This is a genomic window from Arthrobacter sp. Soil736 (assembly GCF_001428005.1).
Lineage (GTDB): Bacteria > Actinomycetota > Actinomycetes > Actinomycetales > Micrococcaceae > Arthrobacter.
In genome coordinates, this window is the sequence record NZ_LMSB01000013.1 from 42286 (window position 1) to 99956 (window position 57671).

Genomic DNA, 57671 nt, shown 5'->3' on the forward strand with positions numbered 1-57671 from the left:
ACGTGCACCTGGTCCTGGTGGATTTGCGCGACTGTGAGCTGGACGGGCAGCAGGCCGAGGACCGGCTCGCGGAGATCGACATCACGGTCAACCGCAACGCCGTGCCGTTCGACCCGCGTCCGCCGATGGTCACCTCGGGGCTGCGGATCGGCACCCCGGCGCTGGCGACCCGCGGGTTCGGCGAGGCGGCCTTCGCGGAGGTCGCGGACATCATCGCCGAGGCCCTCATCGCCGACGCCGGCGCGGACCTGTCGGGCCTGCGCTCCCGGGTGGAGGCCCTCGCCGAAGCCCACCCGCTCTACCCGGCCGTAGCCCACGTCGCCGCGGCAAAAACCGCGTAGCGTGGATTAAAACAGGACGACGGCGGGCGGCGCCACAAGCTGCCGCCCGCCGTCGTACTGACCGAGTGCAAGCCGCGACCCGCGGCCAGGCAGTCATCCGGCGGGACCATCTGCCGGACCATAGTTAGACCTAGTTAGGAACCGACAATGGCTGTTGGAGTCTTCGACCTCTTCTCCATCGGAATAGGCCCATCCAGTTCGCACACGGTGGGCCCGATGCGGGCCGCCGCGGTGTTCGCCGAGGAGCTCAAGTCCTCCGGACAGTTGGCGAGCGTGGCGTCGTTGCGGGTTGATCTCTACGGCTCGCTCGCCGCCACCGGGCACGGCCACGGCACCATGACGGCCATCCTGCTCGGCCTGGAGGGCTTCCACCCCGAGCTGATCCTGCCCGAGGAAGTGGAGGAGCGGCTCGCCGCCATCGCCGAAACCGGCACCCTGCAGCTGGCCGGGTCCGTCCCGCTGCCCTACGGGGTGAAGGACATGGTCCTGCGCCCGCTGACCATCCTGCCGCGGCACACCAACGGCATGACCTTCACCGTCTCCGACGCCGGCGGCGAGGTCCTGCACAGCGCCACCTTCTTCTCTGTGGGCGGCGGCTTCATCGTCCGCGAGGGCGAAGAGGACGCGGCGCTGAAGGAACTCGACGAATCCAAGAAGGAACTGCCGCTGCCGTTCCGCACGGCAGCGGAACTCCTGGGCCGCTGCCAGTCCAAGGGCCTGTCCATCGGCGAGATCATGTTCGTCAACGAACGTGCCTCCCGGTCCGAAGAGGAAATCCGCGAGGGCCTGCTCCACATCTACTCCGTGATGGAAGGCTGCGTGGAAACCAGCCTGAAGCGTGAAGGCCTGCTGCCCGGCGGGCTGAAGGTCCGCCGTCGTGCGCCGGACTGGCACGAGCGGCTCCTCAAGGAAAGCCGGGACCATGATCCCGGCTACCGGGAGGCTACCGGGACCCGAAGTACTGGCAGGAATGGGTGAACCTGATCGCCCTGGCGGTCAACGAGGAAAACGCCTCCGGCGGCAGGGTTGTGACCGCGCCGACGAACGGCGCCGCCGGCATCATCCCCGCCGTGCTCTACTACGCGCTGCACTTCGCCCCCGGCATGGACAAGGCCAGCCAGCAGGACCGCGACGACGTCGTGGTCAAGTTCCTCCTGACGGCCGGCGCCATCGGCGTGCTCTACAAGGAACAGGCGTCCATCTCGGGCGCCGAGGTCGGCTGCCAGGGCGAGGTGGGATCGGCGTCGTCCATGGCCGCAGCGGGCCTGGCCGAGGTCATGGGCGGCACCCCGGCGCAGGTGGAAAACGCCGCGGAAATCGCGATGGAACACAACCTGGGCCTGACCTGCGATCCGATCGGCGGGCTGGTCCAGGTGCCCTGCATCGAACGGAACGCCATCGCCGCGGCCAAGGCCATCAACGCCGCCAAGATGGCGCTCTGGGGCGACGGCTCGCACCGCGTGTCCCTCGACGAGGTCATCGTGACCATGCGCGAAACCGGCAAGGACATGAGCTCCAAATACAAGGAAACCGCCATGGGCGGCCTGGCCGTGAACGTCGTGGAGTGCTGACTCCGGTAACCTGGGCTGCCGTGGCCTAATTGTGGGCGGCCGCCCACACGTTCAGGCTGGCGGCAAAGACCACCCAGGACAGGTACGGCAGCATCAACAGCCCGGCCGTCCGGCTGATCGGCCCGAAGCAGAGCACCGTAGCGGCGACTGCCAGGGCAAGGGCCACGATGATGACGAGCGCCAGCCAGAGGGCTGCGGACCCGAGCGCCGGATACAGCCCGAAGAACACGGGCGTCCAGGCCAGATTCAGGCCCAGCTGCAGGCAGTACACGGTGAGCGCTGTCCTGCGTCCGGGGGCGTCGCTCCGCCACACGAGCCAGGCGGCCACGGCCATGGCCGTATACAGCGCCGTCCACACCGAGCCGAACACCCAATTGGGCGGAGACCAGGGCGCCTTGTCCGCCGTGGCATACCAGCCGTCGACGTTGCCCACGGTGACCTGGGAACCGAGCCAAGCGACCACGGCAGAGGCAGCCAGGAACGCAAGGAGCGCTGCCGCCTGAACGGCCTTTCCGCCGCGGCCGTGGTCCTTGGGTTCCATGGTTCAACAGTTGCCACGGGAGGACGGAGAGTCAAGCCGGTGCGAACGGTCGGCCCTGTGAACTGTATGACGCCGGTGCAACCATGGACGCATGGGCAGAGGATATGATCCCGGCTTCCTGCGGGCGGCCGTTGAACTGCCCTGCCCGGACCGCCCCACCGTCCTCCTCGACTACACCCACTTCTCCGTCCGGCTCGTGCCAGCGCGCAGGCTTGCCGCGGTGGTGGGCGTCAACATCAACGGCCGTGAGCTGGTGCCGCTTGACCGGATTGGAATCTGGCATTTCGACCCCAGAGTGCCCCGGAGCGTGCAGGCCGGGCCCGAGGTCTACCGCCACAACAGCCTGGACCGCGGCCACCTGGTCCGGCGCCTCGACCCCGTGTGGGGCGATGACGCCACGGCACTGACCGCCAACCAGGACACATTCGCCTATCCCAACGCTGCCCCGCAGGCATCGGACTTCAACCAGGGCAAGGAACTGTGGCTCGGGCTGGAGGACCATGTGCTGAACCATGCCGGTCAGTACGACGCGAGGATCAGCGTCTTCACCGGGCCTGTCCTGGCCGACGACGACGTGCCGTACCGGGGAGTCCAGATACCGCGGAAATTCTGGAAAATAGCAGCCTGGACCATGGAGGGGACGCTGGCTGCCGCGGGATTCCTGCTGGACCAGTCTCCGCAGCTGGGCAAGGAGGAACTGGCGCGGGCCGTCCGGGAGCGGCTGCTGGCGGACGAGCCGCCGCCCCTTGGCCCGTTCCGCGCCTTCCAGGTCCCGGTGCCGCAGATAGCGGCGCTGACCGGAATACCGCTCACCAGGCTTGAGGAGGCCGACCGCATTTCCTCAGGTGCAGGCCCCGCAGGTCCAGGCCCGGCGGGTCCAGGCCCAAGTGACACGGAACCCGGCGGGGAAGGCAACGCGATGGTCCTCACTGACCTCAGCCAGATACGGCTGTGAGCAGCATGGCATCCATCCATCCAGCCAGCGGCAAGGCTGGGCGGATAGACTTGAGGCTGCCTCTCCGGGCACCTGCTGAAGAAACGTACGCGAAGATTGGACACGGCACACTTGCGAGAATTCACTGCCCGCTTTGCCTCCGCCGAGGAGGTCGCCAACTGGGACTCCCACGTCACCGCGAATCCGAACGGCGGAAACCTGCTTCAGTCTGAGGCCTTCGCGGACGTCAAGCAGCACTTCGGGTGGAAGACACTCCACCTCGTCTACGAAACGGCTGACTACACGAGCTATAACCTCGTGCTGGAAAAATCCTTTCCGGTGCTGGGGAAGCTCTGGTACCTCATCAAGGGGCCCGATGTTGCCGCCGTCGAAGACATTCCGGGCATCGCTGCGGCCAACGCAGACTTCGTCAAGAGGGCACGGCTGGGCGTCTTCGCCATCAAGATCGAGCCTGACATCGTGCAAAGCGACTCGGCACGGGAAGTCATCGAAAAAGCCGGGCTGGTCAAGACCCACAACCTGCAGCCCAACGACTCCACGGCCCTCCTGGATATTTCCCCGGACGAGAACCAGCTACTCCGTAATCTGCATTCGCGGGGCAGGAATGCCGTCCGGCGCGCCATCCGTGAGGGCGTCGACGTGCACAACGTGGACCCCACCGAGGAGAATTTCAGGGCCATGTATGCGCTCATGACCAACACCGTGGAGGCAAAATCCCAGGTCCGTGTCCGCGAGTATGAGTACTACCGCCAGTTCTGGACCAATTTCGTCAAGCGGGGCCAGGGACGGCTTCTGTTCGTCTACGAAAACGGCGTACCGTCAGTGGGGGCGTTCGTGATCAACTACGGGCGCAAGGGCACGTACAAGGACGGCGGATCCCTGCAGAAACGCAGGCAGTACGGCGACTCGCACCTGGTGCAGTGGACGGCGATCAACCAGCTCAAAGAGCTGGGCTGCACCGAATACGATTTCTGCGGTACCCCGCCCAGCGACAAACTCAAGGACACATCCAACCCGTTCCACGGACTGGGGCTTTTCAAGACCAGCTTCAGCAAGACGGTCACCGACTTCGTTGGCTGTTACGACCAGGTCATCAGCCCGCTGAAATACAAGGCGTGGATGGCAGCGGGCGAGCGCGTGGCCCGGCAGGTGTACACCCGGCGGACGGGACAGCAGTTCTACTAAGGTCACAGGCACGGCACGGAGGGAGGCCCGAATGACTAAACAGCCCCGCGGCGGCAATAGGCCGCACACGGAAGGGCTGCCCAAAACAGAGCCGCTCACGGCCTCCCAGGTGCACCAGAACGCGGCGGCCAAGCGCATGCTGCGCCGCCTGGTCCAGAGTGAGAGCCCGCCGACGGCGCCGCTGAGCATCGTGGACAGGCTTACCGGCAGCCCCTACGCCAACCCCATGATCCAGGTGGGCGGCATTGACGCGTCCGCGCGCAAGACCATGGACTTTGCGCTGCGCCTCGCCGAATCGATGTTCCGGTACGGCGCCGGTGCCCTCGAGGTGGAAACCAGCATTATCGCGGTCACGGCGGCGCTCGGCCTGAGCAACATCGAGGTGGACATCACCAACCAGTCGGTCGCCATCAACTATGCGCCGCAGGACCAGACGCCCATCTCGCTGCTGCGCGTCGTGCGCTCCTGGACGAACAACTACGCCGGCCTTGCCAAAGTCCACCAGCTGGTCACGGACATCGTGGCGGGCGGCGTGGGCCGGGACGAGGCCATCCGGCGGCTGGACGAGATCATCCGCAGCCCCAAGCCGTTCCCGCGCTGGATGGTCACCGTGGCGTTCGGAGTCTTCTCCGCGGTGTTCGTGGGGGTCCTCGGCGGCGGTCCGGGCGCGTCCGGCATCGCGTTCGCCTCAAACCTGCTGATCAGCCTGCTGGCCCGGCAACTGGGCCGCTGGCGCACGCCGGACTTCTTCAACACGGCGGCCTGTTCCTTTGTGGTGACGCTGATCGCGCTGCTCATGTGGCGGTTCGGCAGCCCCGTGGGGATCCAGATTGCTCCGGCCATCGTCGTGGTGGGCGGGATCCTGCTGCTGCTTCCCACCGGGCGCCTCGTCTCCTCGGTCCAGGACGCCATCAACGGCTTCCCCGTCACGGCGGCGGGCCGGTTCCTGTCCACCGTGCTGACATTCGGAGCGCTGGTCGCAGGTATTGCGGTGGCGTTCGTGGTGGGCGACATGACCGGCATGGAACCGATCAACGTCACCGAGACGTTCCCGCCCGCGTATCCGCTGTGGGCGCTGGTCATCATGGTCGCGGTGGCCGTCGTGGCCATCGGCATCACCGAGCAGACGGACTGGAAGCTGCTGCTTCCGACGGCGGCCGTGGGCGTGGTGGGCCACCTGGTCCTGATCGCGGGGGAGACGCTCGGCGTTGGCCCGCGGTTTTCCGCCGCGCTGGCCGCCGTCGTGATCGGCCTGCTGGCCCGGGTGGTGGCGCTGCGGATGGGTGCCCCGCAGCTGGTGGTCGCCGTGCCGGCGGCGCTCATTCTCCTGCCCGGACTCACCATCTTCCGCTCGATGTACGTCCTGACGATTGAGGAATCCGAAATCCTGCTCGGCGCCGGCGGGATGCTGAGTGCCGGGGCGATTGTGTTCGGCGTCGCCGGCGGGATTGTGCTCGGCGACACGCTCGCGCGGCCGCTCACCCGGAGCCTCGCGAGCAATGAACGACGGCGGGCCCGCCGCCGCTAGATCTTTCCGATCGGCAGCTTCTTCTCGGCCTGGAAGTCATCCTCGACGCGTCCCATGGCCCAGTAACCGGACAGCGACACCTGGCCGCGCTCCAGGCCGCGCTGGCGGAACAGCACCTCCCGCAGGCCCTTCATGTAGCCGCGTTCACCGTGGGCAAAGACGTCAACCCTGCCGTCGGGCCACTCGGCATCGCGGACCGCGTTGACCAGCAGGTCGCTGCCGCCGGCCGGGGCGCCGTCGCGTTTCAGCCAGACCAGCTCCAAGGCCGCCGGCGCGGCAATCGGCTGGACATCGGCGTCGGTGTCCACTTCCAGGAACGCCAGGCCCCGGGCGCCGGAAGGCAGGGACTCGATGACGGCGGCGATCGCCGGCAGGGCGGCTTCGTCTCCGGCCAGAAGATACCAGTCGGCCGCGGGGTCCGGGTTGTAGCCCCCGCCCGGTCCCGTGAAGATGAGCGAGTCGCCGGGCTGGGCGGCGGCCGCCCAGGGGCCCGCCAGGCCTTCGTCCCCGTGGATGACGAAGTCGATGGCCAGCTCGCCGGCAGCCGCGTCCACCCAGCGCACGGTGTAGGTCCGGGTGTGCGGCCACAGCTCCCGCGGCATTGATTCGCGGACGGCCCACAGGTCCAGCGGCTCGGGGTAGTCCACACCCTTCTGCGGAAAGGCGATCTTGACGTACCTGTCCACAAAGTCGTTGTTGACGTACTCCGCGAAGCCCTCTCCGCCGGCGACAATGCGCACCATGTGGGCCGAAAGCTGCTCCCGGCGCAGGACGGTCAGGTTGATCTGGGGACGGGATTTCCGCGTGGCGGACGTAGCGGCGGGAACAGAAGTCATGAAAGTAAGCCTAGGCTAAGTCCGGTGCCCGCCGTCCTCCGGCTACCTTGCGGGTTCGCTAGATTACTGCACTTGTTGGTCTAATTGGTGTGGACTTCATCGCAGCCGACCGGGGGACTGTCATGCCAACGCCAAAAAACTTCCTTGCACAGCACAGGCGGTTGCTTCAGGCGACAGGCTTTTCAGCGGTGACCGCGCTGATGGCGGCGGCCGCTTTTCTCTATCCGGGCGTCAAATCAGCCGATGTGGATCTCAACGACGGCGGCGTCTGGGTGACCAACAAGAGCGTTGGGATGACCGCACGGCTCAACTATCCGTCGAAGACCCTGGACGGCGGCGTGACGCCGCCGGGGGCGGGCTTCGACATCCTCCAGCACGAGGGCGAAGTATTGGTGGACGCCGGCTCGTCCCTGACGGCGGTGGACCCGGCAGCCATGCGGCTCGGCGAACCGGTCATGCTGCCCGGGGGCGTCACCGCCGCTGCCGGGCAGGGCGCCTACGTCTTCAGCGATCCGGGCACGGGGGAGGCCTGGCTGGCTTCGACCGACACCGTCCGGGGTTTTGACCGGCAGACCTCGGAGCCCGTGATTTCCGGGGCGCCGAACCTTCAGGCTGTGATCGGAGCGGACGGTGCCGCCTACATCGCCAACCCCGCGGCACATGAGGTCAGCCGGCTGACCGTCGAGGACGACGGATCCGCCGGGGACAAGGCAACGGCGTCCTACGCCGACTTTTCCGCCGCGAAGAGTCTTCAGCTCACGACGGTGGGAGCCGACGCGGTGCTGCTGGACCCCGATTCCGGCCGGCTTTACCTGCCCGGGGGCCGGACGGTTGACCTGCCCGGCGCCGAGGGGTCACGGCTGCAGCAGCCCGGCCCCGCAGGCAGCTTCGTCGCCATCGCCACGCCCGAGGGCCTGGTCGAACAGCCGCTGGACGGCTCCGCGGCCACCACAAAGACCTCAGGCGGGAACGGAAATCCGGTCCGCCCCGTGCAGCTGGACGGCTGTGTGCATGCGGCTTGGAACAAGAGCAACCTGTACCTTCGGGACTGCGCCGATGACGTCCACGACAAGCTGACGGATGTCCCGAACGCCAACAACAAGTCCGAGCTGGTCTTCCGGGTCAACCGCAGCGTTGTGGTGCTCAACGACACCAACGGCGGCAACGTGTGGCTCGTCCAGCAGGCGATGCAGCTGGTCAACAACTGGCAGGACCTCCAGACGCCGCCGAACCGGTCGGAGGAGGAGAAGGAAGACGCCGCCGACCAGAATCCGCTCAACCAGCTCCCGGACCGCACCAAGGCCAACCGGCCGCCCAACGCCCAGGACGACGTCTTCGGCGTCAGGCCGGGCAAGACCACGCTGCTGACTCCGCTGGACAACGACTCGGACCCGGACGGCGACCTGCTGACCCTGAATGTTCTCGGTTCGGGGCCGGGCAACGGCACGGCGCAGCCCATCTACAACGGCTCCGCCCTGCAGATCAGTGTTCCCGAGAAGGCCTCGGGAACGTCCGACTTCGGCTACCAGGTGGACGACGGCCGGGGCAAGAGCGCACAGGCCCGGATCAGGGTGGCCGTGCGGTCGGACTCGGAGAACGGTCCGCCCACCCAAAAACGAAAAACCGTCATCCTCCTCGAACAGGGAAAGTCCGTCAGCCAGAATGTGCTGACGGACTGGACAGACCCTGACGGCGACGACCTCTTCCTGAAGGCCGCAACGGCGGACAACGGCAATGACCAGGTCCAGGTGCGCCCGGACGGCCTGCTGCAGTTCCAGGACGTCGGCACCACTCTGGGCCGCAAGGAGGTCGCCCTCCGGGTCTCCGACGGCCGGACCGAGATCGAGGGCAAGATTACCGTGGAGGTGCGCCCCCGCGGGAGCCTGCCGCCGGTGGCAAACCCCGATCACCTGAGCGTTGTTGCCGGCATGGACGCGGTGGTTTCTCCACTGGAAAACGATTTTGACCCGGCCGGCGCCACGCTGCGGCTGGCCCGGGTGGAGGGTCCTCCGGCCGCCAAGGTGGCTCCCCATTTTGACTCCGGCACCTTCGTCTTCAATGCCCCGGCCGCCGGCACCTATTACGTGACCTACCAGGTGACCAACGGGCCCGCGAGCCAGCTGGGCCTTGTCAGGATCGATGTCACCAACGGCGGAACCAACGGCGCCCCGGTGGCCGTCCGGGATGTTGCACGGCTGCCGCAGGGCGGCCAGACGCTCGTGGATGCGCTGGCCAACGACATCGACCCCGCCGGCGGCGTGCTCGTCATCCAATCGGTCAACCTTCCTTCCGGATCGCCCCTGTCCGTGGCCGTTCTCGACCACAGCGTGATCAAGATCAGCGATGCGCACGGCCTGGCCGCACCGGCAACGTTCACGTACACGGTGTCGAACGGCCTGGAGAGCTCGGTCGGTGAGGTGACCGTTCAGCCGGTGCCCGCACCGGCACGGCTGCGGCCGCCCCGCGCGGTGCCGGACGAAATCACAGTGCGCGCCAACGACGTTGCCACCGTGAATGTGCTGGCCAACGACAGCCACCCGGACGGGGCAACACTGGCGCTGAAGCCGCAGCTTGCCCAGACAGTAGACACCGCCGACGGGCTGCTGGGCATTTCCGGCGACGTCCTGCGGTTCAAGGCCGGCCCGACGGCGAAGACGGTGCACGCCATCTACGTCGTCCGGGGTCCTGACGGCCAGGAGTCCTCCGCGCAGGTCACCATCCGCATCAAGGGCGGGGGCGCCGACCAGAATTCCCGGCCTGAACCGAAGAACCTCACCGCCCGCACGATCGCCGGCCGCGCCACGCGCATCCAGGTTCCGCTGGACGGCATAGACCCCGACGGCGATTCCGTGTCGCTGGTCGGCCTGGACAAGGCGCCGGCCCAGGGGACCGTCACCGTCGGCGCAACGTACCTGGAGTACACGGCGTCGGCGAAGGCCGCCGGGCAGGATGCCTTCAGCTACGTCGTGCAGGACACGTTCGGCGTCCGCAGCACAGCCACCGTGGCGGTGGGCATCGGTGCCGCAACCGCCGCCAACCAGCCGCCGGTGGCGGGTAACGATGCGGTCGCCGCCCAGCCCAACAGAAAAGTGGCCGTGGACGTGCTGCACAACGATGCGGACCCGGACGGCGACGCCCTGGCCCTCGTACGCGGCGGGGTTGAAGCGGATGCCGCGCTGAACGCGTCGATAGAAGACGGGAAGCTGCGGTTTACGACGCCGGACACGACTGCCGCCGTCGTAATCCGTTACCGGATTTCCGACGGAAGGGGAGGCCAGGCGACGGGCACCCTGAAAGTCGACGTCACGCCCTCCGCCCCGCGGAAGGCACCGATCACCAGGGACGACCGCGTGTCCTTCGCCGAAACGCTGGGCAAGTCCGCAGTGGACGTTCCCGTGCTCAAGAACGACGAAGACCCCGACGGCGTGACCTCCGACCTGAACGTCACGCTGGGCGCCGGAACCACTGACGCGGCAGTCCGCGGTAACGGCAGCGTCAACGTCACCCTGTTGCCCGGCCCCCGCATCATCCCGTACACGGTCACGGACCTGGACGGCCTGACGTCCACGGCATTCATTCACGTGCCCGGAACGTCGGAGCAGCGCCCGGCGCTGAAGAGCCCGGCCCCCTTGGAAGTGGTCAGCGGCAGGGAACTGGCCATCGACCTGAACGACGCCGTGGTGGTCCGCCAAGGCCGCAGCCCGCGTCTCACAGTTGATTCGCGCGTGTCGGCGGTGGCGGCCAACGGCAAGCCGCTCGTCAAGGACGCAGCCGCTCTGGTCTTCACGTCAGCCGACGACTACGCGGGGCCGGCGTCCCTGACCTTCGAAGTGGCCGACGGCCCCGTTGAGGCGCCGGACACGCTCACGTCCGTGCTGACCATCAGCATCAACGTGCTGCCAGATCCGAACCGGAACCACCCGCCCGCCATTTCCTCCACCCACGCCAGCGTGGTCAAGGGCGAGGAGGCGGAGGTGAAGCTGGACACCCTGGTATCGGATCCGGACGAGGCCGACAACGGCAAACTCAAGGTGACCCTGGGCGGGCAGCTTCCTGCCGGCATCAGCGCCAGCGTTGACGGGACCACCCTGAAGATCAGGGCCGCGGCGGATGCGCCGGAGCCGGGAGGCATGCTGCCACTGACTGTCACGGACCCGCGCGGACTCTCGGCACAGGGGACAGTGGAAGTGCAGCTGACGCCTTCGCTTCGTCCGCTGCCATTGGCCAACGACGACGAGGTGGCGGAGGCCAGGGCCGGCGAAAACCGACGGGTCCCGGTGCTGGCCAACGACGTCAACCCGTTTGCCGACACGCCGCTGACCGTTGTCAGTGCCGTGGTGGAAACAGGCAACGGCACCGCAACTGTCTCGGGGGACGCCGTGGACGTCCGCCCCGCGGAATCGTTCGTGGGCACCATGGTGGTGCGGTACCGGATCCAGGACAAGACACGGGATCCCCGGCGCGAGGCCGACGGGCGGATCAGGCTGACGGTCAAAGCGAAGCCGGACAAGCCAGGCACTCCCGTGGCCACCGAAGTGCGGGACAGCACCGTGGTGCTGAACTGGACGACTCCGGCTGCCAACGGCTCGGCCATCACCGGCTACAGGGTCACGGGGACCAACGGCGTTTCGCAGCTGTGCCCCGCCAACACGTGCACGATCGGATCGCTCACCAACGACGTCGAATACACGTTCAGCGTGGTTGCGGTGAACGGCATCGGTGAATCCGAGGCCTCGGAACGTTCCGCTCCGGCACGCCCGGACCAGCGCCCGGAGGTACCGCAGGCGCCGTCGCTGTCCTTCGGCGACAGGCAGCTGGCGGTCAGCTGGCCGGCTGCCAGAACCACCGGATCCGCGATCACCGACTACGAGCTCCAGCTCTCGCCGGCGCCTCCTGCGGGCTCCGCCGTGCGGTCGGCCGGTCGCGGGCTGAGCTACACCTGGACCGGACTGGCGAACGGCACGTCGTACCGGGTCCAGGTCCGGGCCAAGAACAAGGCGCCCACGCCCTCTGAGTGGAGCCCCTTCTCGGCAGCGGAGATCCCGGCCGGCGTGCCCGCCGTGCCCGGCAAGCCGAGCACCACGCTCGCGACGTCGGGGGCCAACAGCTCGGTCATCCAGGTCAGCTGGGCGGCGCCGGACGGCAACGGCGACGCCGTCACCGAGTACACCGTGGTGTCCTCCCATCCCGGCTCGCCCGACGCCTCGCAGGTTGTGTCTGGCGGCCGGACCAGCGCGGTCTTCACCGTAGGCAATTCGGATGCCGGCTACACGTTCACCGTTGCCGCGCGGAACAAGGCCGGATACTCGGCCGCCAGTGCCCCGTCGGATCCCCGGCGGGCCGTGGGGGCTCCCGGCCCCGTCAACGGACTGCGGGCGGATCCGCTGGACAACAGCGCCCAGCTCACGTTCACCCCGCCCGCCGCCATGGGCGGGGCCGCGGCCGAAGAAACCGTCTATGAGTATCGGGTGAACGGCGGCCAGGTGGCAGCGGTGCCGGCCAACAAGGTCATTACCGGCCTGGCGAACAACGGCACGTACACGATCGGCGTCCGTGCCACGAACGTGGTGGACGGACAGTCCTACCCGGGTCCCTTCACCGACGCCAATCCGGTGGCTCCCTTCGGGAAACCGTTCCAGGCCATCACGGACGGCTTTCACTACGGCAACACCCAGGTGAGGACAACCGTTGCGCCGCCGGCGGCGAACGGCAGACCCATTGCCGGCTTTGAATGGACCAGCAGGTATCCCGACGAGGGCAGGAACGGGCCGTCCGGAACCCTTCCGGCCAGCGGCGGCGAGATCTTCGCCGGCGACAAACCCGACCAGAACGTCCAGGTGTTCATCACCACCCTCGACAGCGAAGGCCATCGCAGCGACGTGCTGCAGGCCGGCGGCCGGACATACCAAAACGTCAGCTTCACGGTCAACGGCGAGTTCGGCGGCCTTTGCGCCTGGACCAGCTATCAGGCCAGCGGCGCTGACAACCAGGTGAACTGCCTCGCGGACGGCGGCGAGTGGATGGCCAACGGCCAGGTGCGGCCGATCAACTGTGCAGGCACCAACGCGGTTTACACATTCCGGGGCTCTTCGGCAAGCCAGTGGGCCGTGAAGAGCGGGTATGCCGCGGCGAAGTTCGTGCGGATGGCCGGCCAGTCACTCAGTGCCCAGCCGCTGACCTGCCAGTAGACCGGGCTACCGTGCCAGGGCCGGAAGCTCCCAGTCGACAGCGCCGGCACCCTGCTCCGCCAGCAGGGCGTTGGCGCGGCTGAACGGCCGGGAGCCGAAGAATCCCCGCGCGGCGGACAACGGGCTGGGATGGGCGCTGGCCAGCACGGGGGTGTCCCCCAGCAAAGTCCGGACGCCCTCGGCGTCCTTGCCCCACAGCATGGCCACGAGCGGCGCCGGGCTGCCGTCAGCGGAGCGACGGCCTGCGACGGCGGTCACCGCCGCCGTCGTGATGGTTTCCCAGCCCTTGCCGCGGTGGGAGCCGGCGGCGCCCTCCCGGACGCTCAGGACCCTGTTGAGCAGCAGGACACCCTGCCCTGCCCACGCGCCCAGGTCCCCGTGGACGCGCGCCGGGAGCCCGAGGTCGGCCTCGAGCTCCTTATAAATGTTGGCCAGGCTGCGCGGGATGGGACGCGTGCGGCCGTCCACCGAGAACGCCAGCCCGACGGCATGTCCCCGCGTGGGATACGGATCCTGGCCCACGATCAGCACCCGCACGTCCGCCAGCGGCTGGCGGAACGCGCGGAGGACGTTCGACGGCGACGGCAGCACCCTATGCCCTTCCGCCACCTCCCCGGCCAGGAAGGACAGCACCGACCTCAGCTCAGCCTCCACTCCGGCCAGAGCCGCGGCCCAGTCGGGAGCCACCAGCTCCTCCAGGGGCATCCCCGCCATTTCGGCAAAGCCGGCGCTCTCCGGCTCGGCCTGCTCCAGGTCAAACAACGGTTCAGGTTCAATCACCCACTTATTCTCCCCCAGCGCGGCAGGCGGGACCTCGGCGTCATGCGGCGTAAATGACAATGCTGTTATTCGTCCGTAACATGGGGGTTGGGCTTTTTACCGGATTCAGCGAAGGAGGGTGCAGTGGCAGAGCCGTTGCAGGACCATCTCGCAGGCCAGCCGGCGGCTGACGCGGCGCCGGATGCCGGATCGCAGCGCGGTTTGCTGCTGGACGATTTTCAGCTGCGCGACTCGCCGTTGGGCGGGCGGGAGCAGCAGATGCTGGCTCTGGAGCGGCAGTGGTGGAAGTACGCGGGAGCCAAGGAACAGGCCATCCGCGAGCTGTTCGACCTCTCGGCGACACACTACTATCAGATCCTTAACGCACTGATCGATACCGAGGCTGCGCTGGCCCACGACCCCATGCTCGTGAAGAGATTGCGTAGACTACGTACGTCACGCCAGCGGGCCCGCACAGCACGCCGCCTGGGATCTGACGCGTAAACGCCAGTGCCGGACCGCCGGCAAAAAATCCACCAAGGACGTCACTTCACCATGACCAACTATGCTCGGGACGAATTCGACAGGGTCCCTGAGGCCTCTGCCCGTCAGGGCGTACACCGTGCCGTGTCGGCCCCGGCCCGCGCCAGGCTCTGGCCGATTCTGACCGTGGGTATCGCGTCCCTTGCCGTCGGCGTGGTCGCGTTCCTGCTCCTGCCGCAGCTTGGATTCCAGGCCGCCGCGAGCCCGCTGTCCGCCATGACCGGCGAAGCGCCGCCCAGTTCACAGTCCGGCCCGCCGGCCAGCCCCACGGCGACGCCGTCCGCCGGGACTACGTCGCCTGGCGCCACCGCCTCCGGCACCCCGTCGGCTTCCGCCTCCGAGTCTGCCCCGGCCGAGGACTCTGCAGGCGCCGACGTCCTGGGTTCCTCCGCCGTGGACAAGTCGCAGCCGGTGTCCGTCTACAACGCGACGCTCACCCCGGGCCTTGCCGGACGGGTGGGCGCCACGGTCCAGAAGGACGGCTGGGTCTTGGGCCAGGTGTCCAACTGGCAGGGATCGCCCCAGCAGGAGTCGGTGATTTTCTACTCCGACGCAGCACATAAAGCCAACGCCGAGGCCCTCGGTGCACTCCTGAACATCACGAAGCTCGTTGAAACTGCGGACCTGCAGGCCCCGGTTGCCGTGGTGCTGGGCCCTGAATTCCAGTGACCGTTTGGGTTACGCCTCAATAACTATTGAGTCCGGTTTTCGGTGCCTGCCTGCGCCCGGACGGGCCCGTCGATAGAGTGATTCCAGACTTCAATGCGTAATTCACGGCACACACTGAAGTGGGCCTTACGGAAGCAATCTGAAAGTGTGGAGATCATGGCATTGGGAACCGTGAAATGGTTCAACGCGGAAAAGGGCTACGGCTTTATTACGGTTGACGGCTCGGGCGACGACGTCTTTGTGCACTGGTCCGCCATCCAGGGCGACGGCTACCGCGCCCTTGACGAGGGCCAGCGCGTCGAACTTGAGATCGGCGAAGGCGAAAAGGGCCCGCAGGCTGAAAACGTCCGGCCCGCCTAGTGAGCCGCCGCGCCGCCCGCAGGTCCTCCCCGGTGACTGCCCGACGCCGGACCGGAACCTTGACGTCCGCCCCGGCCGCCGTCTGGGGTGCCGCCGTCTGGGGTGCCGCCGCCGTCCTGGCGCTGACCGGGTGCTCCGGTTCTGCGGGTAACGCGAGGACGGCCTCGGTTGAGGCCAGCGGTGACGGCATCCTGCGGATCGGCCTGATCCTTGACAACACCGGCCCCCAGGCGTTCCTGAACGCCGCCCAGCTGGCCGCCGCCAAACTGGCCGTCCAGGAAATCAATGCGGCCGGCGGCCACAAGGGCCGGCCGGTGGAGCTGTTGCCGGAAAACACCGACGCCGACACCGCCGCGCAGGCGAGGGAACTCGTGAACGCCAAGGCCGACGTCGTAATCGGTCCCACCGATTCGAGCAGGGCTCCGGGCGCCATTGACGTGTTGTCCAAGGCCAAGGTCACGCTCATTTCGCCTGCGAATACTGCGGCGGAACTCAGCAAGTACAACAGCGCCGGATACTACTTCCGCACGGCCGCAGCCGACGTCGCCCAGGCAGCCGTCCTGGTGAAAATGGCCAAGGACGGCGGGGCCAAGAGCCTCGCCGTGGTGTACGAGGACAGCGGCTACGGCACGGAGGTGTCCGCGGCCGTGTCCGCTTCAGCGAAGGGTGCCGGGCTGGGTCCGGTGACGCTTTCCGCCTTCAAGCCGGGGGAGGCGCAGAAATCCGCGGCGGCCGCCCGGGAGGCTGCGCCGGACGCCGTCGTCGTCATTGCCCGCGACGGTGCGCAGGGCGCCCTGGCCGAACTCACCAACGCCGGGATGCCGGGAAGCAAGCTCATCCTGAGCGACGGCGCCTTCAAACAGTACGGCTCGGGGCTCGGTTCCAAGGCGCTGGACGGCGCACGCGCCGTCGTCCCCGGCGTCTTCCCGTCCGCGCACCTGCAGGGTGAACTCGTCGCAGTGGACGCGGACCTCAAGGACATGACCTTTGCGCCGGAAACCTACGATGCCGTCAACCTTGCCGCCGTGGCGGCCGCCGTGGCGGATGACGACGCCGGCGCTTCGATCGCTGCCAAGCTGATCTCCGTCTCGGGCGGCTCGGCAGGCCAGGGCCAAACCGCCGCCCAGCCCGCCGGGAAGCCTTCCGTCTGCAAGACGTACAAGGAATGCCTGCCTGCCATCAAGGCGGGAACCGCTGTGGACTACGACGGCGAATCAGGCCCGGTCCGGTTCGATGCGAACGGCGATGTCACCGCTGCCAACTACATGGTGTTCACCTATGGCACGGACAACAACGCCAAACTGACCGGCAGCGAGGCGGCCGGCCGGTCCGCCGGCTGATCGCTGGGAGCGAAGCGACTGGCGCAGTTGCCCGGTTTTCGGCCGCATCTGCTTGCACTCTCCCCGGGGGAGTGCTAATTATTGATTAGCACTCCGACGTATCGACTGCTAAAGCATCGCCCGGTTCAGGCCGTCAGCGAGGTCAGTCGCATACGTGGAGCGGAAGAAACACCTGGTTGGGGTGAGATCCGGACTGCCGGCATACAGAGGCCTGCGGGAAGGATTGTCCGTCGCGGGCACCGCAGCGAGGTTCATTCTTAACGACTGTCCCGAAAGGACCACTGCCGTTATGGCCAAGATCATTGCATTTGATGAAGAGGCACGCCGCGGCCTTGAGCGGGGCCTGAACATCCTCGCCGACGCCGTTAAGGTCACCCTCGGCCCGCGTGGACGCAACGTCGTCCTCGAAAAGAAGTGGGGCGCCCCCACGATCACCAACGATGGTGTTTCCATCGCCAAGGAGATCGAGCTGGACGATCCTTACGAGAAGATCGGCGCCGAGCTGGTCAAGGAAGTTGCCAAGAAGACGGATGACGTCGCTGGCGACGGCACCACCACGGCCACCGTGCTGGCGCAGGCCCTGGTCAAGGAAGGCCTGCGCAACGTCGCGGCCGGCGCTGACCCGCTGTCCCTCAAGCGCGGCATCGAGAAGGCAGTTGAAGCGGTAACCCGCGAACTGCTGGACTCCGCCAAGGAAATCGAAACCAAGGAAGAGATCGCCGCCACGGCCTCGATCTCCGCCGGCGACAACGAAATCGGTGCCCTCATTGCCGAGGCCCTGGACAAGGTCGGCAAGGAAGGTGTCATCACCGTCGAGGAGTCCAACACCTTTGGCCTGGAGCTCGAGCTCACCGAAGGCATGCGCTTCGACAAGGGTTACATCTCCGCGTACTTCGTCACCGACACCGAGCGCCAGGAAACGGTCCTTGAGGACCCGTACATCCTGATCGTCAACTCCAAGATCTCCAACGTCAAGGAACTGGTTGCTGTCCTCGAAAAGGTCATGCAGTCCAACAAGCCGCTGCTGATCATTGCCGAAGACATCGAGGGCGAGGCCCTGGCCACCCTGATCGTCAACAAGATCCGCGGCACCTTCAAGTCCGTCGCCGTCAAGGCTCCGGGCTTCGGTGACCGCCGCAAGGCACAGCTCGCCGACATCGCCATCCTCACCGGTGGCCAGGTCATTTCCGAGGAAGTCGGCCTCAAGCTGGAGAACGCAGGCCTGGAACTCCTCGGCCACGCCCGCAAGGTTGTTGTCACCAAGGACGAGACCACCATCGTCGAAGGTGCCGGCGACGCCGACCAGATCGCCGGCCGCGTTTCCCAGATCCGTGCCGAGATCGAGAACTCCGATTCCGACTACGACCGCGAGAAGCTGCAGGAGCGGCTGGCCAAGCTGGCCGGCGGCGTTGCAGTCATCAAGGCCGGTGCCGCAACCGAGGTTGAGCTCAAGGAGCGCAAGCACCGCATTGAGGACGCTGTCCGCAACGCGAAGGCTGCCGTTGAGGAAGGCATCGTCGCCGGTGGTGGCGTTGCCCTGATCCAGGCCGGCGCCAAGGCATTCGCCAACCTGCAGCTCGAAGGCGACGAGGCAACGGGCGCGAACATCGTCCGCGTTGCCATCGACGCTCCGCTCAAGCAGATTGCCTACAACGCCGGCCTCGAGCCGGGCGTTGTGGTGGACAAGGTCCGCGGACTGCCTGCCGGTCATGGCCTGAACGCTGCAACCGGCGAGTACGTTGACCTGCTGGCTGCCGGCATCAACGACCCCGTCAAGGTAACGCGCTCTGCACTGCAGAACGCCGCTTCCATTGCGGGTCTGTTCCTCACCACCGAGGCCGTAGTGGCCGACAAGCCGGAGAAGAACGCTCCGGCCATGGGCGGCGACGAGATGGGCGGCATGGGCGGTTTCTAACCCCCCGGCCTTCCGGCTAGCGAACATCGCATGAAGACCGGCGGCGGTCCCACCTTCTGGTGGGGCCGCCGCCGTCTTTAACCGCACTGGTCTTTAACCGCAGTGGTCTTTCAGGTCAGTGGTCTTTCAAGGCGCACGGACGGCAGTGTCGGTGGTGTCTGGCAGGATGGATGCGTGACGATTACAGCAGCGGCCGACGGTTCGGCTTTAGGAAATCCCGGCCCGGCCGGATGGGCCTGGTACGTGAACGACGATTGCTGGCGCGCCGGAGGGTGGCCGCACGGCACGAACAACCAGGGTGAGCTGATGGCTGTGCTGGACCTATTCCGCGCCACCGCCCACATCCCGCAGGAGGACCTGCGGATTCTCTGTGACAGCCAGTACGTGATCAATTCAGTGACCAAGTGGATGCCCGGTTGGAAGCGCAAAGGGTGGCGCAAAGCGGACGGCAAGCCTGTCCTGAACGTTGACATCCTCAAGGAAATTGACCGGGAACTGGTGGGCCGGAAATACAGCTTTGAGTGGGTCAAGGGCCACGCGGGCCATGACCTGAACGAAGCTGCCGACGAACGCGCCCGTGCCGTGGCCGTGGCCTACCAGCAGGGCGTGGCTGCCCGGTCGGGGCCCGGCTTCCGCGGGGCTCCCGCCGGGGTCCAGGAACCGGCGGGCCGGGAGGCCCCGCGTGCTGGTGGGGCCGCCTCCGTCCCCGCACCGAACGGAATGGACGAGCCAGACCTTTTCAGCGGCCTGGGCAGTGCCCGAGCGGACAGCATGGTCATTGCCGGCCTGGACCGTGCCGGCCTGAACCATGCCGGCCTGAACGGTGCCGGCCGGGACAGTGCCACCCGAAACGGCAACGGGCTTGGCAGCGGCGTGCCCGAAAGCAACGGCTCGGCCGCCCTCAGCGAGCCGGACCTGTTCAGCGAACTGGGCCCGGACGACTTTTCCGCGGCGCGGGGCCGAACACCCAGCGCCGAAGAAACCGTTGAAGCGCTGGAGCGTGAGCTCCTGCGCCCCGACGTGCGCAGCGACATCGGGCGGACGGGCGTGCTGCTGCATCCGGATTTCGTGGAAATCGGCAGCGCCGGAAGAATCTGGACCCGCGACGCGATGATGATGACCCTCGAGGAAAGCCCCGGCGGCCCGATCGAACTGGACGTGCTCGGTGCCGACCGCATCGGCTCGGACGCGATCCTGCTGACCTACCGGAGCTACTCGCGCTCCGGCACAGCCCTCCGGAGCTCCCTGTGGGTCCTGGACGGCGGACAATGGCGCCTCCGCTTCCACCAAAGCACGCCGGAGGCCTGACGGGGCCCGACGCCCGTCCGGCGACGCCAGCTGAAGCCGCGACGCTAGCTGAAGCGCTGGGCGTTGCCCTGTTCAGCCTGGGCGTACGTGGCCGCAGCGGAGGACAGGGCGAGGTTGATGGAGGCCAGCGACGCCTCCACCTTGCCCTGCGTCAGCGTCCATTCGGTGACGAGTGCCTGGAAGTTGGTGGCGGCCGAGCCGCGCCAGGTCCCCTGAAGTTCGTCCAGGCCATGTTTCATGGCCTGGACGTCGGCGCTGATGCGGTCAACCGTGGCCTTCACGTTGGCTGACTTCATCTGGAGGAGTTCGGTATCGACGGAAATGATGCTCATGGCTGTGGCCTCTCGACAGTGTGCGGGGACTGCCATGCGCGGTACTGCGCTGCGCAGGACGGTCGGTTGCGGAATGGGGCCGGTTCTCCGGTCCGCTATGCCGAGCCTATGAAGTCAGCCGCAGTCGGCGCGACAGGTCAGTTCCTGTATGTGGATAACCCGGCCTGGCTGCCGTGGCCGCCCTGGCTGTCTCCGCCCTGGCTGTCGCCGCCTTTGCCGTCGGCACCCCGGCCGTCGTCAGGGCTGCCGCCGTCCCCGGTTCCGTCGTCGGGAGTCCCGTCCATGACTTGGCTCCCTGCATCCTCATGATGCCCTTCCCCGGCATAATTGCGGCCGGGCAGGCTGACCGTCAGCGTTGCGCCGCCGCCCTCGGTGGTGTCCACGCGGACGGAGCCGCCGTGCGAACCCACAATGGCCGCCACGATGGCCAGGCCCAGCCCGCTGCCGCCCGTATCCCTGGTGCGCGACGTGTCGGCCCGGTAGAAGCGTTCGAAGACTTTAGGCGCCTCGCTGTCCGGAATTCCGGGCCCATGGTCCCGGACTTCGAGGACCGCCTGCAGAGAATTGTCCTTGCCTGAACGCATGCCCACCGCGAGTTCGATCGGCGTGCCCTCCGGTGTGTACCGCAAGGCGTTGCCCACGAGGTTGCCCACCACCTGGCGGAGCTTCGCTTCGTCGCCGAGCACGGGCGCGGGCTGGGCTCGGCCTCCGTTGAGGCCCGTCAGGGTGATCACGCGGTTTGGGTCGCTGGCCTGGGTATCCACCACGGCGTCGTGGGCGAGAAGCTGAAAGTCGACCGGTTTTTGCTGGAGCGGCCGCTGCTCATCGAGCCGCGCAAGCAGGAGCAGGTCCTCCACCATGGAGCCCATGCGCTTGGCTTCGCTCTCGATGCGGCCCATTGCGTTGGCAATCTCCTCAGGGGACTCCAGTGCGCCATGCCGGTAGAGCTCCGAATAGCCCCTGATGGTCACGAGCGGAGTGCGAAGTTCGTGCGAAGCGTCTGCGGCGAACCGCCGCATGCGGTCCTCGGAGGCCATCCGTGCCGCGAAGGCAGCCTCGATGTGGGCCAGCATGGCGTTCAGTGAGCGTCCGAGGCGGCCCACCTCCGTGTCCGGATTCTCCACTGCCACGCGGCGTGACAGGTCACCGGCTGCAATGGCGGCGGCCGTCTTTTCCACCCGGGCCAGCGGGCGGAAGGATCCGGTCACTGTCCAGGAGGCGATAAAGAAGGCGAGGATCAGCGTCAGCAGTCCAACACCCACCACCACCAGCGTGGCGTGGCCTAAAACTTCATCCACCGTCGAGAGCGGCAGGCCGATAACCACCACAGCCCGCTGCTGGTTGCTGTCAACGATGCTGACAGCAACCACACGCCAGTTTTCGTCGTCTGTCCCGCGGACCTGGTAGGGCGCGAAGCCACGCTGGCGTGCCTCATCCACAGTGATGGAATCGATGTCCGGGCGCGGGTGCTTGTTGTCGCTAAGAACCCGCCCTGCGACTCCCGGATAGTAGACGACCACGGCGTAATCGGTGGGGACGCTCGTGTTGGGCATGGCGATCTGGCTAAACGACCCCTCCTCCTTGGCAGACTCGACGGCGGCCTTCAGTTTGTCGTCCACCTGGCCTTCGAGGTAGCTGCGCAGCAGGGTCAGCGTGCCCGCCCCCGTCACAGCCAGGGCAACGAGCATGAGTGCCATCATGATCGCCACCAGCTGGGACCGGAGGGTGGCGGACTTCCAACGTTCCAGCAAGGTCAGCGCTTTTCTGCTGTCCGCAGCACGTAGCCGACGCCGCGTTTGGTCTGGATCAGGGCCGGGGCGTCGGGATCGATGTCCACCTTGCGCCGCAGGTAGGAGATGTAGGACTCCACGATCGAGGCATCTCCGTTGAAGTCGTACTCCCAGACGTGGTCCAGGATCTGCGCCTTGGAGAGCACACGGTTCGGGTTGAGCATCAGGTACCGCAGGAGCTTGAACTCGGTGGGCGACAGCTCAATGACCGTTCCGCCGCGGCGCACCTCGTGGGCATCGTCGTCGAGCTCGAGGTCGTCAACGCGGATGACCGCCTCGTCGTCGTCCAGCATCGGCTGGGTGCGGCGCAGCACCGCGCGGATGCGTGCCACCACTTCGTCGAGGCTGAACGGTTTGGTGACGTAGTCGTCGCCGCCCACGGTCAGTCCGGTGACCTTGTCTTCGGTGTCGTCCTTGGCGGTGAGGAACAGGACCGGGAAGTGCTTGCCTGCGGCGCGGAGCCGCCGGGTGACGGTGAATCCGTCCATGTCCGGCAGCATGACGTCCAGCACGGCGAGGTCCGGAGTGTGGGCTTCCGCGGCAGCGAGGGCTTCCCGCCCGTTGCCGGCCGAAACGACCTCGAACCCGGCGAAGCGCAGCGATGTGGACAGAAGCTCGCGGATGTTGGGCTCGTCATCGACCACGAGGAGCTTTGCTTCGGCACCGTTCTTTTTCATATCTCCCATGATGCTCCCAGAGTCTGGGAGTTTTCTGGATGAAAGTTGTGTGTTGCTTGGGCTAGCCTGCCTTGTCCACGTCCTTGGCGTCCATGATCCGGTACGCGTAGCCCTGCTCTGCCAGGAACCGCTGCCGCTTGGCGGCGAAGTCCTGGTCCAGGGTGTCCCTTGCCACGAGCGAGTAGAAGCGTGCCGCGCGGCCGTCCTGCTTGGGACGCAGCAGCCGGCCGAGCCGCTGGGCTTCCTCCTGCCGGGATCCGAAGGAGCCCGACACCTGGATCGCCACGGATGCTTCCGGGAGATCGATGGAGAAGTTGGCCACCTTGGACACGACGAGGGTCTGGATTTCACCGGCACGGAATGCGTCAAAGAGCTTCTGGCGTTCCTTCACCGGGGTTTCGCCCTTGATGACCGGGGCGTCCAGGCGCTCGCCCAGCTCATCGAGCTGGTCGATGTACTGCCCGATCACGAGCACCTGATCGCCGCGGTGCCGTTCCACCAGCTGCTCCGCGACCAGGGTCTTGGTCTCGGACGTGGCGCAGAGCCGGTACTTGTCGGCGTCCTCCGCCATGGCGTAGGCCACGCGCTCGTCCCGCGGCAGGTCCACCCGCACCTCCACGCAGTCCGCGGGCGCGATGTAGCCCTGGGCCTCGATGTCCTTCCACGGCGCGTCGTACCGTTTGGGTCCGATCAGGCTGAAGACCTCGCCCTCCCTGCCGTCCTCGCGTACCAGCGTGGCCGTGAGGCCCAGCCGGCGGCGGGCCTGGAGGTCCGCTGTCATCCGGAAGATCGGTGCGGGGAGCAGGTGGACCTCGTCGTAGATGATCAGGCCCCAGTCGTTGCCGTCCACCAGCTCAAGGTGCGGATACAGGCCGCCGCGCTTCGTCGTGAGGACCTGGTACGTGGCGATCGTCACCGGCCGGACTTCCTTGACGGCACCGGAATACTCGCCGATTTCGGCCTCGGTCAGCGAGGTCCGCTTGAGCAGTTCGTCCTTCCACTGCCTCGCCGCGACGGTGTTGGTCACGAGGATCAGCGTGGTGGTGGAGCTCGTGGCCATCGCCGCGGCGCCGACCAGTGTTTTGCCCGCGCCGCAGGGAAGCACAACCACGCCGCTGCCGCCCGCCCAGAAGTTCTCGGCGGCCAGCCGCTGGTAGGGCCGCAGCTGCCAGCCTGACTCGTTGAGCATGATGGGGTGGGGCGTGCCGTCGACATATCCGGCCAGATCCTCTGCCGGCCAGCCGATCTTCAGCAGCAGCTGCTTGAGCTGACCGCGCTGGGAGGAGTGGACCACCACGGTCTCGCCGTCGATGCGCGGACCCAGCAGCGGCTGGATTTTCTTGGCCCTGCTGACTTCTTCAAGCACGGGGTAATCATTGGTGCGCATGACCAGCCCGTGCTGCGGATCCTTCTCCAGCCTGAGCCGCCCGTAGCGGGACATGGTTTCCTCGATGTCGATCAGCAGCGAATGCGGGACCGGGAAACGGGAGTACTTGAGCAGGGTGTCGAGCACTTTTTCGGCATCCAGGCCGGCCGCCCTGGCGTTCCAGAGCCCAAGCGGCGTCAGCCGGTAGCTGTGCATGTGTTCAGGCGCACGCTCCAACTCGGCGAACGCAGCGATGGCGTGCCGTGCCTCGGTGGCCTGTTCGTGGTCGACTTCCAGGAGAATGGTCTTGTCGCTCTGGACAATCAGCGGGCCGTCGTTCACGCTGCGAAAACCTTCACGGATGCGATTCCTCTGCTGCTTCGATGTCGATGATCCGGTGGATGGAGAGCACCCTTTCGGTGTCCTTGGCGGGGTCGAAGACCCTGACGCGTCCACCGGTTACGGAGACCGGAACAACGGTTTCCAGCTTCGCATTTCCCAGGCTGTCCACCACGTTCATGGTGACCCGCTGTTTGAGCCGGATGGCCCTCCTCAGCGTCTCAAGCCCCAGCTGTGTGGCCTCTTCGGCAGCGCCGGCAAAGGCCGGATGCGCGCCGTTGGGGCCCGCTGCGGCCGCGGCGGCGTGACTGCGGAGCACTGCGAGCTGGGCGTCCACGTCCGCGTCCGGCGGGGCCGTGCGGGGTGCGCTGTACACCGGGCGGGCGCTGCCCGGGAGCGGCGCGGTGCGATTCAGGCGGACGACGGCGGATCCTGGTTCCTCGACGGCGGGCGAAAGTCCCAGCCCGCGCAGCACCAGGGCAGTCTGCCGGGGCGACGCGGTGGAAATCAGGACGGTGGGGGCGATCCGGACCAGGCCCAGTGATGATGCGGCGGCCTCGCCGGCCAGTTCACCCAGGGCCGCCTCGTCGTCGCTCTGGATGAAGCTCGTTGCCGCGCCGACGCGCAGCTTGCCGTGCCGGGCTGCGGTGTCCTCCACGAGATACTGCAGCGGCTGCGGAACCGCGGTGGCTGAGTGCTGGCGGAGGAAACCGAGGATGGCGGCGGCGCCCTGCCCCGAGTCCAGCGCACGCCGGATGGACGCCGCCGAGAACCGGTAGATGGTGGCCGGGCCCTGACCTTCGGCGTCGGCCATCCGCAGCAGCTGTTCGCTCAGCTCCGGAGCCAGGTAGCCGGGCGCCACCGCGGTGAGATCAGCCTGCAGGAGCACGTGGTTCAGTGCCGCGGGCAGGTGTTCGCCGAGGATGTTCATGGCGTCCTGGGGTGCTTCGGCGGCAATGGCTGCGCCCACCTGGCTGAGCGCGCCGGAGCCGATCAGTCCAAGCATTTCCGCCTCCGCCAGGACTCCCCGGATCAGTGAGCTGAACCGGCGTGCCATGCGCGGCTGCGACCACTCGGCGCGCTGCAGCACGGCTTCGGCGTTGAGGACAGGGGCCGTCCCGTCGGGCGCTTCCGCTTCAAGGGTCAGCTCCTGCAGGATTTCCAGGATTCTCTTGCGGATGACGGGCGCATCGGAGCGCTGGGCCTCGGCGGACAGCGCGCTGACCGTGGTCCCGGCGGCGGCCCGGTGGCTGGGCGGCCCCCCGGGCTGGCCGTTGATGGGCTGTCCCACCATGGACGGGGCGCGCTCGCTGGCCAGCCAGGCGTTGACCAGCCACAGCCATTGTTCCTGCCGCGGCAGGCTCAGCCACTCCAGCTGGGGCGGCTGCACCCAGCAGGAGCTGTCCACATCCAGCCGAACCAGCCCGGAAAGTGCGCAGAACTCCAGCAGCACCGCGGCCACCTGCTGATCGACGCGCAGGGAATCGGCTAGCCGCCGCATTTCGCGGATGCCCACGCCGCCGCTCCGCAGGGTGGCCAATGGCTGCATGCGAACGGCGTGGAGCAGTTCGCCGGTGAGCCGGAGGGTCTCGGCGATGGCGCCGAGGGCGGCGTTGCGGCGCCGCGCGGCGGTGGTGGTTCCGAGCGTCGGCACCGGGGGAGCCAGGGAGAAATTGTCGATGACGGCGCCGCCGCGGAGCGACATGCCGACGCTGTGCGGGAGCTCAACGTGCGCGGCGTCCAACGGCACCAGCAGGCCGCGCGCCAACAGCCAGTCCACCGGCCCGACGTCGGACGCCTCGGCGGTCACGGATGCTTTCCGCTGCGCCTGGGGGACGGCACCCATGGCCCAGTTGCTGAATCTGGCGAGCAGCGCCGTCGTGCGCTCCGGAGCTGTGGCGAGAACTGCCCGCAAGGCCTCGGGGGAGGACGTCCAGTGCTGCAGCGCCAGCGCTGCCTCCATGGGAGTGGTGGCCGCCTGAATGTCGGCGCCGCTTCGGTGCAGCTCGCCGACAAGTTGGACGACGCGCTGGGCGAAGGCCGGCTGCAGCCGCACGAGTTCGGTATAGCTGCGGCCCAGCCCCGCCGGGTAGATGCCGACGACGTCCTTGAGGCTGCCCACCGGGAGGTAGAACCGCTGCCTGTGCGCCGCCGGACCGGCGGTGTGCGGCGGCTCGGACCGGTGCACCAGCGCCAGTTCCTGCAGCGACAGCAGTATCCGTTCAACGGCTGCCACGGTTGAACCGGCGATCATTTTCTTGAGGACCGTGGCCGATGCGCTGTGGCCGGTGTCCGTGTTCGTGCACAGGTGGAGGGTCTCGAGGACCTGCATTTGGGGCCGGCTCAGCCGTTCCAGGGCGCGCTGCACGCTCACCCGTGCGCTGGCGCGGGCAGCGAGTGCCGCAAAGTCGGGAACACCGGGGGACATCAGGTCCGGCCGCGCGGCGAACAGGGCCCGCAACGACTCATCGCTGCGTGCCTCCAGTTCCTTGCTGAGCGCACGAATGAGGGACATCAGTCCAACGTTACCGCCCGCCGGGGTTTCCCGCCCGGCGGCGGGCTGCAACGCCGTCGATTATCAGGATGAGCATCAGCAGGAAAGCCGCCGGAAGCCCGTAGAGCGCGGTGGAGGTGATCCACTGCGGCGCGGCCCGGCCGCCGAAGGCCATGGCCATCACCGTTCCGACGGCCAGGAGGGAAAGCACTGCGAGGACCGCTGCGGCGATCGTCAGCGGACGCCGGAAACGCGTGGATATCATGCCGTAACGCTAACAGTCACGCCGCAGCCGCGCCGCAAAGCAGGATAACGGGGCCAATCAGGATAACCTTGAATTAACAGACCAACATGGACCAGGCCGTCATGCCCTGAACCCGCACATCAGTGTGGATGCGGTGATGGCCGGACATGTCTCAGAACGTCAGAACGAAGAAGGTTGATTACGTGCCTACCGGCAAGGTCAAGTGGTATGACAAGGACAAGGGTTTCGGATTCCTCGCAGGCGAGGACGGGCAGGAAGTATTCCTCCCCAAGTCTGCCCTCCCTGAGGGCCTCACGGAACTGAAGGCCGGAACGCGCGTCGAGTTCGGCGTCGCAGACGGCCGCAAGGGCGCCCAGGCCCTGGGTCTGCGCGTCCTCGATAAGACGCCGTCCATCGCCAAGGCAAAGCGTCCCAGCGCCAAGGACCTGGCTCCGCTGGTCCAGGACCTCGTGACGGTCCTCGACAACCTTTCGGGAACCCTGTCGGCGGGCAAGTACCCGGAGGGCAACAAGGGCAAGGCCATCGCCGCAGCCCTGCGTAAGGTTGCCGACGAGCTGGACGCTTAGGCCCCTGATGAACCCGGAACCTGAACAGGCCGAAGCCAAGGCGGAGTCCAAGGCGCCCAAACGGCGCGCCGGCGTCCCCGTATGGCGCACGGGCAAGCCCGACGCCGTGCTGGCAGCGGCCGTGGACGTCGCCAGGGCCGCCGTCGAAGGCATTGCGAAGGCATCCGAAATCGGCGAACACCTGGCTGCCCGCACCGAGGGCGACCGTGTGGTGACGCACCTCTTTGAATCGCGGCTGCCCGGTTACGGCGGCTGGCAGTGGTACGCCGTCCTGACCCGCAACTCGCGGTCCAAGGTGATCACGGTGAACGAACTCGGCCTGCTCCCTTCCGAGGACTCGATCCTTGCGCCGGAGTGGGTGCCCTGGGCCGAGCGGGTCCGCCCCGAGGACGCCCGCGAGGAGGACGTTTCCGAGGACACTGCCCCCGAGGACAGCGCTGCCGAGGAAGCGGCCTCCGAGGAAACGGCTGCCGAAGACACGGCCTCCGAGGAGAACGATGCCGAAGACACGGCCCTCGAGGAGAACGCTGCCGCGGCTGGCGGCGGGACTCCCGCAGCGGCCGACGAGGCGGTCCAGGATGAGGCTGGCGACGACTCTGACAGCCTCCCGGAGAGTTCCGGGCGGGGCTGACCGCACCGCTGGGATCATCCGGGATTGAGTTCCTCGAAGGCCGGCCATGATGTCCACCTTCAGATCCCTGCATATCCGCAACTACCGCATCTGGTTCGTCGGCGCGCTCATCTCCAACATCGGGACGTGGATGCAGCGGACCGCGCAGGACTGGCTCGTCTTTGACCACCTGACAGCGCACGACGCCGGCGCCATGGCCGCACCATGGCGCTCCAGCTGGGGCCCCAGCTTTTCCTCGCCCCAGTGGCAGGCCTGATCGCCGACCGCTACAACCGCAAGCGGCTGCTGGTCACGACCCAGAGCGTCATGGCGCTGCTGAGTGCCGGCCTGGGCCTGCTGGTGGTGCTCGGTACGGCCCAGCTGTGGCATGTCTACGCCTTTGCCCTCCTGCTGGGAATGGTCTCGGCGCTGGATGCACCCGTCCGTCAGACCTTCGTTTCAGAGCTGGTCAGGGACGATTTCCTGCCCAAAGCCGTGGCCCTCAACAGCGCCTCCTTCAACGTTGCCCGGATGATCGGACCGGCCGTGGCTGGCATCCTCACGGTGGCCGTGGGGCCCGGCTGGGTGTTCCTGATCAACACCGTCACGTTCCTGGCGCTGCTGGCCAGTCTGTGGAAGATCCCGACGGCGTCGCTCAGGCCGCTGCCCAGGGCGGCGCCGGGCAAGGGCCGCATCCGGGAAGGCCTGCGCTATGTGCGGTTCCGTCCGGACATCGTGGTGGTCCTGGTGGCCATTTTCATCGTGGGCACGCTGGGACTCAATTTCGTCGTGTTCATTGCCGCGATGGTGGGAACCGAGTTCGGCCTGGATGCCGGTGCCTTCGGACTGATGAACTCCATCATGGCCATTGGCTCCGTGGCAGGTGCCCTGTTGTCCGCGCGCCGCAGCAGACCCCGGCTCCGCATCATCTTCGGGGCCGCGGCGGCCTTCGGCGTCGCCTCGGGGCTTGCGGCGCTCGCGCCAAGCTACATGGCGATCTTCATGGGCGGCACGCCGATCGGTGCGCCGCTGGTGGGCTGGGTGGCCAACGTGGCCGGGGCCCGGTGGGCACTGGCGGTCGCGGCCGCCTCGGGCCTGCTGGCCGCGGCGATCGGGCTGGTCTGGATCATCCGCGCCAAGACGCTCCGGGTCCGGGTGAACCGTCAGCCGCGCGGCCTGCCGCGGGTGCGGCTTGTCTCGATGGCAGGGGCGGACCCCCGGGCCGGAACGGCGGACGGCGCCGGCCGGGACGCAAGCCCGGACGACGCCGTCGAACGCTGACGCCCAGGGCGCCACCGCTTAGCTGGGGGAATGAGGCTACTTCTTCAGCTCGCCCACCACGTAGTCGATGCATTCGAGCAGGGCGCTGACATCCGAAGGCTCGATCGCCACGAAGGTGGCGATGCGCAGCTGGTTGCGTCCCAGCTTCCGGTACGGTTCCGTGTCCACGATGCCGTTTGCGCGGAGCACCTTGGCGATGGCGGCTGCATCGATGGAGTCATCGAAATCGATCGTGGCGATGACGTTGGACCGTTCCGCGGCGTTGGCCACGAACGGCGTGGCGAACTCGGAGGCTTCCGCCCACTTGTAGATGCGTCCCGCAGAGTCGGCGGTGCGGCCGGCTGCGAAGTCGAGGCCGCCGTTGGCATTGAGCCACTGCACCTGGGCATCCAGCGTGACCAGCGTTGCCAGGGCCGGCGTGTTGTACGTCTGGTTCAGCCTGGAGTTGTCGATGGCGGTCTGCAGGTCCAGGAAGTCCGGAATCCAGCGGCCGCTGGCCTTGATCCGGGCGGCACGCTCCAGCGCGGCGGGGGAGAACAGGCCAAGCCACAGGCCGCCGTCGGAGGCGAAGTTCTTCTGCGGCGCGAAGTAGTAGACGTCCGTCTGGGCAACGTCGACGTCCAGCCCGCCGGCAGCGGACGTGGCGTCGACGAGCACCAGCGAGCCGGCGTCGGCGCCGTTCACGCGCTGCACGGGAGCGGCAACACCGGTGGAGGTCTCGTTCTGCGGCCAGGCATAGACGTCCACGCCGGCCTCGGCCCGCGGTGCCGGGCATGTTCCCGGCTCGGACTTGATGATGGAGGATTCCGCCAGGAACGGGGCCTTGTTGGTGGCTGCGGCGAACTTGGAGCCGAACTCGCCGAAGGACAGGTGCTGCGCCTTCTCCTCCACCAGACCGAAGCTGGCCACATCCCAGAACGCGGTGGATCCGCCCACACCGAGGATCACTTCGTAGCCTTCGGGAGCGCGGAAGAAGGTACTCAGGCCCTCACGGACCGATCCGACGAGGTTCTTGACCGGAGCCTGGCGGTGCGACGTTCCCAGGAGGGTTGTGGCGGCTGCGGACAGTGCCTCGATCTGCTCGGGCCTGACCTTGGAGGGCCCGGCGCCGAACCGTCCGTCCTTGGGCAGGAGGTTTGCTGGGATAGTGATGCTGGTGTCGCTCACAGTGGCTCCAATTTTCGGCATGGACATGCGGTTCGGCGGGGTCAATGAATGACCGGCGGGCAAACGTGGCTGCCCGCGAAGGCCCCTTTTATTCTGCCTGAGACCCGGAAATCCCGGGAAATGCACCCGTCACAGTCCAGTCATTGAGACAGGTCCGGGCACATCCGCGGATTATCCGGAGTAATTCAAAATAGGCTAAGCTTTGAATGGACGTACGGGCGGGGGCCGGTGTTGCTCCGCCGTCGAATCGCGACCGCGGCAGCAGGTTGCCGGAGCCCGGTACGGTGGGCCCGCGGTACGGTGGGACGGACACAAAGTACTGTGCTCGAGGAGCTGAGCTGAATGACGGATCTGATCGACACCACGGAGATGTATCTTCGGACCATTTTGGAGCTTGAAGAAGAGAACATCGTGGCGCTCCGGGCACGAATCGCCGAACGGCTTCGCCACTCCGGGCCCACAGTGTCCCAGACCATCGGCAGGATGGAACGCGACGGGCTGGTGGTTGTCTCCGGCGACCGTCACCTCGAACTGACCGAAGCCGGCCGGAAGCGCGCCACCGAAGTCATGCGTAAGCACCGCCTGGCCGAGCGGCTCCTCGCCGATGTCATCGGCCTGGACTGGGCGTACGTTCACGACGAAGCCTGCCGCTGGGAGCACGTCATGAGCGAGCGTGTGGAGCGCAGGATTTTCGAACTGCTCAACCACCCGACGGAGTCGCCCTATGGCAACCCGATTCCCGGGCTGGCGGCGCTCGGCGGACAGCCGTCGCACTCCTTCTCGGACGGGGTTCTGAACCTCCTCGACGCCATGGCGGGCTACGGGCCGGACTCCCGCGTGACCGTCAGCAGGCTGGCGGAGCCAATCCAGGTGGAGCCTGAGCTGCTGGTCCAGTTGGACGAAGGCGGGATACGTCCGGGCGCCGCGGTGTCGCTCGAGCGCGTGGGGGAGTACATCTCCGTGCGCGTGCCCGGGTTCGAAGGCGCGCTGGAGCTGCCACCCGAAGTGGCCGCCCACGTCTTCGTTCGCGTAGGCTAAACCCGCATCATCGCCGGGTTGTCTGACATCAGATGGCAGGATGCCCTACGACTTTTGCACAGGCAAGATAACGGAATTATTACCGTGCAGTTTAATCACCTATAGTTAAACGGCAGCGCCGATACTAAAGCGTTACCTGATCTGGAGCCGAACTCTGCCAGCAGATCAGTAGCACGAATCACCTACTGGCAGAGGCGGGGGAACCACAATCGGCTGTTGAAAAACAGCCTTGGGGTGAAGTCCGCAGCAGCAAGCCACTTTCCGCAGAAGGAATCTCCCGGGATACCCCTGCGCCGAAAAGCTTGTCACGGCGGACCGGGTCGATGATCTCTCTGACCCGAATCCGACAGCTAACTTCGCAGGCTATCCAGAGAGGAAACAGTACTTGACCATGCAGCATGCCCGGGGCCGCCGCCGCGCGACCGGTCCCGCTTCGGAGCCGCGCGTCCCCGAAGCCTTCTCCTCGGACCGCCCCCGGGATGCGCAGCGCGAAGCCCGTCGGCGCCGCGGCCCGTTCCGCCAGGTCACGGACTTTGCCGCGGCCAGCGGAGTGGGCCAGAAAGCCGGAGTCGCCCTCGCTGCCACGGGCCTTCTGCTGACCGTTACCGTTCCTGCCACCAGCCCCGTCATGGCCACTGGCGAACAGGGCTCCACGTCCGCTGCCTTTGCCTCGCCCGCCCAGCCGGAAGTCTCCGCTGAAGCCGCCGCCAAGGTGGATTTCAGCCGCACGTCCGTGTCTACCCAGGGTGATCCCGACGGCAAGCTCAAGCAGCTCCTGAGCGCTCAGTCCGCCGGCAGCATTTCCCGGGAGGCGTCGGCCGGCAGCCTCGGATCGCCCCTCGAAACCCTGGTCAAGTCCTCACCCTTTGGCTACCGTGTGAGTCCCATCACGGGCGGTGTGGGCGAGTTCCACCGCGGCCAGGACTTTGCGGCCCAGTGCGGCACGTCTGTGTTCGCGGCCGCCAGCGGCACGGTGACCTTCGCGGGCTGGCACCCGTACGGTGGCGGCAACCGCGTTGTCATCGACCACGGTAACGGCCTGGAGACCACCTATAACCACCTGTCGTCCTTCAGCGTCCAGGTCGGCCAGAAGGTCACCAGGGGCGACGTCGTGGCCCTCAGCGGCACCACCGGCGCCTCCACCGGCTGCCACCTCCACTTCGAGGTGATGGTCAACGGAGAAGTCGTTGATCCCACCGGCTGGCTCTAAGCCAAGCCGATGGAGTGCTCTCTCATTCGTGTGACACGCCGTGACCTGAATGTGACATTCGCTCCGAACTGCTGTACCGTCTAAACCGCGTCAACTTTTCCGAAGTTGACGCTCTTGAGTGGATTGCCTAACTCTGCCACCGCTCAAGGTCCGTTCGCATTACATCGTCTGGCAGGGGCGGGGGAACCAATTTTGGTCTTCGCAAGAAGACCTTGGGGTTAAGTCGCAAAGCTTCCCAGGAAGCCGAGCGGCCGGGTGACTCCCATCCGAATCCGACAGCTCACCTCGTAGGCATTGGGAGAGGCTACCTTCGTGTCTTCACGCCACAATCTTGCGCGCCACCGTGCGCAAACGGTTCGTATGAACCCGTTGGACTCCGTGTCCAAGGCAGTAAGCGTTAATGCTGGCACAGTAGGTCGCCAGGCAGCTGTAATCGCAGCTGCTTCAGGGCTCATCCTGAGCATTGGCATGCCGGCTTACGCCGCCGACGCCAACATCGGTGTCTCCGCCTCCGCGGAGTCCGGTTCCCAGGCCACGCAGCTTGCCGTGACCGCCGCGCCCACCGCCACTGTCTCCTTCGAGCGTCCTGCCGTCACCACCGAGGCAGCCCCCGTCACCGAAACCCTCGCCGCGCAGTCCAGCGACGAGAGCGGGGCTGAAGGGTCCATCACCGCGAAGGCCGACAAGCTGAAGTCCGCTGCGGCTTCGGGACTGGCAGCCATCGCCTACACCGGAATCGGCAGCCCGTACGTCTGGGGCGGCACCACTCCCAGCGGCTGGGACTGCTCCGGCTTCACCCAGTGGGTCTATGCACAGGCCGGCATCAGCATTCCCCGCGTCAATGCGTGGAACGCCATGACGCCCACCTCAACGCCCGCTCCCGGCGACCTGGTCATGCAGAACGGCGGCGCCCACGTGGGCATCTACGTCGGCAACGGCATGATGATCAGCGCGCTGAACCCCTCGGAGGGCACCATCCTGCACGCTGTGTCCGCCACGGGCACTTCCTCGTTTTACACACTTCGCTAAGAACCCCATTCGAGACGATCCGGCATACCCCCAAGATGCCGGCGCGTCGCTAAACCACGGCCTGCTACCGCGGACCGTGGACCACGAAAGAGAGAAATCATGACTACACGTGCGACCATTGCACGCCACCGCGCCGAGGTCACCAAGACCAACTCGCTGGCCGTCATTGCCAAGGCTGTCGGCGACAACGCCGGTGGAGTAGGCCGCCAGGCCGCAGTTATCGCTGCTGCTTCCGGACTCGTTCTGACCAGCGGCATCGCCGCCAACGCCGCGGAAACCAACGTTCAGCGGGAGTCCGCTCCTGCTTCGGCTCTTGAAGTTCAGTCCGCTGCGCCGGCAACCATTTCCGCCGCTTCGAGCATCGCCATCTCCTACGAGAAGCCTGCTGTTTCCACCACGCCGGCTCCCGAGGCTCCCAAGCCTGTCGTCCAGGTCCAGGAAGCGGACCCCGCAGCTCCGGCGGTGGACGCCGCCGTCTCGGCCTCCGTTCCGGCAGCGCCGAAGACCTCTTCCGGCAGCGGCATGGGCGCCTCGATCGCCGCTGCTGCCTACGCACAGCTGGGTGTCTCGCAGGACTGCACCGCGCTGGCCACCAACTCCCTCGCAGCCGTGGGCATCAACTACCACGGCTGGCCGGCAGGCTACCTGTCCCTCGGCCGGACGGTCAGCGCCGCTGAGGCCCAGCCGGGCGACCTCGCCTACTACGAAAACGGCGGCATGGGCATGGCCCACATCGCGGTGTACGTCGGCAACGGCCAGGCTGTGCACGGCGGCTGGAACGGCGGAACCACCGCACTGTTCAGCGTCAACGTCGGCTCCGGCCCGGTCTTCATCCGCGTCGGCGGCTAAGACTAAAGCCCAAGGCTTACAAGGGACCCCTGCCACTGCGGCGGGGGTCCTTTGCGTTCCCCCCTGCGATTTTCCGGTCCGACACAGGACGGCCGTCCGCACCCCCGATTCGCTCATCTGCCCCGTCAGTGTTTACTCTTGTGGTGTCGATCCATAGCCCGGACAAGCAGAGGGCAGCCGGCCCTCGCGCCTCTGCCGGGTGCGGCCGTGAAGAGGTATGTGCATGCGCACTCTCGTTCTGAATGCTGGATATGAACCGCTGGCGGTAGTCACCTTCCGCCGGGCGCTGGTCCTTGTGCTCACCGGAAAAGCAAGCGTGGTGGCCGAAGGCGACGATCCTGTCGTCGGGCCGCAGGACATCATGGGCCGTCCGTCCGTGATTCTCCTCAACCGCTACATCCGGCCGCGGTACAACATGATCACCGCCGTGAGCCGCCGCGGCGTCCTCCGCCGGGACGGTCACCGGTGCGCGTACTGCGGCAAGGCAGCCCACACCATAGATCATGTCCAGCCGAAGTCCCGGGGCGGTGCCGACTCCTGGGAAAACCTCGTCGCGGCCTGCCTCCGCTGCAATAACGTTAAGGGTGACCACACCCCCGGTGAAATGGGCTGGAAGCTCCGGTTCGTGCCGGCCCCTCCCGTGGGCACCATCTGGCAGATCAAGGAACTGGAGAAGCCCACGCCGGCGTGGGATCCCTTCCTGCTGCCGGAGACCGCCGCCTGACCTGCGCCGCACTACGCTTGGTACGTGGACTTTGATGCAATAGTTCTGGCCGGCGGCCGTTCCGCGCGCCTGGGCGGCACGCCCAAGTCCGGGTTGATGTACGACGGCGCCACCCTCCTCGAGCGATCGATCGCCGCTGCCGGGGGCGCGAGGCGCATCGTGGTGGTGGGCCCGGAACCGGCCGGCCTCCCGGCCGGCGTGCTGAGCTGCCGTGAGGATCCGCCCTTCGCCGGACCGGCGGCGGCCATCGCCGCAGGACTGGCGGCCCTCTGGCAGGCCCGGACGGCAGGCGAGGACGATGCTGCGATGGTGCTGGTCCTGGCCTGTGACATGCCGCGGGCGGCCGACGCCGTCCGCGCACTCCGGGATTCGGCCGCTGCCGCCGGGGCCGGCAGCGTCATGGCCTCCTCCCCGGACGGACGGCTGCAGCCGCTGGCCGGTTTTTACCGCACAGCCGCGCTACAACGCGCCGTCGACGACGCCGAGGCCGGCGGTACGCTGACGCATGGGTCAGTTTTCGCTCTCCTTGCTAGGCTTGACGTGCAGGCTGTCACTGTCCCTGCCGGCTCCACGGATGACGTGGATACCTGGGACGATGCCGCCGCACTAGGAGTGGCCGCGCGGGAGCAATGATCCGCATCCGCAGCGCCGCAGCAGCAGCAGTCGAGTTTTGGAGGCAGGCATGAAAAGCCAGGACGAAACCCTTGAGGAGTGGTGCCGGCTGCTGCTTCGGGCGTTCGAGCTCGAGGACGTGGACGTGGACATCAACGAGGTACTGTCCCTCGCCGGGGTTGCTGCGCACTCGGTTGTCCGGCCAGCGGCTCCGCTGACCACTTTCATTGCCGGCTTTGCCGCCGGTCTAGCCTCCGGTGCGGGCCAGGCCACCGATTCCACATCGATGAAGGCCGCCATGGACGTGGCCCGCTCCCTGTCGCAGGCGTACGCGGCCGACGAGCCGCAGGGCACTGCCGTTCCGCCCGCTGCGGACGGACCAGCCGGCGTTCCGGCTCCCAGCGGGACACCGGGGGAATGACCGCCCCATCCGAACCCCCTCCGGCCGACGCCGCCCCGCAGGCTGACGCGCCCGCCAGGCATCTGGCACATACCTGGGAAGAAGCCCGGCAGGCCGCCTTCGACTGTGCGGCCCCCATCCCTCCCGGCCCCGTTCCGTTGCGCGCGGCGTTGGGACGGACCCTGGCGGCCGATATCACCGCGCTGCAGGACATGCCCCACTACGCGTCCTCCGCGATGGACGGATGGGCCGTCAACGGCACGGGGCCCTGGATCCTGGCCGACCCCGGGCAAGGGCTGGCGCCGCACCAGGCGAGCGTTATCGTGACCGGTGGGCTTCTTCCACCGGGCGCAAAGGCCGTGCTCCGCAGCGAAAGCGGCGTCATGTCCACGGACGACGACGGCCTGCCGGTGCTGGCCCTGGGCGGCACGGCCCGGCCCGGCGAACCCCGCAACGGACAGCACATCCGCAAAGCCGGCGAGGAGGCCGCCGCCGGCGATGTGCTGGTGAAGGCCGGCACCACGCTGAATCCCGCCCAGCTGGCCCTGGCTGCCCTCGCCGGTTACGACGACGTGGTGGTGCTCGGCAAGCCGGTGGTGAAGCTCGTGCTGACGGGCGCCGAGGTGGTGGACCACGGCCTGCCGGTCCCGGGACAGGTGCGGGACACCTTCGGCCCGCAGCTGGCCTCGGTGGTGGAAATGCTGGGCGGACTCTGCACCGAGCAGGTCCGGATCGGGGACAGCTACGGCGAATGGCTTGAAGCGCTCGAGGACGCCAGCAGTTACGCAGGTGACGCAGTCGCCGGTGACGCCGCGGCATCCGGCCCTCCGCCCGACGTCGTAATCACCACCGGAGGCACCGGACGATCCGGAACCGACCATTTCAGGCGTGCTGTGGCGGAACTCGGCGGAAGGCTGGTGATCGACGGCGTGGCCATGCGGCCGGGACACCCGGCCGTCCTTGCGGAGCTGCCGGACGGCCGTTTTGTGCTGGGCCTGCCCGGCAACCCGCTGGCGGCCATGATGGCGCTGTCCACGGTGGGCGCGCCGCTACTTTCCGCACTGGGCCACGGGGCCAACCCGCCCGTGCAGGACGTCCCCTGCGGAACCACGATCGACCCCGACCCCGGCAGGACACGCCTCATGCCGTTCCGGCTCCTCTACGGCATGGCCTCGCCCGCCCAGCACACGGGCCCGGGCATGATGCGGGGCCTGGCCTCCGCCGACGGCGTCATGGTGGTCCCGCCGCACGGCGTGCAGCTGGGCGGAATGGTCCCGGCCTTCGCCCTGCCGTGGGGGCCGGCCATCCCCGAACCCAAGACCGCCGAATCCAAGCCCAAGGCGCCGGCGCGGAAAGCGGGAAGCAGATCCTCCGGCAATCCGGCAGCGCAGGACGGGCCCGTGGACTGGAGCGCGCTGCTGGACTGAGTGGGTGGACGTTGGTGTCCAGCCGCCTCGCTTGCAATGATGGAGGCATGAACAGCCAATCAGCGGGGGTAGTCCGATGGGGCGCGTGACGCAACGACGCAAGGTGCACCGCTACGTCCTCGACGGTTCGCCCGCGGCACTTGAATTTCCCGTCCGGCACCGGGAAGACGTGCTGGCCGTGGAGGAGCCCCTGGAGATCCGGCTGGGCGGTCTTTCCTACTCCGTGACCATGCGCACCCCCGGGGACGACTTCGACCTGGTGGCGGGGTTCCTGGTGTCCGAGGGAGTCATCTGGGACCCGGACCAGCTGATCTCGCTGAGGTTCTGTGCGGGGGAGGACGAAAACGGCGTCCAGACGTTCAACGTGGTGGAAGCACAGCTCAGGCCGGATGTCGCCTTGCCGGACACGGGGCGGCATGTGTACACGTCCAGTTCCTGCGGCATCTGCGGCACGGACTCGATCGACGCCGTCAGGAAGTCCTCGCATTTCAACCCGGCGGAGGACACACTGACGGTGCCCCTCGGAACGCTCGCCTCCCTGCCGGACCTGCTCAGGGAGGCTCAGACCGTCTTTGACACCACCGGCGGCGTGCACGCCGCCGGCCTGTTCAGCATTGACGACGACGGCGGTGCCCGGCTTTTGTGCCTGCGGGAGGACGTGGGCCGGCACAACGCCGTGGACAAGGTGGTGGGCTGGGCCCTGCGTGAGCGGCGCCTGCCGCTCACCGGAACGGTGCTCCAGGTGTCCGGACGGGCGTCCTTTGAACTCGTGCAAAAAGCGGCGCTGGCAGGGATCCCCGTCCTCGCCGCCGTAAGCGCCCCGTCCAGCCTGGCCGTGGAGCTCGCCGAGTCCACCGGGATCACGCTGGCGGGCTTCAGCCGGCGGACCAGCCTCAACGTTTACGCAGGCTCCGGGCGCATCGCCATGCCCGCGCCACTGCCCCGGTAGCGGCTCCGGACCCTTGGCTATTGCACCGGGACGCAGTAGATTTTATCCATCGAATGGACACGTTGATCCGCTTTTCAAGGCAGTTAGCCTGCCCGGAGACCAGCTGACCGCGACGCCCATGCCCGCAACGTAAGCCAGCACTGCGCGCTCCAGCTTCAAGCATTAAAGAGGAACACATTGCACGACGACCGCCGGATCACGGAAGTCCGTCTCGACCGCTTTCTCCGCGAGCGGATCACCCCAGCGATCTACACGCGAACCACGCCGCTTGCACTCACCAGCTGGGACGTCCCGGATGAACCGGTTCCCGTGATGGAGGCCCTGCGGCAGGAATTCCTGCCGCAGGAACACGGTGCCCCCTGGGGCAAGCCGTGGGGCACCAAGTGGCTGCGGCTCCAGGGCGAGGTGCCGGATTCCTGGGGCACCGCACCGGACACCGAGGTGGAGATCGTGGTGGACCTGGGGTTCACCACGGAGATCCCCGGATTCCAGTGCGAGGGGATTGCCTGGCGGCCGGACGGCAGCATCGTCAAGGCCATATCGCCGCGCAACCAGCACATTCCGTTGAAGCTCCTGGGCAGCGGCATGGCTGTGGACTTCTATGTGGAGGCGGCAGCCAACCCCGACGTCGCCCAGGGCTGGAGCTTCGCGGCGACCCCCTACGGAGACAAGGCCACGGCGGGGACCCAGTCCCAGTACCGCCTGGGCAGCATTGCCATTGCGGAGCTGAACCGGACCGTGTGGGAGCTCCAGCAGGACGTCTGGACCCTGAGCGGCCTGATGCACGAACTGCCCACGGAACTGCCGAGGCGCCACGAGATACTCCGCGCCCTGGAACGGATGATGGACGTCATAGATCCTGACGACGTTGCGGGCACCGCCGCAGCCGGCCGGGCAGCCCTGGCCGAGGTGCTGGCGAGGCCCGCCTATGCCTCCGCCCACCAACTGCTCGCCACGGGCCACGCGCACATCGATTCCGCCTGGCTGTGGCCAGTCCGGGAGACCATCCGCAAATGCGCCCGGACGTTTTCGAACGTTGTTGCCCTCATGGATGAGGATCCCGAGTTCGTGTTCTCCTGTTCCTCCGCGCAGCAGCTGGCCTGGATCAAGGAGTTCTACCCGGAGCTGTTCGCGCGCATCCGCGAGAAGGTCAGTTCCGGCCAGTTCGTCCCCGTGGGCGGCATGTGGGTGGAATCGGACACCAACATGCCCGGCGGGGAGGCCATGGCCCGGCAGTTCCTCGAAGGCAAGAGCTTCTTCCTGGACGAGTTCGGCGTCGAATGCAGGGAAGCCTGGCTTCCGGATTCATTCGGCTACTCCGCCGCCCTGCCGCAGATCGTCAAGGCCGCCGGCAGCCAGTGGTTCCTCACCCAGAAGATCTCCTGGAACCAGATCAACCGGATGCCGCACCACACCTTCAACTGGGAGGGGATCGACGGCACACGCCTGTTCACCCACTTCCCGCCTGTTGACACCTACAACTCCGAGCTGAGCGGCAGGGAACTCGCCCACGCCGAGCGCAACTACCGCGACCACGGGCACGGCACCGTCTCCCTCGTTCCCTTCGGCTACGGCGACGGCGGCGGCGGACCCACGCGCGAAATGCTGGCCGCCGCCCGCCGGACGGCCGATCTGGAGGGCTCGCCCAAGGTGCGGCTCGGGACCGCCAGCAGCTTCTTTGAGCAGGCCCAGGCCGAGTACACGGCGCTGCCCGTGTGGGTGGGGGAGATGTACCTGGAGCTGCACCGCGGCACGTACACCAGCCAGGCCCGCACCAAGCAGGGCAACCGGCGCAGCGAGCACCTGCTCCGCGAAGCCGAACTGTGGTGCGCCACAGCGGCGGTCCGCTCGGGCGGGCAGTTCGCCTACCCCGCGGCCGAACTGAAGCGGCTGTGGCGGCTGGTGCTCCTGCAGCAGTTCCACGACATCCTGCCCGGGAGCGCCATCGCGTGGGTGCACCAGGACGCGGAACGGAATTACGCGGCCGTGGCCAAGGGCCTCGAAGCGGTCATCGGCCAGGCAGCCGAGGCCGCCCTCGGCGAAGGCAACGAAGAGTTCCTGCTCAACGCCGGTCCGCACGCACGCGACGGCGTTCCGGCGCTCGCGGCCGCACCGGCCATCCGGCCCGTCGAATCCGTCCGGATTACGGCGCAGGACGGCGGCTTCGTGCTGGACAACGGCATCATCCGTGCCGTGCTGGATGACAACGGACTGCTGACCTCGCTGCGGGACCACGCCGGGGGCCGCGAGGCCATCGCCCCGGGACAGTTCGGGAATCACCTGGAACTGCACCGCGACACGCCCAACGAATGGGACGCCTGGGACATCGACGAGTTCTACCGGCGGAACGTCACCTCCCTGACCGAGGCGGCCTCGGTGCGGCTGGAGCAGCCCGGCCCGGACGCCGTCGTCGTGGTGGAACGGCTCTTCGGTGCCTCCCGGATCACTCAGCGCATCACGCTCGCGGCCGGCAGCGCCGCCCTGGGGATCTCCACGGAGGTGGACTGGCAGGAGCGCGAGAAGCTGCTGAAGCTGGGCTTCCCGCTGGACCTCAGGGCGGACCGCTCAGCCGCGGAGACGCAGTTCGGTCACGTCTTCCGGCCCACCCACGTCAACACCTCGTGGGAGGCTGCGAAGTTCGAGATCTGCGCGCACCGCTGGATCCACGTGGCCGAGCCCGGATACGGTGTGGCCATCGCCAATTCCTCCACGTACGGGCACGACGTCGCCCGGAACATCAGGGACGACGGCGGCACCACCACCACCGTCCGGCTCTCCCTGCTGCGCGCGGCGAAGTTCCCGGACCCCGAGGCCGACCGCGGCCGGCACGTGCTGGACATCTGGATCCGCCCGGGCGCCGGCATCGCGGAGGCCGTGGAGGAGGGCTACCGCGCCAACCTTGCGCCGCGGACCGTCAAGGGCGGGCACCCGGTTGAGCCGCTCTTCTCGGTGGACAACAGCGCCGTGGTGATCGAAGCCGTGAAGCTGGCCGAGGACGGGTCCGGCGACGTCATTGTGCGCCTGTACGAATCGCTCGGCAAACGCTCCGCCGGGCGGATCACCGCCAACTTCGCTGCGACCGGAGTCCGGGCGGTGGACCTGCTCGAGCGGCCGGTCGACGCGCCGGGCGTTGCGGCCGGGCGGGACGCGGCGGAACTCACCCTGCGTCCGTTCCAGCTGGTTACGCTGCGGTTCGCCCGCTAAGCGCGCAGCCGGAAGTCGCAGCCGGAAGTCGCTGCACGAACTCTGCCGGAAGTAGCGGTCAGAATTCGTGCAGCAGGCGCCGGACGAACTGCCGGGTGCGTTCCTGGCGCGGGGCCCGCAGCACTTCGGCGGCGGGCCCGCGTTCCACCACCACTCCGCCGTCCATGAAGATGACTTCGTCGGCCACCTGGCGGGCGAAGGCGAGCTCGTGGGTGACGATCACCATGGTCCAGCCTTCCTCCGCGAGTTCCTGGATGACGCCCAGGACCTCGCCCACGAGCTCCGGGTCCAGGGCCGAGGTGGGTTCGTCGAACAGCAGGAGCTGCGGCTTCAGGGCGAGTGCGCGCACGATGCCCACGCGCTGCTGCTGGCCGCCGGACAGTTCGAACGGGTAGGCGTCGCGCTTGTCCGACAATCCCACCCGGGCCAGCAGCTTCTCCGCGTCAGCTATGGCTTCGGCGCGCTTGCGCTTCTGCACCTGCACGGGGCCCTCGATGACGTTCTGCAGCACGGTCATGTGGGGAAACAGGTTGTAGTGCTGGAACACCATGGCGCTGCGGTCCCGGAGGTCCGAGACGTCCTTCTTGGACACCTTGGCGGAGAAATCCAGCGCCAGGTCCGTGCCGGTGTCCGTATCCGCGAAGGTGACGGTCCCGGCGTCGGGCGTTTCCAGTCCGTTCAGCGAACGGAGCACTGTGGTCTTGCCGGAACCGGAGGGCCCGATCAGGGCCACGACATTCCCGCGGCGCACGTCAAGGTCGATGTCCCGGAGGACCACGTTGCTGCCGAAGGCCTTGGCCAGATTGCGGACGGACAGCACAGGCTTGGCCATCGGGGAGGCGCCGCGGGCCGGCCTGTCCCCGGGCTGGCTAGTGGGCGACATAGCGGTCCAATCTCTTTTCGAGGGCGGATTGCCCGGTGGACAGCGCCAGGCAGACGACCCAGTACACCAGCGCGGCCTCGAGGTACAGCACCATGAACTCCTGGCTAAAGGCCGCGATCTGCTGGGCGTTGCGGAAGAGCTCCGTCACCAGGATCAGCGAGGCAAGCGACGTGTCCTTGACCAGGGAAATGAAGGTGTTGGACAGCGGCGGCACAGAGACCCGGGCTGCCTGCGGCAGGATGATCCGCCGCAGGGCCTGTCCGCTGGACATCCCGATGGTGTGCCCGGCTTCCCACTGGCCCTTGGGCACGGAAAGGATGGCGGCCCGGATCACTTCGGCGGCATAGCCGCCGACGTTCAGGGAGAACGCGATGATGGCACTCGGCCACGGGTCCAGCTTCACTCCCAGGCTCGGCAGGCCGTAGAAGATCACAAAGAGCTGCACCAGCAGCGGGGTGCCGCGGATCACCGACACGTAGAACCTCGCCGCCCCCGATACCACGGCGTTCCGGCTCAGCCTCATGAGCGCCACGAGCAGGGCCAGCGCCAGGCCGAGCACGAACGAGGCCAGGGTCAGGGGAATGGTGCCGGTGACGGCTCCGGTGACGATCGGGCCGAAGGAGCTCCAGACGAGGTCCCAGTTGAACGGCATCTACTTGGTGACGTCCGTGCCGAAGTACTTCTCCGAGATCTTCGCCAGCGTGCCGTCGGCGCGGAGGTCGGTCATCGCCTTGTCTACGGCGGCCGTGAGCTCCGTGGAACCCTTCCGGAAGACGAACGCGCTTTCCGACTTGTCTTTGGTTTCGGCGGCAATCTTCAGGCCGGCATCCGGATTGGTCTTGGCGTAGTCGAGGTAGGTCAGTTTGTCGTTGACGACGGCGTCCACCCTGCCTTGACGGACCAGCGCCACGGCCTGGGCCCAGCCCTCCACGGACTGGACGTTCGCGCCGGCATCCACGGCCAACTTGTAGAAGTTGCTGGTGAGCGACTGGGCGGTGGTCTTGCCCTTGAGGCTTTCGAAGCTGGTGATGGAGCTGTTGTCAGCCTTGGTCACGACCACGCCGTTTGAGACTGTGTACGGTGCGGAGAAATCGTACTTGGCCTTGCGCTCGGCGTTGATGGAGATCTGGTTTGCGATGGTATCGAAGCGCTTGGCGTCAAGGCCGGCGAAGATGCCGTCGAACTGGGTCTCCTGGAACGTGGCCTTCACGCCGATCTTGTCCGCGACGGCCTTGGCGATTTCAACGTCGAAGCCGGTGAGCTCGCCTGCCCCCTCCGCGTGGAAGCTGAACGGCTTGTACGTACCCTCGGTGGCGATCACGAGCTCACCCTTGGATTTCACATCGCTCAGCGACGTGTCCGAGCTGCTGGCGGCCGGCGCCTGTGAACCGCCGCAGGCCGACAGGGCCAGCGCCAGGCCGGCGAGGGTGGCTGCGATTGCGGTGCGGCGGGAGTGGACGCGGTTCATGGCGGGGACCTTTTTCTTCGGGTGCAGATGCTTGTTCAGGTGCAGATGCTTTGTCGCGGCGGCCGGAGCCGAATACTCCGCGAGACTACTCCTTGCAACGCATTTGGAAAGACCTTTTATTTCGCCATCTTACGGGGCGCCAAAGGGCCGTTAAACAGGCTGAGTGGGGGCGGTCCCCAACGGCCGCCACCACTCATCCCCCCAATGTGTGATCCGGCAGGCGCCACGACCTTCGCACATCGGCGGGGCCAGGCAGCAACTGCTTTCACACATTCATGATTCTCTCACGGTCTAATGATTTTGTGAATCCCGCGTTGCTACCCTTCAGTACATGACGTTCCGAGTCCCGCCCATCCGTTGTGCCCGGACCCGGGCAAGCCACACCATTACCAGTCCCGACGCGAAGAACAACACGGCACTGTTATTGACCACCAGGCGCTCAAGAGAGACGGCGGGAGCCGCAAAATCAAGCAGGAATCCCGCAGTCGTAGCAACAGCTCCCGCCGCCATGAGGCCTGCTCCCGCACGGACGAGCGGGGGCAGCCTGCTCCCGAGCGTGCGGACCAGTGAAGGCAGCAGGGCAAGCGAAACGTACATCGGGTAACCCCGGGCCGTGGCCCAGTAATAGGGCAGCAGAGCGGCATTTCGCGGACTCCTGCTGCTGGCGTCCGCCAATCCCGGAGATGAAGCTGAAATGTCCATCAGCAGGAACAGCGTCACCAAGGCCGCGGAAAATAGCCCGAGCACGCCGAGCCCGATGCGCCCGGAAATCAGGGCGTAAGCGTCCCTGGCGCCAAATGCCCTGCTCACACGGAAAGCCACCAGGTAAATCGCGGCGAAAACGATGAGCCGCAACAGGAGGCTGGCGATGTTGATGCCGCCAAGAGCCCGGTCTATCGGGAGGTAGAACACGTCCAGGCTCAGGACACCGGCCGCGGTGGCAAGGAGAAAGATGAAGAACAGGGACCGGTTGGTGCCGCGCAGGGCGCTGGGAATCCGGGCGAGCGTGGCAGCCGCGCAGACGATCAGGGTGGTCCACTGCAGGATCTCTCTCATCCGAGGTTCTCCAGGATCATTTCCGATTGTTCCTGGTCCTGTTCCTGGCGCCGCAGGGTCTTTCCCATCGCCTGGAGGCGGTCTCCCGCCAAAACTGTCAGGTCGCCGTCCGACAGCATATCGAGGGCTGCCTGGCGGGCGCCGGGTGTCCAGCCGGCTTCGGCTTCCGTGACGAGGCCGGTGGCCACGAGGCCTCCGGTGAGTCCGACGCCGGCGGCGCGTGAGGTGGCGATGGCCACCTCGGGCGCCATCCGGTTTGCGGTCAGCTGTGCCGAGTAGTTCTGCGGGGCGATGCCGGTGGCGGCGGAGACGCGGTGGCGCCGGGCCGAGCGCCAGCGGTCCGGGCTGCGGTGCTTCGGAGCCGTCCGGGGCCGGACCGGTCCCGGAACGGGCGATCACCGCGCGCAGGAGGTCCACGGTGGAAATCTGGCTGACCAGCTCCCGCGGCGTGGGCGGGACCGGCTGGTCCCCGAGGCTGGTGTAGATCTCGAAATAGGCCAGCGCCGCCACCGGGTTGACGTTGAAAGCACGGCTGATGCTCACAACGGTTGCCTCGGCCACCTTGCCCCGGACCAGCTGCTGGGCCAAGGTGGTGCGCTTTACCCCCGACAACCGGCAGACATCGGCCGTGCTGGTGTCCGGCGCAATGCCGTGCAGCCAGCGTTGGAAGGCTTTGGCGGGGAGGGGCATGGGACGCTCTCTGCGGAACCGATGATTGGCTTGAACTTAGCGGTGGGCCACGGGCCGCCGCGTGCTGTCCCTGGTCTTCCTGCCCGCCCGGACCTTGGCCACCCAGACCAGCGCCAGGCCGAACACGAAGCACAGGATGGCGGTGTAGTTGATGATGAACGTCAGGTAGCCCAGTGCGGGTGGAATTGCCGGGAAGAACAGGCTGAGGGTGACGGCTATCCCGCCGATGGCCAGCAGCAGCGCGCTGATCCGGAGGAGGGCCGGCAGGGTGCTGCGCACCGCGCGCAGCATGGCCGGCAGGAGCGCAAGGCAGACATAGGCCGGGTAGGCCCGGCCGGCAGCCCCGTAATATTCCACCAGGGCTCTGTTCCGTTCATCCTTGGCGTAGACGGCCATCATCCCTGCTGACGATCCCCCGGTATCCATGAAGGCGAACAGAACCAGCAGGGCCACCGAAATCAGCGCCAGGATTGCGGAGCCGGCATGACCCCTAATGAGCCGGAGCCCGCGCTGGTCTCCGAAGCCGTTCGCGATCCGGATGCCCAGGAAGTAGATCGCCCCGAAGATGATGAAGCGCAGGAGCAGGTTGGCCAGGTTCGTGCCCCCCAGCAGGCCGTCAATTAGCAGATAGGGGCCGTTGATACTCAGGAGGATGGCCAGGGTCATCAGCGCAAGAACGTAAAACAGCGACCTGTTCTTCTTGCGCACCAGAGTCGGGACCCGGGACAGCGCCGCAGCCGCGCAGACGATCAGGGTGGTCCACTGCAGGATCTCAATCATCCCAGGTTCTCCCAGATCTTTTCGGTTTGTTGATGGTCGTGTTCCTGGCGCCGCAGGGTTTTCCCGAGCGCCTGGAGGCGGTCTCCCGCCAAAACTGTCAGGTCGCTGTCCGACAGCATATCGAGGGCTGCCTGTCGGGCGCCGGGTGTCCAGCCGGCTTCGGCTTCTGTGACGAGGCCGGTGGCCACGAGGCCTCCGGTGAGTCCGACGCCGGCGGCGCGGGAGGTGGCGATGGCCACCTCGGGCGCCATCCGGTTTGCGGTCAGCTGTGCCGAGTAGTTCTGCGGGGCGATGCCGGTGGCGGCGGAGACGCGGTGGCGCGGGCCGCTCCGCGGCCGGCGCGGAGCGGGCAATGACCACGCGCAGGAGGTCCACGGTGGCAATCTGGCTCACCAGCTCCTGCGGCGTGGGCGGGATTTGGGGGCCGGCGAGGTCGCGATAGGTCTCAAAGTAGGCCAAGGAAGTGACAGGGTTTACGTCGAAGGCCCGGCTGATGCTCACAACGGTTGCCTCGGCCACCTTGCCCCGGACAAGCTGCTGCGCCAAGGTGGTGCGCTTGACCCCCGACAACCGGCAGACATCGGCCGTGCTGGTGTCCGGCGCAATGCCGTGCAGCCAGCGCTGGAACGCCTTGGCGGGGAGTGGCATGGAACGCTCTCTGCTGAACGAAGGGGTGACACTGTGTCGGCGGCGGACAACGTCGATTTTACGCAGCCCGCAGCATCAACTATGCTAGATGGTCGAACCCGTTGGTCCGTACACCCCCCAAGTCCGGACCAGCGGGTTCTTTCATGCCCGCCGGAATTTTCTGGCCAATACGGGCAGCAGTGAGAGGATGGACTAATGACTGCAACCCTTGTTGCCAAAGAACTTTCGGGCGGTCATGATCACCGCACCCTTTTCTCCAAGCTCTCCCTCACGGTTGCCCCCGGGGACGTTGTTGGCGTGGTCGGCGCCAACGGTGCCGGCAAATCCACGCTGCTCCGGCTGTTGGCCGGCGTGGACCAGCCGCAGCAGGGCAGTGTCAGCCTGGCCCCGGCCGATGCCTTCGTGGGCTGGCTTCCGCAGGAGCACGAGCGGATGGCCGGCGAAACCATCGCCGGGTACATCGCCCGGCGCACCGGCTCCGCCCAGGCAACCCAGGAGATGGAAGCCGCCGCCGAGGCACTGGGCGCGGGCGCCCCCGGCGCCGACGACGCCTATTCCCTCGCGTTTGACCGCTGGATGGCCTCCGGCGCCGCGGACCTGGACGAACGCATACCGCCGGTCCTGGCCGATCTGGGCATGGACGTCGGCCCGGATGCTGAAATGACCGGGCTCTCCGGCGGCCAGGCGGCGCGTGTTGCGCTGGCGGCCCTGCTGCTGAGCCGCTTCGACATCGTGCTGCTGGATGAACCCACCAACGACCTTGACCTGGACGGGCTGGCCAGGCTGGAAGCCTTCGTCCAGGGTCTCCGCGGCGGCGCGGTGCTGGTCTCGCACGACCGCGAGTTCCTGGCCCGCTGCGTGACCACCATCGTGGAATTGGACCTCGCCCAGAATTCCGTGGCCGTATACGACGGCGGCTACGAGGCCTTCCTGGAGGAACGCGCCGTCGCCCGCCGGCACGCCCGCGAACGCTATGACGAATTCGCCGCCACCAAGGCGGACCTGGTGTCCCGGGCGAGGACCCAGCGTGAGTGGAGCTCCCAGGGCGTCCGGAACGCAATGAAGAAAAACCCGGACAACGACAAGATCCGCCGCGCTGCCAGCTCCGAATCGTCGGAAAAGCAGGCGCAGAAGGTGCGGCAGATGGAATCACGCATTGCCCAACTGGACGTCGTGGAGGAGCCCCGCAAGGAGTGGCAGCTGCAGTTCAGCATCGGCCAGGCCCCGCGGTCCAGTTCCGTGGTGGCGACGCTCCGCGACGCCGTCGTCCGGCAGGGGAGCTTCACCCTGGGGCCGGTGAACCTGCAGCTCAACGCCGGCGAGCGGATCGGCATCACCGGGCCCAACGGGGCCGGCAAGTCGACGCTGCTCCGGCTGCTGCTGGGCGTGCAGGAACCTGATTCCGGGGATGCGTCCCGGGGAGCGTCCGTGGCCGTCGGCGAGATCGACCAGGCCCGGGGGCTGCTGGCCGGCCACCTGAAACTCGCGGATGCGGTGGAGGCCGTGCTGGCGGATCAGACATCAGCGGAGGTCCGCACCCTGCTGGCCAAGTTCGGACTCAAGGCGGACCACACCGCCCGCACCGTGGACTCGCTGTCGCCCGGTGAGCGCACCCGCGCTGCCCTTGCCCTCCTGCAGGCCCGCGGCGTGAACCTCCTGGTGCTGGACGAACCCACCAACCACCTGGATCTGCCGGCGATCGAACAGCTGGAGGAAGCGCTGGAAAGCTATGAGGGCGCCCTGCTGCTGGTGACACACGACCGGCGGCTGCTGGAAAACGTCCGGCTCGACGTGCGCTGGAATGTGGACGACGGCGTTGTCACCGAACTCATGACAGGCAAGATGGAGCAGAAACAATGAGCATGGATGGCGTGGCCTGGCGCTCGCTGTACAACATCACCCGGGCCAAGAGCGGCTCCAAGCCGTTTTCCAAGGAGACGCTGAAGCGGGTCCTCGGCTTTGCCAGGCCGCACCGCGGCAAGCTGATCGCATTCGTTACCGTGTCCATCGCCATGGCCTTCCTTGCCGTGGCAACACCGGTGCTGGCCGGCCAGGTGGTCAACGCCATCGTTGCCCGGTCGGGCGCTGGCGAGGTGATCCGCCTCGCCGCGCTCATCGCCGGAGTTGCCGTGGCCGAGGCCGCGCTCGGCATGGTGAGCCGGTGGCTGTCCTCCACCATCGGCGAGGGCGTCATCGTGGACCTCCGCACCAGGGTCTTCGACCATGTGCAGAAAATGCCGATTGCCTTCTTCACCCGGACCCGCACCGGGGCGCTCGTCAGCCGGCTCAACAACGACGTCATCGGCGCGCAGTCGGCGTTTGCCGGCACCCTGTCCGGCGTAGTCAGCAACGTCGTGGCCCTCGTGCTGACCCTCGTGGTCATGCTCAACACGTCGTGGCTGGTCACCGTGCTGGCCATGGTCCTGCTGCCGATCTTCCTCATTCCCGCCCGGAGGATGGGCTCGCGGCTGGCCGACCTTCGCCGCGAGGCCGCCGAGCACAACGCCGCCATGGGCACCCAGATGACCGAGCGCTTTTCGGCACCCGGCGCCACACTGGTGAAGCTTTTCGGCCGCCCCGACGAGGAATCCCGCGAGTTCGCGGTGCGGGCCGGCCGTGTCCGGGACATCGGGGTCCGGACGGCGATGCTGCAATTCACCTTCGTGACGGCGCTGACGCTGGTTTCGGCGCTGGCGCTGGCGCTCGTCTACGGCCTCGGCGGCTGGCTGGCCATCGCGGGCCAGCTCGCGCCCGGCGACGTCGTGGTGCTGGCGCTGCTGCTCACCCGCCTCTACGCGCCGCTCACCGCGCTCTCCAACGCCCGGGTGGAGATCATGAGCGCCCTGGTCAGCTTCGAACGGGTGTTTGAGATCCTCGACCTCGAACCCCTCATCCAGGAAAAGCCGGACGCCGTGGAGGTCCCGCCCGGCCCTGTCGCCGTGGAGTTCGACGACGTCAGGTTCGCCTACCCGTCCGCGGACAAGGTCTCCCTTGCCTCGCTGGAGGAGGTGGCCACGCTGGACACCCGCGGCGGCGAGGAGGTGCTGCACGGCATCAGCTTCCGGGTGGAACCGGGCCAGACCGTCGCCCTCGTGGGCTCGTCCGGTGCGGGCAAGTCCACCATCGCCCAGTTGCTCTCGCGGCTGTACGACGTCGACTCCGGCGCAGTGCGACTCGGCGGCCCGGTTTCCGGCGGCCCGGCTTCCGGTGGCATGGGGTCCGGCCGGGGCCTGGACGTCCGCGACCTCACGTTCGACTCCATGCGGGACACCCTCGGCATGGTCACGCAGGACGGGCACCTCTTCCACGAATCGATCGCCTCCAACCTGCGGCTGGCCCGTCCCGAGGCCACCGAAGAGGACATGTGGGACGTGCTGCGCCAGGCCCGGCTCGAATACATGATCCGCTCGCTGCCGGACGGCCTGGACACCGTGGTGGGGGAGCGCGGCTACCGGCTTTCCGGCGGCGAACGCCAGAGGCTCACCATCGCCCGGCTGCTCATCGCCCAGCCGCGCGTGGTCATACTCGACGAAGCCACTGCGGCGCTGGACTCCACGAACGAAGCGGCCGTCCAGGCGGCGCTGGGCGCAGCGCTCGAGGGGCGCACCGCCGTCGTGATTGCCCACCGGCTGTCCACGATCCGCGCCGCGGACGTGATCCTGGTGGTGGAGGACGGCTCGATCGTGGAGCGCGGCACGCACACCGAGCTTCTTGCCGCGGACGGGCGCTACGCCGAGCTGTACCGGACGCAGTTTGCCGAGGCAACCGCCGTGGCCGAGGAAGCCGTCCCGGAGCTTTAATCCTTTTCAGCCGCACCGAGGCGTGAGCTTTCGGCATTTAGATCAGATCAAAGCGCCGGGATCTCACGTCTCGATGTGCGCTGCCCCGCATGCTGCCAGCGCCGGAAGGATGTGGTCCGTGAGCAGCGGGGCGAGGTCGGCGGGCAGGTCCGCGTCCAGGTCCAGCCAGCGGATCTCCGCGATCTCGGCCGAGGGATGGGCCACCCAAGTCCCCGGTGCCGTGAAGACGGTCGCCTCGATTTCCGTGGCGGCCTCGTTGGCGGCTTCGGCCAGCCATACGCCCATGAGCGTCAGCTCACGCGGATCCACGACGATCCCCACTTCCTCCTCGAGTTCCCGGGCGGCCGCTTGCACCGCGGTCTCGCCCGGTTCCGGCTTGCCGCCGGGGTGCATGAACTTGTCAGTGCCGCGTTTGCGGACGGTCAGGAGGCGGCCGGCGGGGTCATAGACGCAGACGGCGGAGACGATGATGCGCGGATTCACGGGTTCGAGCCTAGCTGCTCCGTGTCCGGCCGCTCCGTGTCCGGCCGCTCTTGCGGGACAGCCGCCGCGGGAAGGCGCCGCAGCACGGATTCCAGCAGCAGGTCCTTGCGGGGCCCGGTGACGTCCCAGGCGTAGCTGAACTGGTCGGGGCCCGCGAGCGAATACGTGACGCGGTAGGTGTCGGGGTCGCACCAGTGCCGGTCCTGGCTGGCGTCCGCGGAGAAACTCATCCGGTGGAACGGCCGGCCGTCGGGAAACTCCATGTCCATGGCGTCGGGGGAGTCCGTGGGCCTGAGCACGTAGTCGCGGGTGGCCGGGCCGGTGAAGGTTTCACCCTCCGCAGAAGGCCAGCGCACGGTGCCTTCCTCGTGGAAGCTCAGCACGCCGTCGTCGTCCGTTTCCGAAAAGGTGACGACGCCGGAAAAGGTTCCGCGGGTGCCGGCCGCACGGTCCACCATGGTCCGCTGCACGGACCAGCGGCCCCCACGGGCGGCCTCCGGCAGCGACGGGCCCAGCAGATAGCCGCGGAGACCGGAGCTGAGCCGCGCATTCAAGTGCCCTCGATTGGAATCGAACCAACGACACCGGCTTTAGGAGAGCCGTGCTCTATCCACTGAGCTACGAGGGCGGGCGTCCGGCGCCGCCGGTATTAGCCGGCCCGTTCGAACACGATTACAAGCATACAAGGTGACGGCGCGTACTACGCTCTTGGCATGGCCGCCGCAGCTCAAGCCCCGTCCGTCCGGGGCACATTCCTGCCTGACACCGCCTCGACCCGGCAGTACATCGGCGCGTGGGCGGTCCTCAGCGTGGTCCAGTATTTCGTGGCGGAAGCTGCCGTGATCGGGGCGTGGGCCGGCCCTGAGCGGTACAGCCGGCGGACCGGCCTCATCAGCGATCTGGGCGCCGTCAACTGCGGTGTTTTTGACGGACGCAACGTCTGCTCGCCCCTGCACCTCCTCATGAACGCGTCGTTCGTTGTCCAGGGCCTGGGGATGCTGCTGGGCGCGATTCTCCTGAGCTCCGCACTGTTGCGGATCGCCGCGAGGCCGGGCGTGCGGGTTGCGGTCACCCACGCCGGAGAGGTGCCGTGGCTGGCGGCGGTGGCCGCGCGGTTCCTCACCGGGGCTGCCGGTGCCGGAACGGTTACCGTGGGGCTGGTCCCGGAGGATGTGGGCTCGGGCTGGCATTACGCCGGAGCGGTCGTCTATTTCATCGCAGGAGCCCTCGCGCTTCTGCTGCTGGGCGGCGTGTGGCTGCGCCAGACGCCGCTGGGATGGTTCATCCTGGCCGCGGGAGGGGCGTCCACGGTGGCGCTCGTCACGGCGGGCGCCACTGGACTGGACGTCCCGGAACCGGGCGCCCTGGAACGCCTCATTGGCTACCCCATCACCATCGGCCTGGCCGCCGCGGGCCTGGTGATCGCCCAGCGCGTCCGGCAGGAGCGCGTGGTGCGCAAGGCCCTGCGGGCGGCGCCTGCCGAAGGCAGCCCTGCCTAAACCTTCGTGGCCGTGCCTAGGCCGGCGCCGGCTGCTTCCGCGCCCGGCGCCCCAGGAATACGGACACGCCGCCGATCACCAGGCTCAGCACCAGCAGCACCCAGCCGGCAACCGTGAGGCCGGAGGCCAGGGCCACCGGCCCGGGGTCGAGGTCGACAGCAGCCACCATGGAGTCAACGGCCACATTGCCCCAGAGCCGGACTACGACGAACAGCAGCGGCACGCCCCACAGCGCCCAGCGGAGGGCTTTTTTCGCCACGTTCGTGCCGATCAGAAGCAGCCACGTGAAACCGAAGATCAGCGGGAACAGGGTGCCGGCAGTCTTGTGGATGTAGCTGAGCTGGCCGCGGGCGTCGCCGTCCATGGCCCGGCGGAGCTGCTCGACGTAGCCGGCATCGAAGCCGCCGATGAGGGAATCGGGCATGGGCAGGCCGCCGGAAAGCTGGGTGAGCTGGTTCAGCGTGAGCAGGTGGACGTACCAGAACAGGAACAGGCTGGCCACGACGCCGGCTATGACTATCAGGCTGCCGTTGTTCTGGGCCTTTTCCGGGGTGCGGGCCGTGGTGGGGTTGATCACCGGAGGCAGATGGTGCTGGGGAACAGCGGCCTTTGCGCCGTGCTTCTTGATCCGCTGTGCAGGTGTCTTGGCCATGCGTCCATTATCGCCCGGCGGGAATCGACGGCGGGCATCGCCCTGAGGGCAGTCGCGCCGATAGGCTGGGGACCGTGACCGAACTAGGAAGACACAAACTGGGTAAACACAGCGCCGCCAACCTGAGCCCCGAGCTCGACGATTTTGAGCTGGCGTCCGCGCTGGTCCGCGAGGCGGGAATGCTGGCCCTGATGATGCGGCAGGGGGGCCTCGACGCCAAGCGCAAAACGTCCGTCTCCGACGTCGTCACCGCCGCTGACCATGCCGCCGAGGCGTACGTGCTGGAACAGCTGCGCCGCTGCAGGCCGGACGACGGCGTCCTCGGCGAGGAAGGCGCCGCTGTCCACGGCAGCAGCGGCCGGACCTGGGTCATCGATCCCGTGGACGGAACCTACAACTTCCTCCACGGTTCCACCTACTGGTGCTCCGCGATTGCCCTCAAGGACGAATCCGACGTGCTGCTGGGCGCCATCTTCCAGCCCGAGGAAGACAAGCTGTGGCTCGGCGGCACGGGCCGGGCCGCCACGCTCAACGGCGATCCCGTCACCACGTTCGCACCGGACGGGGCCAACCGCGGCGCCGACGAGCTTTCGCAGATCGGTGCCGCCACCTACATCCACCCCCGCTGGCTGGCGGATCCGATGTGCGCCATGCCCTGGCATGCCGCCGCCAGCTCGGCCGCCACGCTGCGCATGTTCGGGTCCGGCTCCTGCGACCTCGGGCGCGTGGCGGACGGTGAACTTGGCTGCTGGTTCCAGCACAGCTGCCCGGAATGGGACTGGCTGCCCGGGAAGGCGATTGTCGTCGCCGCCGGCGGCGCCGCCGGAAGCGTTTACGTGAACGGGCTGGAGTGGTTCATGGCAGGGGGCGCGACGGCGGTGCACCAGCTGCGTGCGGCCCTTGAGTCAGGGTCCGTGGACTAGCCCGCTGCGCGGTCTCCAGGGGTAGCGCAGGGGCGTCATCCACAGGGCGGACTGCAGTGTCAGCCCCACCGCCTAGACTTGTAGTCACCATGGATATGTTGTTTGACCCGTACGCTGACGGTCCGTTCAAGGCAGGCTCCCGCGCAGCCGCCCTCACCAAGTCGCGCCCGGAATCCGGGCAGGCGCCCGTCGAATTCGGCGGCGGCGGACCCGGCCGGGAGGACCATGCACCGGGTCCGGCCGGCGGTCCCGGTGCGGGCCAGGCAGGTGGGGGCCAGCCCGGTGACTGGGCTGCCCGGCCGCAGCTGCCGGACGCCGCCGCGCTGCTTGAGGGCCTGAATCCCCAGCAGGAAGAGGCCGTCAAACACGCCGGCAGCGCGCTGCTGATCGTGGCCGGCGCGGGCTCAGGCAAGACTCGCGTACTCAGTAACCGGATCGCCTACCTGATTGCCACCAGGCGCGCCCACCACGGTGAGATCCTGGCCATCACTTTCACCAACAAGGCTGCCGCCGAAATGCGGGAGCGCATCGAGGCACTCGTGGGCGGCCGGGCCAAGACCATGTGGATTTCCACGTTCCACTCGTCGTGCGTGCGGATCCTGCGGCGCGAAGCCGCCAACGTGGGGCTGAAGTCCAACTTCTCCATCTACGACTCCGCCGATTCCCTCAGGCTCATCACGCTCGTGGCCAAGAACCTGGACCTTGACCCCAAGAAGTTCGCGCCCAAGGCCATCCAGCACAAGATCTCGGCGCTCAAGAACGAACTGATTGACGCGGATGCCTATTCGTCCTCGGCCAACCACAATGATCCCTTCGAGCAGGCCGTGGCCGACGTCTTCAAGGGCTACACCCAGCGGCTCCGCCAGGCCAACGCCATGGACTTCGATGACCTCATCGCGGAGACCGTCTACATGTTCAGGGCGTTCCCGGCGCTGGCGGATTCCTACCGGCGCCGCTTCCGGCACGTGCTGGTGGACGAATACCAGGACACCAACCATGCGCAGTACGCGCTGGTCCGGGAAATCGTGGGCGAGGGACCGGGAGCGGCCGAGCTCACTGTCGTGGGCGATTCCGATCAATCCATCTACGCCTTCCGCGGGGCCGACATCCGCAACATCGTGGAGTTCGAGAACGACTACCCCGATGCCCGCACCATCAAGCTCGAACAGAACTACCGCTCCACCCAGAACATCCTGAGCGCTGCCAACTCCGTCATCTCGCGCAACCCGAACCGGCCCGAGAAGCGGCTGTGGACGGCGGAGGGCGAGGGCCACAAGATCATCGGCTACGTGGGCGAAAACGAACACGACGAAGCCCAGTTCATCGCCAAGGAGATCGACCGGCTGCAGGACGAGGACAACCTCCGCCCCGGGGACGTCGCCATCTTCTACCGCACCAACGCCCAGTCGCGGTCCATCGAGGACGTCCTCGTGCGCGTCGGCCTGCCCTACAAGGTGGTGGGCGGCACCAGGTTCTACGAGCGCAAGGAAATCAAGGACGCCCTCGCGTACCTCCGGGTCCTGGTCAACCCCGACGACGACGTCAACCTCCGCCGGGTCCTCAACGAACCCAAGCGCGGGATCGGCGACCGCGCCGAAGGCGCCGTTGCAGCCCTCGCCGAACGGGAGCGGAGCTCCTTCATGGCGGCCGCCCGCCGCGCCGACCAGGCGCCCGGCATGGCCACCCGTTCCGTCAACGCCGTGCTCGGCTTCGTGAAGCTCCTGGAGGACCTCGCCGAGGTCGCGGCCGGTTCCGGCGCCGCCGCGGCGCTCGAGGCAGTGCTGGAACAGACCGGGTACCTGGCAGGGCTGCGGTCCAGCACCGATCCCCAGGACGAGTCCCGGGTGGAAAACCTCGCGGAACTAGTCGCCGTCGTGCGCGAATACGAACAGGAAAATCCGGAGGGCTCCCTCGGCGCCTTCCTGGAACAGGTCTCCCTGGTGGCTGACGCCGACCAGATCCCGGATGCCCCGGGAGCCGACATCGATGCCGCGGTGGCCGAGGCCAAGCGGCTGGGCGTGGTCACGCTCATGACCCTGCACACGGCCAAGGGGCTCGAGTTCCCCGTGGTGTTCCTGACCGGCATGGAGCACGGCCTCTTCCCGCACCAGCGTTCGGCCACGGATCCCAAGGAGCTCGCGGAGGAGCGACGGCTGGCTTATGTGGGCCTGACCCGTGCCCGGAAGCGGCTGTATGTGACCCGCTCGGAAGTCCGGAGCATGTGGGGCCAGAGCCAGTACAACCCGGCCAGCCAGTTCCTCGAAGAAATCCCGTCCGAACTTGTCGAATGGAAGCGAGAGGGCACCAGCCGGCAGACGGGCGGCTGGGGGAGCGGGGCGCCGATCGGCTCGACCCGGTACGGCGGATCATTCTGGGGAGCCGGGACGTCGCGCGGTGCCGCGGCCGATTCCTCGGCGGGCT

The 57671-nt window shown here is 67.4% G+C and carries 45 protein-coding genes, 1 tRNA gene, 5 pseudogenes and 2 riboswitches (1 of these 53 running past the window's edge); of the genes and pseudogenes, 30 read left to right on the forward strand and 21 right to left on the reverse strand.

Going from position 1 to position 57671, the window contains the following annotated elements; translation table 11 throughout:
* Positions 1–341 (forward strand): annotated as a pseudogene (locus ASG92_RS29725) (serine hydroxymethyltransferase); the annotation flags it as partial.
* Positions 342–488: 147 nt separating this feature from the next.
* Positions 489–1912 (forward strand): annotated as a pseudogene (locus ASG92_RS10290) (L-serine ammonia-lyase).
* 25 nt (positions 1913–1937) lie between these two features.
* On the opposite strand, the gene ASG92_RS10295 reads toward ASG92_RS10290, so the two are convergent.
* Positions 1938–2453 (reverse strand): TspO/MBR family protein, encoded by a 516-nt coding sequence (locus ASG92_RS10295; RefSeq protein ID WP_056627552.1) that lies wholly within the window; start codon positions 2451–2453, stop codon positions 1938–1940.
* 91 nt (positions 2454–2544) lie between these two features.
* On the opposite strand from ASG92_RS10295, the gene ASG92_RS10300 reads away from it, so the two are divergent.
* The 3 genes from ASG92_RS10300 (at position 2545) to ASG92_RS10310 (ending at position 6121) form a co-directional block, all read left to right on the forward strand.
* Entirely contained in the window at positions 2545–3408 is an 864-nt protein-coding gene (locus ASG92_RS10300; RefSeq protein WP_082579433.1) for a DNA/RNA non-specific endonuclease, read from the forward strand.
* A 111-nt stretch (positions 3409–3519) separates the two neighbouring features.
* Entirely contained in the window at positions 3520–4593 is a 1074-nt protein-coding gene (locus ASG92_RS10305) for a peptidoglycan bridge formation glycyltransferase FemA/FemB family protein (RefSeq protein ID WP_056627555.1), read from the forward strand.
* Positions 4594–4624: 31 nt separating this feature from the next.
* Positions 4625–6121, forward strand: a complete 1497-nt coding sequence (locus ASG92_RS10310) for a threonine/serine exporter family protein (protein ID WP_056627558.1) — start codon at positions 4625–4627, stop codon at positions 6119–6121.
* On the opposite strand, the gene ASG92_RS10315 is transcribed toward ASG92_RS10310, so the two are convergent.
* Positions 6118–6957, reverse strand: a complete 840-nt coding sequence (locus ASG92_RS10315; RefSeq protein WP_056627560.1) for a siderophore-interacting protein — start codon at positions 6955–6957, stop codon at positions 6118–6120. The genes ASG92_RS10310 and ASG92_RS10315 overlap by 4 nt on opposite strands.
* A 188-nt stretch (positions 6958–7145) precedes the next feature.
* Between ASG92_RS10315 and ASG92_RS10320 the strand changes: the two genes are divergently transcribed.
* Positions 7146–13145 carry an Ig-like domain-containing protein gene (locus ASG92_RS10320; RefSeq protein ID WP_056627562.1) on the forward strand — a complete coding sequence of 2000 codons (6000 nt, stop codon included), beginning with the start codon at positions 7146–7148 and terminating at the stop codon, positions 13143–13145.
* Positions 13146–13151: 6 nt separating this feature from the next.
* Here ASG92_RS10320 and ASG92_RS10325 read toward each other — a convergent pair whose 3' ends face one another.
* A complete protein-coding gene (locus tag ASG92_RS10325) occupies positions 13152–13925 on the reverse strand; it encodes a uracil-DNA glycosylase (protein WP_056627565.1) in 774 nt (257 codons plus the stop codon).
* Between the two features lie 201 nt (positions 13926–14126).
* Between ASG92_RS10325 and ASG92_RS10330 the strand changes: the two genes are divergently transcribed.
* The 6 genes from ASG92_RS10330 (at position 14127) to ASG92_RS10355 (ending at position 20039) form a co-directional block, all read left to right on the forward strand.
* Positions 14127–14408 (forward strand): DUF3263 domain-containing protein, encoded by a 282-nt coding sequence (locus ASG92_RS10330; RefSeq protein ID WP_056627717.1) that lies wholly within the window; start codon positions 14127–14129, stop codon positions 14406–14408.
* Positions 14409–14459: 51 nt separating this feature from the next.
* Positions 14460–15116 carry a LytR C-terminal domain-containing protein gene (locus tag ASG92_RS10335; RefSeq protein ID WP_056627568.1) on the forward strand — a complete coding sequence of 219 codons (657 nt, stop codon included), beginning with the start codon at positions 14460–14462 and terminating at the stop codon, positions 15114–15116.
* A 156-nt stretch (positions 15117–15272) separates the two neighbouring features.
* Positions 15273–15476, forward strand: a complete 204-nt coding sequence (locus ASG92_RS10340) for a cold-shock protein (protein WP_157372174.1) — start codon at positions 15273–15275, stop codon at positions 15474–15476.
* Between the two features lie 59 nt (positions 15477–15535).
* A complete protein-coding gene (locus tag ASG92_RS10345; RefSeq protein ID WP_056627573.1) occupies positions 15536–16816 on the forward strand; it encodes an ABC transporter substrate-binding protein in 1281 nt (426 codons plus the stop codon).
* Between the two features lie 289 nt (positions 16817–17105).
* Positions 17106–18731, forward strand: a complete 1626-nt coding sequence (gene groL / locus ASG92_RS10350) for a chaperonin GroEL (RefSeq protein ID WP_056627575.1) — start codon at positions 17106–17108, stop codon at positions 18729–18731.
* A 174-nt stretch (positions 18732–18905) separates the two neighbouring features.
* Complete coding sequence (locus tag ASG92_RS10355) at positions 18906–20039, forward strand: ribonuclease HI family protein (protein ID WP_056627577.1); 1134 nt, start codon at positions 18906–18908, stop codon at positions 20037–20039.
* A 44-nt stretch (positions 20040–20083) separates the two neighbouring features.
* Here ASG92_RS10355 and ASG92_RS10360 read toward each other — a convergent pair whose 3' ends face one another.
* From ASG92_RS10360 to ASG92_RS10385, 6 genes are all read right to left on the reverse strand, one after another.
* Positions 20084–20371 (reverse strand): WXG100 family type VII secretion target, encoded by a 288-nt coding sequence (locus tag ASG92_RS10360; RefSeq protein WP_056627579.1) that lies wholly within the window; start codon positions 20369–20371, stop codon positions 20084–20086.
* A gap of 137 nt (positions 20372–20508) precedes the next feature.
* Positions 20509–22122, reverse strand: coding sequence for a HAMP domain-containing sensor histidine kinase (locus ASG92_RS10365; protein WP_056627582.1), 1614 nt, complete (start codon positions 22120–22122; stop codon positions 20509–20511).
* Between the two features lie 2 nt (positions 22123–22124).
* Positions 22125–22838, reverse strand: a complete 714-nt coding sequence (locus ASG92_RS10370) for a response regulator transcription factor (RefSeq protein ID WP_056627586.1) — start codon at positions 22836–22838, stop codon at positions 22125–22127.
* A gap of 61 nt (positions 22839–22899) precedes the next feature.
* The gene (locus ASG92_RS10375; protein ID WP_056627589.1) at positions 22900–24546 is read right to left on the reverse strand and encodes a DNA repair helicase XPB; all 1647 of its coding nucleotides are present in this window, start codon (positions 24544–24546) and stop codon (positions 22900–22902) included.
* Between the two features lie 13 nt (positions 24547–24559).
* The gene (locus tag ASG92_RS10380; RefSeq protein WP_056627720.1) at positions 24560–27058 is read right to left on the reverse strand and encodes a helicase-associated domain-containing protein; all 2499 of its coding nucleotides are present in this window, start codon (positions 27056–27058) and stop codon (positions 24560–24562) included.
* 10 nt (positions 27059–27068) lie between these two features.
* On the reverse strand, positions 27069–27302 hold the full coding sequence (locus ASG92_RS10385) for a hypothetical protein (protein ID WP_056627592.1): 234 nt from the start codon (positions 27300–27302) through the stop codon (positions 27069–27071).
* Between the two features lie 182 nt (positions 27303–27484).
* Here ASG92_RS10385 and ASG92_RS10390 point away from each other — a divergent pair, with 182 nt between their 5' ends.
* From ASG92_RS10390 to ASG92_RS10400, 3 genes and pseudogenes are all read left to right on the forward strand, one after another.
* Positions 27485–27868, forward strand: coding sequence for a cold shock domain-containing protein (locus ASG92_RS10390; RefSeq protein WP_056627722.1), 384 nt, complete (start codon positions 27485–27487; stop codon positions 27866–27868).
* Between the two features lie 7 nt (positions 27869–27875).
* Positions 27876–28499, forward strand: coding sequence for a DUF3027 domain-containing protein (locus ASG92_RS10395; protein WP_056627594.1), 624 nt, complete (start codon positions 27876–27878; stop codon positions 28497–28499).
* Between the two features lie 49 nt (positions 28500–28548).
* Positions 28549–29759: pseudogene (locus ASG92_RS10400) on the forward strand (MFS transporter).
* 36 nt (positions 29760–29795) lie between these two features.
* Here ASG92_RS10400 and serC read toward each other — a convergent pair.
* A complete protein-coding gene (serC, locus tag ASG92_RS10405) occupies positions 29796–30926 on the reverse strand; it encodes a phosphoserine transaminase (RefSeq protein ID WP_056627596.1) in 1131 nt (376 codons plus the stop codon).
* A gap of 342 nt (positions 30927–31268) precedes the next feature.
* Here serC and ASG92_RS10410 point away from each other — a divergent pair, with 342 nt between their 5' ends.
* The 10 genes from ASG92_RS10410 to ASG92_RS10455 all read left to right on the forward strand — a co-directional run bounded on the left by ASG92_RS10410 (position 31269) and on the right by ASG92_RS10455 (position 42368).
* Positions 31269–31964, forward strand: a complete 696-nt coding sequence (locus ASG92_RS10410) for a metal-dependent transcriptional regulator (protein WP_056627599.1) — start codon at positions 31269–31271, stop codon at positions 31962–31964.
* Between the two features lie 135 nt (positions 31965–32099).
* Positions 32100–32344, forward strand: a riboswitch (cyclic di-AMP (ydaO/yuaA leader).
* An 11-nt stretch (positions 32345–32355) separates the two neighbouring features.
* Positions 32356–33174, forward strand: a complete 819-nt coding sequence (locus tag ASG92_RS10415; protein ID WP_082579435.1) for a M23 family metallopeptidase — start codon at positions 32356–32358, stop codon at positions 33172–33174.
* 114 nt (positions 33175–33288) lie between these two features.
* Positions 33289–33482, forward strand: a riboswitch (cyclic di-AMP (ydaO/yuaA leader).
* 160 nt (positions 33483–33642) lie between these two features.
* Positions 33643–34203, forward strand: coding sequence for a C40 family peptidase (locus tag ASG92_RS10420; RefSeq protein ID WP_240987083.1), 561 nt, complete (start codon positions 33643–33645; stop codon positions 34201–34203).
* Positions 34204–34302: 99 nt separating this feature from the next.
* Complete coding sequence (locus ASG92_RS10425) at positions 34303–35052, forward strand: NlpC/P60 family protein (protein WP_056627606.1); 750 nt, start codon at positions 34303–34305, stop codon at positions 35050–35052.
* A gap of 223 nt (positions 35053–35275) precedes the next feature.
* Entirely contained in the window at positions 35276–35776 is a 501-nt protein-coding gene (locus ASG92_RS10430; RefSeq protein ID WP_056627728.1) for an HNH endonuclease, read from the forward strand.
* Between the two features lie 24 nt (positions 35777–35800).
* Positions 35801–36409 carry an NTP transferase domain-containing protein gene (locus tag ASG92_RS29730; protein WP_056627608.1) on the forward strand — a complete coding sequence of 203 codons (609 nt, stop codon included), beginning with the start codon at positions 35801–35803 and terminating at the stop codon, positions 36407–36409.
* Between the two features lie 49 nt (positions 36410–36458).
* Complete coding sequence (locus ASG92_RS29735) at positions 36459–36809, forward strand: DUF6457 domain-containing protein (protein WP_056627612.1); 351 nt, start codon at positions 36459–36461, stop codon at positions 36807–36809.
* The gene (locus tag ASG92_RS10445; RefSeq protein ID WP_082579437.1) at positions 36806–38215 is read left to right on the forward strand and encodes a molybdopterin molybdotransferase MoeA; all 1410 of its coding nucleotides are present in this window, start codon (positions 36806–36808) and stop codon (positions 38213–38215) included. Before ASG92_RS29735 ends, ASG92_RS10445 begins: the two co-directional genes overlap by 4 nt.
* 76 nt (positions 38216–38291) lie before the next feature.
* Positions 38292–39164 carry a formate dehydrogenase accessory sulfurtransferase FdhD gene (gene fdhD, locus ASG92_RS10450; RefSeq protein ID WP_056627615.1) on the forward strand — a complete coding sequence of 291 codons (873 nt, stop codon included), beginning with the start codon at positions 38292–38294 and terminating at the stop codon, positions 39162–39164.
* Positions 39165–39341: 177 nt separating this feature from the next.
* Positions 39342–42368: a glycoside hydrolase family 38 C-terminal domain-containing protein gene (locus ASG92_RS10455; RefSeq protein ID WP_056627619.1), complete on the forward strand. Its 3027-nt coding sequence runs from the start codon at positions 39342–39344 to the stop codon at positions 42366–42368.
* 58 nt (positions 42369–42426) lie between these two features.
* On the opposite strand, the gene ASG92_RS10460 is transcribed toward ASG92_RS10455, so the two are convergent.
* The 7 genes and pseudogenes from ASG92_RS10460 to ASG92_RS10490 form a co-directional block, all read right to left on the reverse strand.
* Complete coding sequence (locus ASG92_RS10460; RefSeq protein ID WP_056627622.1) at positions 42427–43251, reverse strand: amino acid ABC transporter ATP-binding protein; 825 nt, start codon at positions 43249–43251, stop codon at positions 42427–42429.
* Positions 43238–43903, reverse strand: coding sequence for an amino acid ABC transporter permease (locus tag ASG92_RS10465; protein ID WP_056627625.1), 666 nt, complete (start codon positions 43901–43903; stop codon positions 43238–43240). The genes ASG92_RS10460 and ASG92_RS10465 overlap by 14 nt, the downstream gene beginning before the upstream one ends.
* Complete coding sequence (locus ASG92_RS10470) at positions 43904–44719, reverse strand: amino acid ABC transporter substrate-binding protein (RefSeq protein ID WP_056627628.1); 816 nt, start codon at positions 44717–44719, stop codon at positions 43904–43906.
* 324 nt (positions 44720–45043) lie between these two features.
* Positions 45044–45775 carry a hypothetical protein gene (locus ASG92_RS10475; RefSeq protein WP_056627632.1) on the reverse strand — a complete coding sequence of 244 codons (732 nt, stop codon included), beginning with the start codon at positions 45773–45775 and terminating at the stop codon, positions 45044–45046.
* Positions 45772–46465 (reverse strand): annotated as a pseudogene (locus ASG92_RS10480) (hypothetical protein). The gene ASG92_RS10475 and the pseudogene ASG92_RS10480 overlap by 4 nt, the downstream one beginning before the upstream one ends.
* A gap of 36 nt (positions 46466–46501) precedes the next feature.
* Positions 46502–47245 carry a hypothetical protein gene (locus ASG92_RS10485; RefSeq protein WP_056627635.1) on the reverse strand — a complete coding sequence of 248 codons (744 nt, stop codon included), beginning with the start codon at positions 47243–47245 and terminating at the stop codon, positions 46502–46504.
* A pseudogene (locus tag ASG92_RS10490) lies at positions 47242–47893 on the reverse strand (hypothetical protein). The gene ASG92_RS10485 and the pseudogene ASG92_RS10490 overlap by 4 nt, the downstream one beginning before the upstream one ends.
* A 195-nt stretch (positions 47894–48088) precedes the next feature.
* On the opposite strand from ASG92_RS10490, the gene ASG92_RS10495 reads away from it, so the two are divergent.
* The gene (locus tag ASG92_RS10495; RefSeq protein ID WP_056627638.1) at positions 48089–49753 is read left to right on the forward strand and encodes an ABC-F family ATP-binding cassette domain-containing protein; all 1665 of its coding nucleotides are present in this window, start codon (positions 48089–48091) and stop codon (positions 49751–49753) included.
* Entirely contained in the window at positions 49750–51693 is a 1944-nt protein-coding gene (locus ASG92_RS10500) for an ABC transporter ATP-binding protein (RefSeq protein ID WP_056627639.1), read from the forward strand. Before ASG92_RS10495 ends, ASG92_RS10500 begins: the two co-directional genes overlap by 4 nt.
* A gap of 63 nt (positions 51694–51756) precedes the next feature.
* On the opposite strand, the gene ASG92_RS10505 is transcribed toward ASG92_RS10500, so the two are convergent.
* From ASG92_RS10505 to ASG92_RS10515, 3 genes are all read right to left on the reverse strand, one after another.
* Positions 51757–52176, reverse strand: a complete 420-nt coding sequence (locus ASG92_RS10505; protein ID WP_056627642.1) for an NUDIX domain-containing protein — start codon at positions 52174–52176, stop codon at positions 51757–51759.
* Complete coding sequence (locus ASG92_RS10510) at positions 52173–52730, reverse strand: DUF6314 family protein (protein WP_240987084.1); 558 nt, start codon at positions 52728–52730, stop codon at positions 52173–52175. Before ASG92_RS10510 ends, ASG92_RS10505 begins: the two co-directional genes overlap by 4 nt.
* A gap of 1 nt (position 52731) precedes the next feature.
* Positions 52732–52804, reverse strand: a tRNA-Arg gene (locus tag ASG92_RS10515).
* Between the two features lie 85 nt (positions 52805–52889).
* Between ASG92_RS10515 and ASG92_RS10520 the strand changes: the two genes are divergently transcribed.
* Positions 52890–53675, forward strand: a complete 786-nt coding sequence (locus tag ASG92_RS10520; RefSeq protein ID WP_056627645.1) for a DUF998 domain-containing protein — start codon at positions 52890–52892, stop codon at positions 53673–53675.
* 16 nt (positions 53676–53691) lie between these two features.
* On the opposite strand, the gene ASG92_RS10525 is transcribed toward ASG92_RS10520, so the two are convergent.
* On the reverse strand, positions 53692–54327 hold the full coding sequence (locus ASG92_RS10525; RefSeq protein WP_056627646.1) for a hypothetical protein: 636 nt from the start codon (positions 54325–54327) through the stop codon (positions 53692–53694).
* Between the two features lie 74 nt (positions 54328–54401).
* Here ASG92_RS10525 and ASG92_RS10530 point away from each other — a divergent pair, with 74 nt between their 5' ends.
* Positions 54402–55250: an inositol monophosphatase family protein gene (locus ASG92_RS10530; protein ID WP_082579438.1), complete on the forward strand. Its 849-nt coding sequence runs from the start codon at positions 54402–54404 to the stop codon at positions 55248–55250.
* Positions 55251–55339: 89 nt separating this feature from the next.
* A protein-coding gene (gene pcrA / locus ASG92_RS10535) for a DNA helicase PcrA (RefSeq protein ID WP_056627649.1) crosses the window boundary here: on the forward strand, positions 55340–57671 show its 5' portion. Its footprint extends 224 nt past the window's final position; the window shows 2332 of its 2556 coding nt (coding positions 1–2332); the start codon lies at positions 55340–55342; its stop codon lies beyond the right edge, outside the window.

Bases quoted from the DNA above. Each gene is read 5' to 3' on its own strand.
- ASG92_RS10525 (WP_056627646.1), bottom strand. From the start codon at position 54,327: ATGGCCAAGACACCTGCACAGCGGATCAAGAAGCACGGCGCAAAGGCC.
- ASG92_RS10460 (WP_056627622.1), bottom strand. From the start codon at position 43,251: ATGTCGCCCACTAGCCAGCCCGGGGACAGGCCGGCCCGCGGCGCCTCC.
- ASG92_RS10420 (WP_240987083.1), top strand. From the start codon at position 33,643: ATGCCGGCTTACGCCGCCGACGCCAACATCGGTGTCTCCGCCTCCGCG.
- ASG92_RS10415 (WP_082579435.1), top strand. From the start codon at position 32,356: ATGCAGCATGCCCGGGGCCGCCGCCGCGCGACCGGTCCCGCTTCGGAG.
- ASG92_RS10380 (WP_056627720.1), bottom strand. From the start codon at position 27,058: ATGTCCCTCATTCGTGCGCTCAGCAAGGAACTGGAGGCACGCAGCGAT.
- ASG92_RS10310 (WP_056627558.1), top strand. From the start codon at position 4,625: ATGACTAAACAGCCCCGCGGCGGCAATAGGCCGCACACGGAAGGGCTG.
- ASG92_RS10315 (WP_056627560.1), bottom strand. From the start codon at position 6,957: ATGACTTCTGTTCCCGCCGCTACGTCCGCCACGCGGAAATCCCGTCCC.
- fdhD (WP_056627615.1), top strand. From the start codon at position 38,292: ATGGGGCGCGTGACGCAACGACGCAAGGTGCACCGCTACGTCCTCGAC.
- ASG92_RS10470 (WP_056627628.1), bottom strand. From the start codon at position 44,719: ATGAACCGCGTCCACTCCCGCCGCACCGCAATCGCAGCCACCCTCGCC.
- ASG92_RS10465 (WP_056627625.1), bottom strand. From the start codon at position 43,903: ATGCCGTTCAACTGGGACCTCGTCTGGAGCTCCTTCGGCCCGATCGTC.
- ASG92_RS10410 (WP_056627599.1), top strand. From the start codon at position 31,269: ATGACGGATCTGATCGACACCACGGAGATGTATCTTCGGACCATTTTG.
- ASG92_RS10495 (WP_056627638.1), top strand. From the start codon at position 48,089: ATGACTGCAACCCTTGTTGCCAAAGAACTTTCGGGCGGTCATGATCAC.
- ASG92_RS10385 (WP_056627592.1), bottom strand. From the start codon at position 27,302: ATGATATCCACGCGTTTCCGGCGTCCGCTGACGATCGCCGCAGCGGTC.
- ASG92_RS10485 (WP_056627635.1), bottom strand. From the start codon at position 47,245: ATGATTGAGATCCTGCAGTGGACCACCCTGATCGTCTGCGCGGCTGCG.
- ASG92_RS10395 (WP_056627594.1), top strand. From the start codon at position 27,876: ATGAACCCGGAACCTGAACAGGCCGAAGCCAAGGCGGAGTCCAAGGCG.
- ASG92_RS10520 (WP_056627645.1), top strand. From the start codon at position 52,890: ATGGCCGCCGCAGCTCAAGCCCCGTCCGTCCGGGGCACATTCCTGCCT.
- ASG92_RS29735 (WP_056627612.1), top strand. From the start codon at position 36,459: ATGAAAAGCCAGGACGAAACCCTTGAGGAGTGGTGCCGGCTGCTGCTT.
- ASG92_RS10370 (WP_056627586.1), bottom strand. From the start codon at position 22,838: ATGAAAAAGAACGGTGCCGAAGCAAAGCTCCTCGTGGTCGATGACGAG.
- ASG92_RS10475 (WP_056627632.1), bottom strand. From the start codon at position 45,775: ATGAGAGAGATCCTGCAGTGGACCACCCTGATCGTCTGCGCGGCTGCC.
- ASG92_RS10300 (WP_082579433.1), top strand. From the start codon at position 2,545: ATGGGCAGAGGATATGATCCCGGCTTCCTGCGGGCGGCCGTTGAACTG.
- ASG92_RS10430 (WP_056627728.1), top strand. From the start codon at position 35,276: ATGCGCACTCTCGTTCTGAATGCTGGATATGAACCGCTGGCGGTAGTC.
- ASG92_RS10360 (WP_056627579.1), bottom strand. From the start codon at position 20,371: ATGAGCATCATTTCCGTCGATACCGAACTCCTCCAGATGAAGTCAGCC.
- ASG92_RS10335 (WP_056627568.1), top strand. From the start codon at position 14,460: ATGACCAACTATGCTCGGGACGAATTCGACAGGGTCCCTGAGGCCTCT.
- ASG92_RS10425 (WP_056627606.1), top strand. From the start codon at position 34,303: ATGACTACACGTGCGACCATTGCACGCCACCGCGCCGAGGTCACCAAG.
- ASG92_RS10340 (WP_157372174.1), top strand. From the start codon at position 15,273: ATGGCATTGGGAACCGTGAAATGGTTCAACGCGGAAAAGGGCTACGGC.
- ASG92_RS10295 (WP_056627552.1), bottom strand. From the start codon at position 2,453: ATGGAACCCAAGGACCACGGCCGCGGCGGAAAGGCCGTTCAGGCGGCA.
- groL (WP_056627575.1), top strand. From the start codon at position 17,106: ATGGCCAAGATCATTGCATTTGATGAAGAGGCACGCCGCGGCCTTGAG.
- ASG92_RS10445 (WP_082579437.1), top strand. From the start codon at position 36,806: ATGACCGCCCCATCCGAACCCCCTCCGGCCGACGCCGCCCCGCAGGCT.
- ASG92_RS10500 (WP_056627639.1), top strand. From the start codon at position 49,750: ATGAGCATGGATGGCGTGGCCTGGCGCTCGCTGTACAACATCACCCGG.